The 57,671-nt window shown below is 70.8% G+C and carries 48 protein-coding genes, 5 pseudogenes and 1 riboswitch (2 of these 54 running past the window's edge); of the genes and pseudogenes, 28 read left to right on the top strand and 25 right to left on the bottom strand.

The window, feature by feature from the left end; translation table 11 throughout:
- From AB0B68_RS17695 to AB0B68_RS17680, 4 genes are all read right to left on the bottom strand, one after another.
- Positions 1–440 carry the 5' portion of a copper resistance CopC family protein gene (locus tag AB0B68_RS17695; RefSeq protein ID WP_357261117.1) on the bottom strand. 124 nt of this gene lie to the left of the window's left edge, so only the first 440 of its 564 coding nucleotides appear in the window; the start codon lies at positions 438–440; its stop codon lies beyond the left edge, outside the window.
- Positions 437–1,645 (bottom strand): Dyp-type peroxidase, encoded by a 1,209-nt coding sequence (locus AB0B68_RS17690; protein WP_357261114.1) that lies wholly within the window; start codon positions 1,643–1,645, stop codon positions 437–439. The genes AB0B68_RS17695 and AB0B68_RS17690 overlap by 4 nt, the downstream gene beginning before the upstream one ends.
- 23 nt (positions 1,646–1,668) lie before the next feature.
- Complete coding sequence (locus tag AB0B68_RS17685) at positions 1,669–2,271, bottom strand: copper chaperone PCu(A)C (protein ID WP_357261111.1); 603 nt, start codon at positions 2,269–2,271, stop codon at positions 1,669–1,671.
- A 65-nt stretch (positions 2,272–2,336) separates the two neighbouring features.
- Complete coding sequence (locus AB0B68_RS17680; protein ID WP_357261108.1) at positions 2,337–4,448, bottom strand: copper resistance protein CopC; 2,112 nt, start codon at positions 4,446–4,448, stop codon at positions 2,337–2,339.
- Positions 4,449–4,569: 121 nt separating this feature from the next.
- Positions 4,570–4,787: riboswitch (cobalamin riboswitch) on the top strand.
- A 129-nt stretch (positions 4,788–4,916) separates the two neighbouring features.
- On the opposite strand from AB0B68_RS17680, the gene AB0B68_RS17675 reads away from it, so the two are divergent.
- The 4 genes from AB0B68_RS17675 to AB0B68_RS17660 all read left to right on the top strand — a co-directional run bounded on the left by AB0B68_RS17675 (position 4,917) and on the right by AB0B68_RS17660 (position 7,734).
- Positions 4,917–5,429 (top strand): acyl-CoA thioesterase, encoded by a 513-nt coding sequence (locus tag AB0B68_RS17675; RefSeq protein WP_112588799.1) that lies wholly within the window; start codon positions 4,917–4,919, stop codon positions 5,427–5,429.
- A gap of 108 nt (positions 5,430–5,537) precedes the next feature.
- Entirely contained in the window at positions 5,538–5,933 is a 396-nt protein-coding gene (locus tag AB0B68_RS17670) for a hypothetical protein (RefSeq protein ID WP_357261105.1), read from the top strand.
- Positions 5,934–6,158: 225 nt separating this feature from the next.
- A complete protein-coding gene (locus tag AB0B68_RS17665; protein WP_357203434.1) occupies positions 6,159–7,139 on the top strand; it encodes a helix-turn-helix domain-containing protein in 981 nt (326 codons plus the stop codon).
- 268 nt (positions 7,140–7,407) lie between these two features.
- Positions 7,408–7,734 carry a DUF6355 family natural product biosynthesis protein gene (locus AB0B68_RS17660; protein WP_357203437.1) on the top strand — a complete coding sequence of 109 codons (327 nt, stop codon included), beginning with the start codon at positions 7,408–7,410 and terminating at the stop codon, positions 7,732–7,734.
- A 31-nt stretch (positions 7,735–7,765) separates the two neighbouring features.
- Here the strand turns inward: AB0B68_RS17660 and AB0B68_RS17655 are convergent.
- The 3 genes and pseudogenes from AB0B68_RS17655 to AB0B68_RS17645 all read right to left on the bottom strand — a co-directional run.
- Positions 7,766–7,849, bottom strand: a pseudogene (locus AB0B68_RS17655) (IS5/IS1182 family transposase); the annotation flags it as partial.
- Between the two features lie 105 nt (positions 7,850–7,954).
- Positions 7,955–8,326, bottom strand: coding sequence for a hypothetical protein (locus AB0B68_RS17650; protein WP_357261101.1), 372 nt, complete (start codon positions 8,324–8,326; stop codon positions 7,955–7,957).
- 23 nt (positions 8,327–8,349) lie between these two features.
- Positions 8,350–8,673: a hypothetical protein gene (locus tag AB0B68_RS17645; RefSeq protein WP_357261098.1), complete on the bottom strand. Its 324-nt coding sequence runs from the start codon at positions 8,671–8,673 to the stop codon at positions 8,350–8,352.
- A gap of 428 nt (positions 8,674–9,101) precedes the next feature.
- On the opposite strand from AB0B68_RS17645, the gene AB0B68_RS17640 reads away from it, so the two are divergent.
- The 3 genes from AB0B68_RS17640 to AB0B68_RS17630 all read left to right on the top strand — a co-directional run bounded on the left by AB0B68_RS17640 (position 9,102) and on the right by AB0B68_RS17630 (position 16,260).
- Positions 9,102–12,962 (top strand): ThuA domain-containing protein, encoded by a 3,861-nt coding sequence (locus AB0B68_RS17640; protein ID WP_357261132.1) that lies wholly within the window; start codon positions 9,102–9,104, stop codon positions 12,960–12,962.
- 262 nt (positions 12,963–13,224) lie between these two features.
- Positions 13,225–14,589, top strand: a complete 1,365-nt coding sequence (locus tag AB0B68_RS17635) for a hypothetical protein (RefSeq protein WP_357261095.1) — start codon at positions 13,225–13,227, stop codon at positions 14,587–14,589.
- 594 nt (positions 14,590–15,183) lie between these two features.
- A complete protein-coding gene (locus AB0B68_RS17630; protein ID WP_357261092.1) occupies positions 15,184–16,260 on the top strand; it encodes a cellulose binding domain-containing protein in 1,077 nt (358 codons plus the stop codon).
- A 78-nt stretch (positions 16,261–16,338) separates the two neighbouring features.
- On the opposite strand, the gene AB0B68_RS17625 is transcribed toward AB0B68_RS17630, so the two are convergent.
- A complete protein-coding gene (locus tag AB0B68_RS17625) occupies positions 16,339–17,376 on the bottom strand; it encodes a hypothetical protein (RefSeq protein ID WP_357261089.1) in 1,038 nt (345 codons plus the stop codon).
- A gap of 762 nt (positions 17,377–18,138) precedes the next feature.
- Between AB0B68_RS17625 and AB0B68_RS17620 the strand changes: the two are divergent.
- Positions 18,139–18,282: pseudogene (locus AB0B68_RS17620) on the top strand (IS5/IS1182 family transposase); the annotation flags it as partial.
- A gap of 28 nt (positions 18,283–18,310) precedes the next feature.
- Here the strand turns inward: AB0B68_RS17620 and AB0B68_RS17615 are convergent.
- From AB0B68_RS17615 to AB0B68_RS17595, 5 genes and pseudogenes are all read right to left on the bottom strand, one after another.
- Complete coding sequence (locus AB0B68_RS17615) at positions 18,311–19,411, bottom strand: hypothetical protein (protein WP_357261086.1); 1,101 nt, start codon at positions 19,409–19,411, stop codon at positions 18,311–18,313.
- A gap of 182 nt (positions 19,412–19,593) precedes the next feature.
- On the bottom strand, positions 19,594–20,697 hold the full coding sequence (locus tag AB0B68_RS17610; protein ID WP_357261083.1) for an FUSC family protein: 1,104 nt from the start codon (positions 20,695–20,697) through the stop codon (positions 19,594–19,596).
- A 566-nt stretch (positions 20,698–21,263) separates the two neighbouring features.
- Positions 21,264–21,411 (bottom strand): annotated as a pseudogene (locus AB0B68_RS17605) (site-specific integrase); the annotation flags it as partial.
- 17 nt (positions 21,412–21,428) lie between these two features.
- Positions 21,429–21,593: pseudogene (locus AB0B68_RS17600) on the bottom strand (pentapeptide repeat-containing protein); the annotation flags it as partial.
- Between the two features lie 310 nt (positions 21,594–21,903).
- A pseudogene (locus AB0B68_RS17595) lies at positions 21,904–22,260 on the bottom strand (HD domain-containing protein); the annotation flags it as partial.
- A 49-nt stretch (positions 22,261–22,309) separates the two neighbouring features.
- Between AB0B68_RS17595 and AB0B68_RS17590 the strand changes: the two are divergent.
- Complete coding sequence (locus AB0B68_RS17590; RefSeq protein ID WP_357261080.1) at positions 22,310–23,209, top strand: ABC transporter substrate-binding protein; 900 nt, start codon at positions 22,310–22,312, stop codon at positions 23,207–23,209.
- Positions 23,210–23,293: 84 nt separating this feature from the next.
- Here the strand turns inward: AB0B68_RS17590 and AB0B68_RS17585 are convergent, their stop codons facing one another.
- The 5 genes from AB0B68_RS17585 to AB0B68_RS17565 are packed head-to-tail and all read right to left on the bottom strand — an operon-like array spanning position 23,294 to position 28,436.
- Positions 23,294–23,974: an ATP-binding cassette domain-containing protein gene (locus AB0B68_RS17585; RefSeq protein WP_357261077.1), complete on the bottom strand. Its 681-nt coding sequence runs from the start codon at positions 23,972–23,974 to the stop codon at positions 23,294–23,296.
- Entirely contained in the window at positions 23,971–24,975 is a 1,005-nt protein-coding gene (locus AB0B68_RS17580; RefSeq protein WP_357261074.1) for an ABC transporter ATP-binding protein, read from the bottom strand. The genes AB0B68_RS17585 and AB0B68_RS17580 overlap by 4 nt, the downstream gene beginning before the upstream one ends.
- The gene (locus tag AB0B68_RS17575; RefSeq protein WP_357261071.1) at positions 24,972–25,856 is read right to left on the bottom strand and encodes an ABC transporter permease; all 885 of its coding nucleotides are present in this window, start codon (positions 25,854–25,856) and stop codon (positions 24,972–24,974) included. The genes AB0B68_RS17580 and AB0B68_RS17575 overlap by 4 nt, the downstream gene beginning before the upstream one ends.
- Positions 25,849–26,868, bottom strand: a complete 1,020-nt coding sequence (locus tag AB0B68_RS17570; protein ID WP_357261068.1) for an ABC transporter permease — start codon at positions 26,866–26,868, stop codon at positions 25,849–25,851. The genes AB0B68_RS17575 and AB0B68_RS17570 overlap by 8 nt, the downstream gene beginning before the upstream one ends.
- A complete protein-coding gene (locus tag AB0B68_RS17565; RefSeq protein WP_357261065.1) occupies positions 26,838–28,436 on the bottom strand; it encodes an ABC transporter substrate-binding protein in 1,599 nt (532 codons plus the stop codon). The genes AB0B68_RS17570 and AB0B68_RS17565 overlap by 31 nt, the downstream gene beginning before the upstream one ends.
- A gap of 189 nt (positions 28,437–28,625) precedes the next feature.
- Here AB0B68_RS17565 and AB0B68_RS17560 point away from each other — a divergent pair, with 189 nt between their 5' ends.
- On the top strand, positions 28,626–29,126 hold the full coding sequence (locus AB0B68_RS17560; protein WP_357203458.1) for a signal peptidase II: 501 nt from the start codon (positions 28,626–28,628) through the stop codon (positions 29,124–29,126).
- Here AB0B68_RS17560 and AB0B68_RS17555 read toward each other — a convergent pair.
- From AB0B68_RS17555 to AB0B68_RS17540, 4 genes are read right to left on the bottom strand one after another with little or no spacing between them, the layout of a single operon-like run.
- Positions 29,115–29,717, bottom strand: coding sequence for an LUD domain-containing protein (locus AB0B68_RS17555; RefSeq protein WP_355006198.1), 603 nt, complete (start codon positions 29,715–29,717; stop codon positions 29,115–29,117). The two genes, AB0B68_RS17560 and AB0B68_RS17555, sit on opposite strands and share 12 nt — an antisense overlap.
- Positions 29,714–31,159: a LutB/LldF family L-lactate oxidation iron-sulfur protein gene (locus AB0B68_RS17550; protein ID WP_357261063.1), complete on the bottom strand. Its 1,446-nt coding sequence runs from the start codon at positions 31,157–31,159 to the stop codon at positions 29,714–29,716. The genes AB0B68_RS17555 and AB0B68_RS17550 overlap by 4 nt, the downstream gene beginning before the upstream one ends.
- Positions 31,156–31,866, bottom strand: coding sequence for a (Fe-S)-binding protein (locus AB0B68_RS17545; protein ID WP_357203463.1), 711 nt, complete (start codon positions 31,864–31,866; stop codon positions 31,156–31,158). Before AB0B68_RS17545 ends, AB0B68_RS17550 begins: the two co-directional genes overlap by 4 nt.
- Before the next feature lie 28 nt (positions 31,867–31,894).
- A complete protein-coding gene (locus AB0B68_RS17540; protein WP_357203466.1) occupies positions 31,895–32,614 on the bottom strand; it encodes a GntR family transcriptional regulator in 720 nt (239 codons plus the stop codon).
- A 113-nt stretch (positions 32,615–32,727) separates the two neighbouring features.
- On the opposite strand from AB0B68_RS17540, the gene AB0B68_RS17535 reads away from it, so the two are divergent.
- From AB0B68_RS17535 to AB0B68_RS17490, 10 genes are all read left to right on the top strand, one after another.
- Positions 32,728–33,567, top strand: coding sequence for a fumarylacetoacetate hydrolase family protein (locus tag AB0B68_RS17535; protein WP_357203469.1), 840 nt, complete (start codon positions 32,728–32,730; stop codon positions 33,565–33,567).
- 26 nt (positions 33,568–33,593) lie between these two features.
- Complete coding sequence (locus tag AB0B68_RS17530) at positions 33,594–34,355, top strand: SDR family oxidoreductase (protein WP_357261060.1); 762 nt, start codon at positions 33,594–33,596, stop codon at positions 34,353–34,355.
- Between the two features lie 12 nt (positions 34,356–34,367).
- Positions 34,368–35,279 (top strand): hypothetical protein, encoded by a 912-nt coding sequence (locus AB0B68_RS17525; protein WP_357203475.1) that lies wholly within the window; start codon positions 34,368–34,370, stop codon positions 35,277–35,279.
- Between the two features lie 154 nt (positions 35,280–35,433).
- Positions 35,434–36,432 carry an RNA polymerase subunit sigma-70 gene (locus AB0B68_RS17520; protein WP_357261057.1) on the top strand — a complete coding sequence of 333 codons (999 nt, stop codon included), beginning with the start codon at positions 35,434–35,436 and terminating at the stop codon, positions 36,430–36,432.
- 5 nt (positions 36,433–36,437) lie between these two features.
- On the top strand, positions 36,438–37,178 hold the full coding sequence (locus AB0B68_RS17515) for a DUF6069 family protein (RefSeq protein WP_357261055.1): 741 nt from the start codon (positions 36,438–36,440) through the stop codon (positions 37,176–37,178).
- Positions 37,179–37,312: 134 nt separating this feature from the next.
- Positions 37,313–38,542, top strand: coding sequence for a D-mannonate dehydratase ManD (manD, locus tag AB0B68_RS17510; RefSeq protein WP_145795781.1), 1,230 nt, complete (start codon positions 37,313–37,315; stop codon positions 38,540–38,542).
- Positions 38,543–38,649: 107 nt separating this feature from the next.
- Positions 38,650–40,356, top strand: a complete 1,707-nt coding sequence (locus AB0B68_RS17505) for an ABC transporter ATP-binding protein (protein WP_357198794.1) — start codon at positions 38,650–38,652, stop codon at positions 40,354–40,356.
- The gene (locus tag AB0B68_RS17500) at positions 40,353–42,260 is read left to right on the top strand and encodes an ABC transporter ATP-binding protein (RefSeq protein WP_357261051.1); all 1,908 of its coding nucleotides are present in this window, start codon (positions 40,353–40,355) and stop codon (positions 42,258–42,260) included. The genes AB0B68_RS17505 and AB0B68_RS17500 overlap by 4 nt, the downstream gene beginning before the upstream one ends.
- 67 nt (positions 42,261–42,327) lie before the next feature.
- Positions 42,328–42,906 carry a sigma-70 family RNA polymerase sigma factor gene (locus tag AB0B68_RS17495; protein WP_357198788.1) on the top strand — a complete coding sequence of 193 codons (579 nt, stop codon included), beginning with the start codon at positions 42,328–42,330 and terminating at the stop codon, positions 42,904–42,906.
- 118 nt (positions 42,907–43,024) lie between these two features.
- Positions 43,025–43,486, top strand: a complete 462-nt coding sequence (locus AB0B68_RS17490) for a hypothetical protein (RefSeq protein WP_357198785.1) — start codon at positions 43,025–43,027, stop codon at positions 43,484–43,486.
- An 87-nt stretch (positions 43,487–43,573) separates the two neighbouring features.
- On the opposite strand, the gene AB0B68_RS17485 is transcribed toward AB0B68_RS17490, so the two are convergent.
- Positions 43,574–49,036 (bottom strand): carboxyl transferase domain-containing protein, encoded by a 5,463-nt coding sequence (locus AB0B68_RS17485; RefSeq protein ID WP_357198782.1) that lies wholly within the window; start codon positions 49,034–49,036, stop codon positions 43,574–43,576.
- 259 nt (positions 49,037–49,295) lie between these two features.
- Here AB0B68_RS17485 and AB0B68_RS17480 point away from each other — a divergent pair, with 259 nt between their 5' ends.
- Positions 49,296–49,622, top strand: a complete 327-nt coding sequence (locus AB0B68_RS17480) for a hypothetical protein (protein WP_357261048.1) — start codon at positions 49,296–49,298, stop codon at positions 49,620–49,622.
- 112 nt (positions 49,623–49,734) lie between these two features.
- Entirely contained in the window at positions 49,735–50,832 is a 1,098-nt protein-coding gene (locus tag AB0B68_RS17475; RefSeq protein ID WP_357261045.1) for a winged helix DNA-binding domain-containing protein, read from the top strand.
- Between the two features lie 37 nt (positions 50,833–50,869).
- Here the strand turns inward: AB0B68_RS17475 and AB0B68_RS17470 are convergent, their stop codons facing one another.
- Entirely contained in the window at positions 50,870–51,892 is a 1,023-nt protein-coding gene (locus AB0B68_RS17470; RefSeq protein WP_357261042.1) for a hypothetical protein, read from the bottom strand.
- 354 nt (positions 51,893–52,246) lie between these two features.
- Between AB0B68_RS17470 and AB0B68_RS17465 the strand changes: the two genes are divergently transcribed.
- Complete coding sequence (locus AB0B68_RS17465) at positions 52,247–52,981, top strand: cellulose binding domain-containing protein (RefSeq protein WP_357198770.1); 735 nt, start codon at positions 52,247–52,249, stop codon at positions 52,979–52,981.
- 56 nt (positions 52,982–53,037) lie between these two features.
- Here the strand turns inward: AB0B68_RS17465 and AB0B68_RS17460 are convergent, their stop codons facing one another.
- The gene (locus AB0B68_RS17460; protein ID WP_357198767.1) at positions 53,038–53,835 is read right to left on the bottom strand and encodes an SAM-dependent methyltransferase; all 798 of its coding nucleotides are present in this window, start codon (positions 53,833–53,835) and stop codon (positions 53,038–53,040) included.
- Between the two features lie 464 nt (positions 53,836–54,299).
- Between AB0B68_RS17460 and AB0B68_RS17455 the strand changes: the two genes are divergently transcribed.
- The 5 genes from AB0B68_RS17455 to AB0B68_RS17435 all read left to right on the top strand — a co-directional run.
- The gene (locus AB0B68_RS17455; RefSeq protein ID WP_357261039.1) at positions 54,300–55,157 is read left to right on the top strand and encodes a DUF1684 domain-containing protein; all 858 of its coding nucleotides are present in this window, start codon (positions 54,300–54,302) and stop codon (positions 55,155–55,157) included.
- A gap of 32 nt (positions 55,158–55,189) precedes the next feature.
- Positions 55,190–55,723 (top strand): flavin reductase family protein, encoded by a 534-nt coding sequence (locus tag AB0B68_RS17450; protein WP_357261036.1) that lies wholly within the window; start codon positions 55,190–55,192, stop codon positions 55,721–55,723.
- A 39-nt stretch (positions 55,724–55,762) separates the two neighbouring features.
- The gene (locus tag AB0B68_RS17445) at positions 55,763–56,539 is read left to right on the top strand and encodes a zinc-binding dehydrogenase (RefSeq protein ID WP_357261033.1); all 777 of its coding nucleotides are present in this window, start codon (positions 55,763–55,765) and stop codon (positions 56,537–56,539) included.
- Positions 56,540–56,547: 8 nt separating this feature from the next.
- Positions 56,548–56,670: a hypothetical protein gene (locus AB0B68_RS17440; RefSeq protein WP_357198753.1), complete on the top strand. Its 123-nt coding sequence runs from the start codon at positions 56,548–56,550 to the stop codon at positions 56,668–56,670.
- A 397-nt stretch (positions 56,671–57,067) separates the two neighbouring features.
- Positions 57,068–57,671 carry the 5' end (the start) of an ABC transporter substrate-binding protein gene (locus AB0B68_RS17435; RefSeq protein ID WP_357261030.1) on the top strand. 1,040 nt of this gene lie beyond the right edge of the window, so only the first 604 of its 1,644 coding nucleotides appear in the window; it begins with the start codon at positions 57,068–57,070; its stop codon lies beyond the right edge, outside the window.

The raw sequence follows: 57,671 nt of genomic DNA, 5'->3' as shown, positions 1-57,671 counted from the left end.
GGGGCGGGCGCTGACGCGCTGACGGCGACAACTGGCGCGGCGCTGGACGAGGGATCGGCCACCGTGAACGGGTACGACCCCTGAACCGGGTGCCCGTCGACGGAGACGACCCGGTAGGCGACCGTGTATGTCCCGTTCGGCAGGGGGTCGGTCACCTGGATCGTGCTCTTCGCACCGGTGACCACTGGTTCGCCGGTGGGAAGCTTCCGCTTGGCGGCGTCGGTGAGCACGATCGTGGTGAACGCGGGGTCGAGTCGCTGCATGAATTCGAGCGTGACCTCGGTCGGTGCGCTCGGCAGTGTCGCGTCCCGAGCGGGCGTGGCCGTTCGGAGCGAGTTGTGCGCCCAGGCCGGGCTGGCCGGGATGAGCACCGCCATGAGGACGGCGAGCACCGCCGCGCCGAGTCGGACGGCCGCGGGACGGGACGGCGGCACGCTCATCCGAGCACCTGCTCGCCGATCCAACCGCCGGGACGACATCCGGGCGGGATGGCGAAGACAGCGGAGCCGATCGGCGTGGTCCACTCGTTGAGCAGGTCCCGGTCGGCCAGCCGGCGCTGGATGGGCAGGAACTGCCTTTCGATGTCGGCCTGGTACGAGGCGAAGATCAAGCCGCTGTCCGCGTGGCCCTCCGCCGTCGGCGCCCCGTCGTAGTTGTAGGGCCGGCGCAGAATCCTCAACCGGTCGTCGGTGACGCGGGCGCGGGTCATGTGCGAGAAGTCGGGGATGACGGTGAGGCCGTCGGCGTCGGTGGCGGCGAAGTCGGGTTCGTCGTGTTCGGCGGTCCCGGTGAGCGGTGCGCCGGTGTCGAGCCGCCGCCCGACGGCGAGTTCGCGGTCGGTCCGGCCGAGCAGGTCCCAGGTCTCCATGTTCATGCTGATCCGCCGGAGCACCAGTGTGGTGCTGTCGCGCAGCCACGCCGGACCCTCCGCGACCCAGAGCGCGGTGTCCATGGGCGCGCCGGGTCTGGGGTTGGCGGTGCCGTCGAGCTGACCGAACAGGTTGCGTTGGGTGTGGCCGCCCGGCTCGACACCGGGGCTGCGCCGGAAGCCCTGCTGGACCCACCGCACTGTCGCGAACGGGCGGCTGTCCTTGACCAGGACCCGCTGGGCGTGGGCGACGGAGATCGCGTCGTCCGCGCAGATCTGCAGCAGCAGGTCACCGCCGGACCAGGCCGGCTGGAGTCGGTCGATGCGGAACGACGGCAGTTCGGTGACCGATGCCGGCCGGCGGTCGTCGACGCCGGCCGCCCGGTAGAGGCCCGGCCCGAAGCCGAAGGTCACTGTCAACCGTGCCGGCAGCAGCCCGAGTTCGGCCTCGGTGTCGGCCAACGCGGGTCGGCCCTGGGTGAGCCGGGCAGCGTCGTCGGTGAGCAACCGCAACATCCGGCCCAGCGCGGCCCGGTCGGTCCCGGCCCGCACTGTGAGCGCCACGAACGACGCGTGCGCCTGCGGTTCGGTGGACACCCCTGCCTGCCGGGCGCCATGGAACGGCTCGACCAGGCCACCGACGCTCGCCACCGGCGTGGTGTCGACGGCGGCCGGTGGTTGCCCGCTGCCGGTTCGGGTCGTGGCGATGGCGGCACCGCCGGCCAGGGCCCCTCCGGCAGCCAGGGCACCGCCGGTGAGCAGGCCGCGCCTGCTCACCGGCCGGACGGGTGGCGTCTGCGTCACGATGACGGGCTCATGCTCATCTCCGGCGTGGCGCTCACGCCGGGCATGGGCTGACCGTGCCCGGGGGCGTAGCTCTCCTGCGCGCCGGTGAACGGCTTGGCCACGGCGCTGAACTGCTGGGTTTTGCCGTCGGCGAAGGTCAGCGTGAAGGTCAACTCATCGCCGGCCTGGACGGGCTTGGTGAGGTTCATCAGCATGAGGTGGTCGCCGCCCGGCTCCAGCGCGTGCGTGCTCCTGGCCTTGATCACGATGCCACCCTGCTTGGCCTGCATGACCATCTTGCCGTCCTTCATGGTCATCTCGTGCAGCTCCATCGGTGACAGGGGGTTCGTGGCGCCCGTCACCGTGACATCGCTGTCGCCGTCGTTGACCAGGGTCCCGAAGGCCGCCGTCATGCCCTTGTCGGCCGCCTTCACCCACGGGTCACGAATGCCGAGCACACCAGCGTCCGGGTTGGCCGGGGCCGACGCCGACGGGCTCGCCTGCGCGGTCGACGGAGAGTCGGACGACCCGCACCCGGCGGCGCCCACCGTCAGGATCGCGGCGGCGAGGATCGCTGCCGAGCGGCGGCGTGAAACGTTCGGGCTGGTGGCGAGCATGTGTTCTTCCTCCGATGGTTGCTGCTGGGAGGTTGGTCGGCCGCAGCAGGGAGAAAGTTCCGGGCTCAGGGAACGTTGATCGTGAACTCCCCGGTGTGCACCTTGCCGGCGACCTGAAAGTCGAAGAAGGCCCGGTACCGGCCTGAACTCGGCGCGGTCAGCCAGAACTTCACAGTCCCGTCGACCAGCTCCGGCTCGGGGTGCACGTGCACGTAGCCGAGGTCACCCTCACGAACCACCACCAGGTGCCCGTACGCGGCAAGGTATCGCTCCAGCTGCGCGGGCGTGGCCGTGTCGGCGCTGGCGACCTGGAAGTGGATCGGCGCCGTCACCCCCACCGTCGCGGTGCCGGTCATCGACACCGTGTACGGACCAGCCGTCGCCTGCGCCTGTGCCGGCGGCAGCGCAGTCGGGGTGTGCGTGCCGGGCACTGTGTGGTCGACGCCCAGCACGAGCGGCAGCGGCGTGCCGTTGGCAGCGGTGACGGAGAAGTCGGCGTAGACGCGGTAACCGCCGGGGCGGGCCAGCGTCATGGGGACGCTCCAGGTGCCGTCGGGTGCCATCGTCGGGTGCAGGTGCTGGTAACCGCTCAGGTCACGGCCCACGACGATCATGTGCAACGGCTTGTCGTGGACGACCGCGAAGCGGGTCGCCGGCTGTCGGTCGGTGCCGACGATGCGGAAGCGGTAGTCGGCGCGTACCCCGGCGGGTTGGGTTCGTTCCAGCGGTTGCAGCGTGTACCCGCCGGCGCTGACGGTCGTCCCGGTGGCAAGCGTCTCGCCCGTTACGCCGTCGCCCCGGTGCGTGTGCGGTCCGGTGCCCGCCGGGTGTTGGTGTCCGTCGGCCGCGGACCCTGCCGGGCCGGAGTCGGGCGGACCGCCCGCCGGTTGCCGGGCGGTGTTGGCGGCCGGGCCCTCGTTGCCGCTGATGCGCGCCAACCCGAACCCGCCGAGCAGGGCCAGCACCAGGGTACCGACGAACAGTGCCAGGCTGGTGTTGCTCAGCCGGGACCCGGGCGTCGCCGTGGCGAGATCCGGGTCAGGCGATGCCCCGGAGTCGACGGGCGGTCGTCTGTCCGTCGTGGCGAGGGCTTTCGCGTCCTCACCGGTCGGAGGTGGATCGACAGCGACGCCGGTCCGGGCCACGACGACGGCGGTGTCCTTACGCGCGGCCGGCACGGCGTTGGGTCGCCGCTTACCGTCCGAGGTCTGCGTACCGCTGCCGGTCGCCGCGACGCTCCTGTCTGCGACGGTCCTGCCACCGACCTCTCTGCCGCCGCCGGTCCTGGCAACGGCGGGCTTGCTACCAGCGCCCTTGGCGCCGGTGGCCTTGGCGTTGGCGATCCTGGTGCCGGCGGTCCTGGTCGCGGGACGGGTGCCGGCGCCGCGTCGAGCGGATGTCGCCGACGCGGTACGGCCCCGGCCGGCGGGCCTGCCGGTGGGGGTCGTCCGCCGACGCCAGACGACGAATCCGGCCGCCGCCGCCACGGCGACCACCGCCAGGCCGACCCACGCGACCGCTCCGGGGCCGCTCTCGTCAGTCGATCCGTTCGGCGCAGCCGCTGCCGCGGACGGTGGAACCGCCGTCTCGGCAGCGACTGTCGGCACCGCCGACGCCTGCCCGGACGACCCGTGTTGCTCGGCCGTGGCCAACAGCGCCGGATCCGGCTGGGTCGACGGCGGGCTCCACCCCTGGGGCGCCGCCGTCACCGGCCCGTCGTAGCGGAAGGTCAAGGTGCCGCGTACGGGGTCGCCGTCCGAGGCGACCGACAGGTAGCTCACCGAGTACTGGCCCTTGGCCGGCAGGTGCGCGACCGCCACCGTCGCGGGGAACCCGGTCGTGTACTCGCGTGGCTCGAACTGGCCGTTGACCAGGAAGTACTCGCGCACCGGCTTGTCCAAGGGCTTGGGCTCCCCGTACGACCAGCCATTGTCGACCCGGATGCCACCCGGCGCGGTGATAGTGAAGAACGCGTTGGCAGCGGCCTTCTCGGTGAAGAACAGCTGCACCGACGTCAACGGCTCGCGCACGGTTGCGCCGCTCGCCGGTGTGGACATCGCGAGGGTCCCGTGAGCTGCGGCGGGCTGGGCGGACGCGAGGAGAGCGACCGCCGAGGCGAGGAGGAGCGCGAGGAGGCCCGAGACCACCCGCCCAGGAATCTGAGGGTGACGACGCATCTGAATATCCTCACTGGGCGGAGACTTTTTACAAGAGGTGACGAACTTTTTCCTCACATGGCTAAAGCCGAACACCTCCCGGGTGGTCGGCCGGGCTGAGGGGCCGTCGCTCCTGGCCAGCTATGCTCCCGGTGGCGCTGGTTCGCCCGGTCGTGAGCTGGCCGGGCGTCGTAAGAGGGAACCCGGTGGGAATCCGGGGCTGCCCCGCAGCGGTGAGTGGGAACGACCGCCGTCATCAGCACTGGGCCAGTGGCCTGGGAAGCGACGGCCAGTAGGGGACCGGCGTGGAGCCGGTCGGGCCCGCGAGTCCGAAGACCTGCCCGCGCCGCGTACACGACCGTGTGCGCTGCCGTCGGCCTCGCGGGTGGGCTGAGCGGGTGACGTGCCGGGGCGGTGTGCGCCGGTGTGTCCTCGTCAGCGTGTGCCCGTGTTCCGGCGGTGTGGTTTCCCGAGGGACGGACTACCGCTGTGCACGACACCACCACGATCGCCGGCCGAGCGCCGTCGGCGTCGCACCTGACCCTGTCGCAGATCATGGACCAGCACCACACCAACCTGATGGGTACGGTCCACGGCGGCCGGATCCTCAACCTCATCGACTCGGTGGCCGGGGTGGTCGCCGCCCGCCACTCCGACGGGCCGGCGGTCACCGCCGCGATCGACGAGACCGCGTTCCTGCGCGCGGTGCGGGTCGGCGACGTCGTGCACGTCGACGCCCGGATCACCTGGGCCGGCCGCAGCTCGATGGAGGTGGCCGTCAAGGTGACCGCCGACCGGTGGGACCGGGCGGTGCCGCCCACCGACGTGGCCACCGCTCACCTGGTCATGGTCGCGATCGACGACGACGGCCAGCCTCGAACGGTGCCGCCGCTGCTACCGGAGACCGACGGTGACCGGCGGCGGTACCGCGAGGCGGAGATCCGCCGCAAGCACCGGCTGGCGCTGCGGCGCGCGCTGCTCGACGGTGCCGAAGACGACTGACCCGTGCGCGGTGCGCCCGTCGCGGCGCCGGCGCGGTCCGAGGAACCCGCCCCGCCGTCGATCTGCTCGGATAGCGTCCACGTGAAGTCTCGATCACGGAGAGTGGGAATGCTTAGCCTGGACCTTGCCGGCGTCGTGGCGGCTGTCGGCGCGGAGGTGACCGACTTCGAGCCGGGGGACGAGGTGTACGGGCTGTGCGGGGGCGTCGGCAACCTGCAGGGCTCGCTGGCCGAGTACGCCGCCGTGGACGCCCGACTGCTGGCCCGCAAGCCGAACGCACTCTCGATGCGGGAGGCCGCCGTGTTGCCCTTGGCGGCGGTCACCTCTTGGGAGGGGCTGGTCGACCGGGCCGGAGTCCGCGCCGGGCAGAAGGTCCTGGTGCACGGCGGTGCCGGCGCTGTGGGATACGTGGGCGTGCAGCTTGCCCAGGCGCGCGGCGCCGAGGCATACGCCACGGGCGGGCCGACGAGCATGCGGGTGATCGAGAGCCTGGGCGCCGGGTAAGACAGCACAGCGAGGCTCCCGGTTGGGGCATCGGATCTTGGTCGACTGCTGTCTTGCCGGGAGCCACGTCCTATGTCGACACACGCTGCCTGCCACCCATCGCGACCAGGCCCATCACGATGAAAAGCCCTCAATGCCTGACCGGCACCATAACCTCGCAACGCCGTTATATCGACGCCAAGCTATCGTGATCTGACCCCGGCAGCGACAGCGCGAAGGTGAGTCATGGACGTAGTCAGCACCACCGAGGTCCCGGTTGAAGACGGGTTCGCCTTCTGGCGCGAGGTAAACTCGAAGCTCTGGGTGCCCTACGATTTACGCTGTGATTCGCAGTGGGAGCCCGGATTTCGGGCTCAGGTCGGAATCAGCGAGTTCGGTCCCGTGCAGGCGACATTAATGACCACGATGCCGCACTCGGTCCACCGCACTCCCAAGCTCATTCGGCAGGCCGATCCCGAGGTGTTCAAGCTGGGTTGCCTTGTGCGCGGTGGCGGCATGATCACGCAAGACGGCCAGCGCACAGATTTCGGCGTGGGGGACCTGATACTGTATGACACTTCCCGGCCCTACCTGGCCGAATTCACCCCGGATGTGCCAGTTAGTCAGCTGCTGCTCCTGCGCTTCCCGCGCTTGTTGCTGCCGTTGCCCCCTTGGGAGTTGCGGCGCCTGAGCGCAGTTCGCATCCCTGGCGCCCAAGGCGTCGGCGCGTTATCTTCACAATTCCTGCTGCACCTTGCCCGGCACATGGACGAACTCAGTCCGTTGGACGCCGCCCGGCTGTCCACCCTCACCATTGACGTGTTGACAGCGGCACTGGCCAACGCGCTGGACGTCCAAAGCGCGGTGCCCTCCCACACCCGACGGCGAGCGTTGATGGCTCAGATCCACGCCTTCGTCCGAGCGAATCTGGGCGATCCACGCCTGACGCCGGACGCGATTGCCGCAGCGCATCACATCTCGTTGCGATACCTGCACAAGCTGTTCCACGAGGAAGGGCACACGGTCGCCGGCTGGGTCCGCGAGCGTCGCCTGGAGCAGTGCCGACGCGACCTCGCCAACCCCCAACTAGGCGCGCGCCCGATCCACGCGATCGCCGCCCAGTGGGGGTTCACCAGCCCGGCGCACTTCAGCCAGGCGTTCCGCAGCGCCTACGGTCTTTCGCCACGCCAGTTCCGCGAGCAGTGCGCAAGAGTACGCGCAGACTAAAGACTTGTGCGCTTACCAGTAACGACAGACCCGGCTGTGGACTGCACTCTTAGCTCAGGAAGTCGCTCAGTCAGGGTTGATCTGATTCCGGCTTACGGAAGAAGGTTCACCTGAGCGTGTTACATCGATGCGTGTTTTCGCGATGGAAGGAGCGCGAGGAAGTACGTCGATCACTTCATGCAGCCAGCAGCATCATCTAAGCCGCAGCGGCGGCTGACAGGAGACCATTGTGAAGATGTGGTACAGAACGGCGTTTCGGATCTCGGCAGTGACCGCGATCCTCGGCGCACTCACCCTGTCCGGGACCGTGGCACAGGCAAGTCCGGGCGCCGGCTCCCGCCTGTCCCAACCCGAAACCACCGCGGTTTCGGAGCAGGCCAAGCCCGGCAGCGAGGACTTCGCCGCGCAGGTTTGCGGCTACTACGAAGACGCGGTGACGGCCTGGTACAACCACTGCGGGAACACCCATGTGATCATCTACGTCGACGCGACGTGGCCCCGCAACGACTGGAGCTGGTGCATCGGCCCGGGAACGTGGGACATCGGCGGCGCCAACGCCGTATCCAACGCCTGGTACTCGGGTCAGACTTGTTGAACCGCCAGCCAAGCGCTGCGCGATTCTCCACCTGCGTTCGGTGGTTGCGGATCAGGTCAGCGAGGCACATGAGGGTGCGGTCGGACAGGGGAATCGCGGCAGGGTAGGACAACAGCGAGGCTTCCGGTTGGAGCATCGGATCTTGGGTCGACTGCTGTCTTGCCGGGAGCCTCGCCCTACGTCGATCCCTGCCCCCACCCCACCGCCGTGACCAGCCCTGTCACGATGAAAAGGGCTCATTCAAGATCGCGCTCTCCCTCAGCATGCCGCCCAAGGACGTGCTGCCGCAGCCGTGGAAGCCCACCAGGACGCCCTCACCCTGGCAAGCCGGATCAGTCATCCATACGAACAGGGGCGGGCCCTGGCTGGGATTGCGCACCAGATCGAACCCGAGGACCCAGTCGAAGCGCACCGATATTGGATGCGCGCACTGGCCATCTTCCGCAAGATGGCGGTACCTGAACGCTTCGAGGTGGAGCAGCACCTCAAGAATTCCGCTACCACGCCGGTCGGGATCGCGGCGGGTCCTGGTCCAGATCGTGGTTGCGTCGAATGCGCATAGCCGCAGCAAGGCGTCGATGGTTGTTCGCACGTCGGCGTCGCCGATGTTGCCCCCTACTCCGGCGAGAGCGACCAGATCAGCAGGGGGGCTCTGCGGTACGCGGCGAAGTCGCCGGCATCGGCTTGGGTGGCGGTGATCCCGTTGAGCCCAGCGGCGGTGATACCCATCCGGCCGGCGGCCACGTTGCGAGGGTGGTACTCGATGAGCTCCGCGCATACCCGGGTGGCGTCCGAGCGCGGCGCAAGGGCGCCGATGAGGTCATGCCCTTGTCCCGCGCACACGCTGACGATCCGGAGCGAGAAGTCCGGCCGTTGGCCAAGCCAGTCGTTGATGAGTGATGGCTGGAGCATCGGCAGGCCCCCCGGCCAGGACGTCATCGGAGCGTCCCGTCGATCACCGCCGCGTACTCACCGACCGGGGCGGACTTCGGTAGTCGGATTTCACGACGGTCGATGGAGCCATTGTTGGACGATGATGAATCTGTTAACTTTTGCAAACCTTCATGAGAGAGCGCTCTCCCGAGATGGAGGTCGAAGAAGATGGCGGCGCTGCACCCCTGACCAGCCACCGTCAACAGCCGCTCACGTCCACCCGACCCCACCCCCATCCCCATCACGGCGCCGCGCGACCTTCACCGAGGCGTGACGTGCCGACGACCCTTCACCGCCGGGACAGACGCGACACCCCTGTGCGCGTCCCGGCACCAACCCGCGGGGCCGCCCACCGCGGCCACGTTCGAGACGTGATCGGCGCACGTTTCGGCTACTTCCTCACGAGAGGTAACCAACCGATCATGATTCGCAGAATGCTGCTCATCGTCGCTCTTGTGCTGGCCGGGATGGGCGTCAACGTCGCCCCGGCATTCGCGGCCGACTTCTCGGTGCTGGTCTTCAGCAAGACTGCGGGGTTCCGGCATGACGCGATCCCCGCTGGGATCGCTGCGATCCAGCAACTGGGCACGCAGGGCAACTTCACGGTCGAGGCGACCGAGGACGCCGCCCAGTTCACCGACACGAACCTGGCCAGGTTCAGAGCGGTCATTTGGCTGTCCACGACCGCCGACGTGCTCAACCCGACCCAGCAGGCCGCGTTCGAGCGCTACATCCGCGCCGGCGGCGGCTATGTCGGAGTGCACGCCGCCTCCGACACCGAATACGACTGGCCCTGGTACGGCAACCTCGTCGGCGCCTACTTCTCCAGCCACCCCGCGATCCAGCCGGCGACCGTCCGCATCGAGGACACCGCCCACCCTTCAAACGCGGGCATCCCGGTGAACTGGAACCGCACCGACGAGTGGTACAACTACCGCACCAACCCCCGCTCGCAGGTGCACGTCCTCGCGAATCTCAACGAGGCCACGTACACCGGCGGCACCATGAACGGCGACCACCCGATCTCGTGGTGCCGACCCTACGACGGCGGCCGCTCCTGGTACACCGGCCTCGGCCATACCCAGGAGAGCTACACCGAGGCCAACTTCCGCACCCACCTGCTCGGCGGAATCAGGTACGCCGCGCAGAACGTCGGCAACTGCTCGGTACAGGCCCCCGTCGGCACGTTCAACCAGGTGAACCTGGCCAAGGGCGTGGCGGAGACCGGTGAACCAATGGGCCTCACCGTGTTGCCCAACCGGGGTGTGCTGCACACCTCGCGGAACGGCGTCATCCGTTACACCGACGTCAACGGCAACACCAAGGGCGCCCTGACGCTGCCGGTCTACAGCCACGACGAGGAGGGTCTGCAGAGCATCAAGGCCGACCCGAACTTCGCCAGCAACCGCTGGGTGTACGTCTACTACGCGCCGCCGCTCAGCACGCCGGGCGGTGACGCTCCGTCCACCGGCACGGCGGCGCAGTTCGCCCCGTTCAACGGCTCCAACAAGCTGGCCCGGTTCACCGTGCGGGACGACAACACGATCGACCCGGCCTCGCTGGTGACGATCCTCGACGTGCCGACCAGCCGCGGGCTGTGCTGCCACGTCGGCGGTGACATCGACTTCGACGCCGCCGGCAACCTGTACCTGTCCACCGGTGACGACACCAACCCGTTCGACTCGGCCGGGTCCGCACCGATCGACGAGCGGGCCGACCGCAACCCCGCCTACGACGCGCAGCGCACCTCGGCCAACAGCAACGACCTGCGCGGCAAGGTGCTGCGGATCAAGCCGGGTGCGACGGGCGGCTACACCATCCCGGCCGGCAACATGTTCGCCCCGGGCACGGCGAACACCAGGCCCGAGGTGTACGCCATGGGCTTCCGCAACCCGTTCCGGATGAGCGTGGACAAGGCGACCGGGGTCGTCTACCTCGGTGACTACGGCCCCGACGCCGGCTCTGCCGACCCGCAGCGCGGGCCGGCGGGCACCGTCTCGTTCGAGCGGATCACCCAGCCGGGCTTCTACGGCTGGCCGTACTGCTCCAACTACAACACCCCCTACCAGGAGTTCACGTTCCCCAGCGGGCCGTCGTCCGGTCCGTACAACTGCGCCGGTGGGCCGACGAACAACTCCCGGAACAACACCGGCATCACCACGCTGCCGCCGTCGCAGGCGGCCTGGCTGCCTTACGGTGGGCAGGGGCCCTGGCGGCCCGAGTTGGGTGGGGGCGGGCCCATGGGCGGTCCGGTCTACAACTTCAACCCGGCGCTGGCCTCCGACGTGAAGTTCCCGGCGTCGTACAACGGGAAGGTCTTCCTCGGAGAGTTCACCAGTCGCTGGATCAAGGCGGTCACCTTGAACGCCAACGGCACGGCCGGCGCGATCGAGCCGATCCCGTGGTCCGGAACCGCGATCATGGACTTGGAGTTCGGGCCTGACGGCGCCCTCTACGTGCTCGACTACGGCACCACCTGGTTCGGCGGCGACGCCAACTCGGCCCTCTACCGGATCGAGTACAACACCGGCGGCAACCGGGCACCGATCGCGCAGATCAGCGCCACCCCGTCCTCCGGCGCGGCGCCGCTGGCCGTGCAGTTCAGCTCGGCGGGCAGCAACGATCCGGACGGCGACCCGATCACGTACGCCTGGGACTTCACCAGTAACGGCAGCACCGACTCCACGGCGGCCAACCCGACGTTCACCTACCCGGCTAACGGCGAGTACACCGCGACGCTGACGGTACGGGACCCCGGCGGCAGAACCTCGACGGCCAGTACCGTCATCGGGGTCGGCCGACCATCCATCGAATTGATCACACCGGCCGACGGATCGGTGTTCCAGTTCGGCGACCTGGTGCCCTACGAGGTGAGGGTCACGGATCCGAACGCCGGCACCATCGACTGCAACAGGGTCCAGCTCAACTACATCCTCGGCCACGACAGTCATGGTCACCCGATCACCAGCAAGAACGGCTGCACCGGGTCGATCCAGACCACGGTGGACGGTGAGCACGACGCGTCCGCGAACATCTTCGGGGTGCTCGCCGCGGTGTACACCCCGGTCAACGGGGTCGCGGTCCAGGACCAGCACGTGCTGCAACCGCGGACCCGGCAGGCCGAGCACTTCGGCACCATGAACGGCGTCCAGCTCGCCGCCAAGCCCAGCGCCCACGGCGGCAACGCCATCGGGTACATCGAGAACGGCGACTGGATTTCCTTCACGCCGTACAACCTGGCCGGCGTCACCGGTATCAAGGCGCGGGTCGCCTCGGCCGGCGTCGGTGGCACGCTGACCGTGCGGGTCGACTCACCGACCGGCCCGGTGGCCGGCACGGTGCAGGTCGCCCCGACCGGTGGCTGGGAGACGTGGGCCGACGTCACCGGGACGATCAGCCCACCGGCCGGAACGCACCAGCTGTACCTGGTGTTCACCGGCGGCGCGGGATCGCTGTTCGACATCGACGATTTCACGTTCACCTCCGGCACCACGCAACCGCCGTCGGGGAACCTGGCGTTGAACAAGCCGGTGACGGCGTCGAGCACGGAGTCCGGCACCTTCCCGGCCTCGGCTGCGGTCGACGGTTCGCTGACCACCAGGTGGGCGAGCACCTTCAGCGATCCGCAGTGGATCCAGGTGGACCTCGGCCAGTCGACCTCCATCGACCGGGTCAAGCTGACCTGGGAAGCGGCATACGGCTCGGGGTACCAGATCCAGACGTCGGCCAACGGAACGACATGGACCACGGTCCGGACAGTCACCGGTGGCGACGGTGGGGTGGACGACAACACCGCGCTGGCCGCCACGGGTCGTTACGTGCGGATCAACGGTACGGCCCGCGGCACGGCCTGGGGATACTCCCTGTTCGAATTCGAGGTCTACGGGGGCGGCGTCGTACAGCCGCCCTCGGGCAACCTGGCGTTGAACAAGCCGGCGACCGCGTCGAGCACCGAGGCGGTCGCCTACCCGGCCTCCGCCGCGGTCGACGGTTCGCTGACCAGCAGGTGGGCGAGTGCCTTCGCCGACCCGCAGTGGATCCAGGTGGATCTCGGTCAGTCGTACCCCATCAATCGGGTCAAGTTGACCTGGGAGGGGGCGTACGGCTCGGGTTACCAGATCCAGACGTCGGCCAACGGGACAACCTGGACCACAGCCCGGACGATCGCCGGTGGCGACGGTGGGGTGGACGACAACACCGCGCTGGCCGCCACCGGCCGATTTGTGCGGATCAACGGCACGACCCGCGCCACAGCCTGGGGCTACTCGCTGTTCGAGTTCGAGGTCTACAGCTGATCGGGTAGACCGCGCACGATGGGGCGCAGGGACCTTCGAAGGTCCCTGCGCCCCTGGTCTGTCCCGGCCGTCGCCAGATGACGGGCTGCGGTGGGCGGTGCCGCTTCCATCGCCGTGCGCGGTGCGGTGGGGCACGCGCCGGTGGCCAAGCCGCCGTTCGGCGACAGCGCGACGGCGTCCCGCAGGCGGCCGGTGAAGAGATCACCGGCGGCGAGCCGGGCGGCCGATCCCTTCGTCGGTCAGGGCTACATGCCCAAGAGCCGTGGTCGTCGTGCGCCATGAGGCAAGCCGAGGCGCCCGCAGCGCCCGGTGCGGTGTGGCCTCCAATAGAGGTCGCAGTGGTCGGGGGACGATTGCCGATAGTGTTTTCAACCACACTGTCCGCGCTTACCGAGAGGGTGCTGCCATGAGCTCTGGTCGTCGGCGGCTGTTGCGAACTGTTGCCGCCGCGCTGTTCCTCCTCGCCGGGTTGGCTGTCCTTGCCGCCCCCGCCGAGGCGGCGAAGAAAGGTCCAGACCTCGCGGTCGACGCGTCGGGGACACGGATCGCGCTGGGGGTCGAGAGGAAGGTTGTCTATCTGAAGATCAGCAACCTGGGGGACGAGACCCCGAGCGAGGTCGTCGTCGATGTCCGTCAGCCACCGCAGGGCCCTGACCCCATACCGGTCTCTCTGCTGTGGCATTCCGGGGGTGGTGTGGGGGAGTGCGACGGTGATTTCGGCGGGTTCTACTGCCGACTGTCGCCGGAGTTGATTCCGGGGCCGGGCGAAACCGTCGACGTTCCCATCGACGCGCTCGTCTACGGGACGGCGCCTTACGAGGGCAGGTTCGAAGCGTCGGTCAGCATCCGGCCGGACGAGGACGCGAATCCGGCCGACAACACCAAATCGTTCCCGCTGACGCTGGTCGACGAGCCCAAGGCGGACCTCTCGTTGGTCGCTCGAGACGTGCAGCAGTCCGTGCGGATCGGTGCCGACGGCATGCCGACGCCCACCGGGACGCTGCACCCGGGTGAGACGGGCGCTGTGTGGCACACCGTCGCCAACCAGGGTCGGAGAACGGTCAGCGGTGTGCGGGTCACATTGCGTCTGCCCAAGGGTGTGACCTTCACCAGGAAGCCGGAACAGTGTGTGCTCGCCGACGCCGGGCGATCGGCCGTCTGCACCTACCAGCGCCTCACACTCGTTCCGGCCGCCGAGGACATCGACCCGAACGACACGATCTACTCGGCGGTCGAGCTGTACAACCTGGTGACGACTGCGTCATCCGCCAGCGCGCCGGCGACGTTGCGGGGCGGCACCGTGCGGGTGGAGGGCCTCGCCGAGCAGACGACGACCAGCCCCTCCACGCCTGCACGAACCAACCTGCCCGCGAACGCCGTCGCCGTACGGGTGGCCGACGTGGACCCCGGTGACAATCGGGACGGGTTCGCCGTGGTGCTGGCAGCGAAGGGCGGTGGTGGTGGCGGTGGCGGTGACGGCGGGTTGCCGGTCACCGGACCGCAGGTCGGGTTGGTCGGCGGGATCGGCATGGCGGCGTTGGCGGCCGGAGGCGTGTTGATCCTCGCTGCCTGGCGTCGCCGGATGATCCTGGTGCCGCCCAAGGACGCCGGGTCCACCCGTAGCTGAGACGCCAGGCGACCGTGCCGCCTCCGCGATGCGCACGAAGGCGGCACGGCCGCCGGTGTTCGACTTGTCCTTCACGCCAATGTTGTCGATCGGAGGTGCGCTGAGCAGCCATCGCACGGGCCACGCCGTGGTTGCCAACGCCAACAGTGTCGTGCCGCCGAGCACCGTGCCTGTAGGTGCGCTGTGGATCGATGCCGAACGTTGCGGGTGAGCTCGGTGGAGCCGGCGGCGGTTCCGCCATTCGAGACACCGATCCCACGGGCGGCACCCTGACCTGGCACTGCCCACTCGCCGGTCCACATTGCGAGCTCGCGTACCCGGCGCTCGGTTTTCTGCCGGGACTTGGCCGCCCACTTCGTTGCGTTCTTTGGCGCGAAGTCGTCCAGGAACTGGCGGTCAGTCGCGGTCCAGGCGGGAAGCTGCGCTATCCACTCTTCTGCCTGCTCGGCGCTGTGGCCGCTACCGAACAGCCATGGGCGGGCTGTCCGTTGTCCTGCCGGCGGCAGGACTGCCGGGCGCGCCTTGACAGGGAGGCGGAACAGCAGGACAGTCGACATACCCATAGACACCTAACTATCTACGGCGAGGTGTGCCATGCGGAAGTCGCTGACTGCTGTGGCCGCCATCGCTGTTGCCATGGTCGCGATGATGGCCGCGATCTCACACGCCAGTGCGGCGTACGCGGTGGCCGGGTGTCGGGTGAACTACGTCGTCACCAGCCAGTGGACCGGTGGCTTCCACGCCGACATCGCGGTCACCAACTTGGGTGACCCAGTCAACGGGTGGACGCTGCGGTTCGCGTTCCCTGCAGTCGACCAGCGGCTCACGCAAACCTGGAGCGCCACCTGGGCCCAGGCGGGCCAGCAGGTCAGCGCGACCAGTCTGGGCTGGAACGCGACCCTTGGCACCAATGGCTCCGCGAACATTGGTTTCGTTGGCGCCTGGTCGGGCAGCAACCCCGTACCGGCGTCGTTCACGCTCAACGGCGTCGCGTGCACCGGCGGCGTCCTGCCCAGCGTGACGCCGACCCGGACGACCACACCGCCGGTCGCTGACTGGCCGGCGATCGTCACCTGGCTCAGCCCGAGCGCCGGCGCGGTGTACACCACGCCGGGAACCGTCCCGCTGGCGGCGACCGCGACCGTGGGAGGCGGACACAGCATCACGTCGGTGTCGTTCCGGGTGGACGGCGTCACGGCGGCCCGGGGGGTGAGGACGACCGGTGACCGGTACGAGGCGCTGTGGACCCCACCGATCGGGGAGCCCGGCACCAGCACCACCTTCGTGCTGTACGTCTCGGCCGGCACCGACCAGTCGCTGTCTGGCGCTGCGCCGCCGTTGCTGGTCACGGTGGTGACGCCGGCGTCCACCGGCAGCAACCACCCGCCGGCGGTGGCGTTGAGCACCCCCGGCGGGCAGACCTACTTCCTCGAGCCGACGACCGTCACGCTGGTCGCCGACGTCGCCGACACCGATCCCGGGGACCTCGTCAGCCGGGTGGAGCTCTACCTCGGCGCAACCCGGCTGGCCGTGACGCCGACCAACAGCGGACAGCGCTACCAGTTCCAGACCGCCCTGTCGGCCGGCACGTCGTCCACCTTCACCGTGCGGGTCCTCGATTCCCACGGCGGCCTCGGCATCTCGAACCCGCTGACCTTCACCATCCGTTAGCGCGTCGGCCCTCCGTTAAGGGCTGACCAGTCCTTCCACTGGCCGTCGATACGTTGCGAGTCGGCACGGTGCTCGGGGTCAACTCCCGGATGGCGCTCCTGGGTATCGGCGTCGCCCGGTGCTCGGGGCCGGGGTGCTCGGGGCCGGGGTGGATTTCGGCGGTGGCGCGACGGCCGTCAACGGCCCTGGGATACCCAACTCCTCCACCACCCGGATTCTCTTCGCCGGTATCTCTTCCTTGGTCTGAAAGTTGTTTGGGTCGCCGCTGTGGTCGTGGCGCCACGCGTCGTTGCCGTCGAGGGCGCTTTTCGGCATGTCGAAGGCGAGGACGATCCCGCCCTCGACGGCGACGTCGCGCAGGGTTGGCTCGCCGCGTTTCTTCCCCATGGCCCATTCGGTGTGCTGCCGGGCGTAGGACAGTGCCACGTCGAAGTCGAGGGTGACGGTGTTCCAGCCCTTGTCCTTGCTCTCGCTGGCGACGTCGTGTTTCTCCCAGCGCTTGCAACCGATGTCGCTGCCGGCTTTGCCCGGCATCAGCCCCGTGGCCTGGATGCCGTCGCCGTAATAATTGCACCGGTTGGTGCCGTGGTAGAACCGGTAGACGTCCGCGGGCGGCGGCTCCTGAGGCGGGTTGGCCAACAGCCACAGCTGTTTCTGCACGTTGTTGTGCCTCAGAAACGCCTCCTCGGTGGATATGTCCACGCCGAGGTGCTCGAATGCGGTGGCCAATCGGTACAGGATCAGCTTGTCCGCGACGGCGACAAGCTCTGGCGCGGCGTACTTCGGGGACAGCACGATGGTGTTGGTGCCCGGCACGTGGTCGCTGCCGACGGGCGTGTGGAGAAGACCCACCGTCAGTGGCATGGCGTATCGGGTTTCAAGAGTTCTCACGACATCGGCGACCACCTGCTCGGCCGCGAACCAGTGCGCCAGACGCGCGGACAGTGTCTGATCCGGGACCGGTGCTGATAGTTGCGCCTGTGCAGGGTCAGCGGTGGCACCCCGGGGCGGGCAGGTCGGCCCGTCGAGATGGACAGGCCCCGTGGGGGCACCGGATTGGAAGGGCACCAGTGGGGGCCGAGGAGTCTGCTCGGTGGGCAGGTGGTTCGGCTGCATTCCGTGAAGTTACGCACAGCCACCGCCGCGAGTAATCGTGTAGTCATCAAACAGACCCGGGGATGTCTTGGTTCTCCGGTCTTGGTCAGCTCCATGACCGACCGCAGCCATCGTGATGATGATTAGGAGCGATGAGTGCCTCCGCCATGGGCGACCAGCGACGGGGGGACGTGACGCGTCCCGGCGATCTACCAGGAGTACGGCCACTTCGCCGCCACGCTGGGCGGCCGGCTCGGCACTCCTGGCCAGACCCTTGTGAGCCACCTGGACGCCCGGAAGTTCAACTCCCGCGAAGAGGACGTCCGCTCGGAGCGCTACTACCCGAAGATCTTCGATGGTCCATCCAACCCAGACCTCAATGCGCTGCTCACGGTGTTCCAGGCGATGCTGAACTTCGCACACATCGCCAGCACCGGCGGATCTGGCGCCACCGACTACTCCGCGTTCAAGATTCGCTTCCTGACGCTGTACCAGGTCCTCGGCAGCCTCCGCATCCTTCGCGACAACCAAACTCCGAACGCTTACGAGCCGTTCCATTCAGTTCATCAACAAGCTGGTCGGCTCGCCGGAAGCCCAGCTGATCCTGACGCCTGCGGCCAAGCCGTTCCGCAACACCCCGATGCACTACAACCTCAACCCCAAGGTGGACAAATCACGGGTCAACATCGGAGCGCCGCTATTCGGACTCGTCCCCGTCTATTTTCCGGCGCACGACGCGGTGACGTTCGCGGCGGCTATCGACGAGTGCATCGCCGCGGCAGCCACCGGCACCACGCCAAGATCCGGGCCGTCGGCGAACGCGCCGTCGCCACCCTCAAGGGCTGGGAAGATCCTGACCAAGCTCCGCTACTGCCCCGACGTGCTACCACGATCGTCCAGGCCATCCTCGTCCTACATCACATCTAGGCCAGCCAGAACCCACGATGAAAAGGGCTCATTGGAGGCTCCATAGAAAGAGTTGGAAGGGGTCCTCGCCGCAGGTGAGCCAGGTGCCGTCGCCGAGGGCCATAGGGTCTTCCGAAACGGGCTTCGGATACTGGACCTGGTCGAGGATGTTCCCGGATGCTGTGTCGATCAGCCAGTGCCGGGTCTCCTCACTGCCTTCGATGGTGCTCGCGACGATGGTGTGTTCGTCGACGAAGCCGCACCGGTAGCCCCAGGGGGTTTCTTCCTCGGCGTCTGCCGGCCTATGCGGCCGGGGGTCGGCGGTGACCTCGCGGATCACCGCGCCGTCGGGAAGACGGTGGACGGCTGGTTGCTGTCCCCAGTGACTGATTGTGAGGAACCGGGTTCCGCAGGGGCTGACATCGACGAGGCTGCGGTCGTCGTCGCCGATGCGGGTGACGGTGAGTCGAGTTCCGTCCCACCGACCCCACAGCAGCGGGGCACCGTCCTGGCCCTCTCCGACGCTGAGGCCCATCTGGCTTGGGTCGGGGTGCGGAACGTGGTGGGAGCCGGCGGCTACGGTGCCGGTCGAGGCTCGTCCCAGGAGGCGGCCGTCGGGGGCGTCGAGCACGAGCCATTCCTCGTCGAGTTTTGACTCGGTGTCATCGGGAAGCGCGGTACGCACGTGCGCCCATACCGTTGAGCCGTCCGCGCTGATCCAGCAGGATCCGGTATCGGGGTGGCGGTGCTCGCGGCTGTCGGCGTAATCCTGGTATGAGTCGTGATACGACAGGCAGGCGGACGACCAGCACGCGTGAGGCACCTCCCAGCGCAGCGCGCCGGCCGCGTCGACCGCCCGGAGCGCGTGCTGACCGCTGAAGACGGCAAGGTTGAGGGTGGGGCTCACCGCATCGATCCCGCCAGCCCCGCGCGGCCACGGGGCCGGAAACCGGGCGGCGGGGGCGTCGTCGCCGGCTGTCAGCCGGTCCAGGTCGTACGCCAGCAGTTCGTCGTCGCGGCGAATCACCACGAGCCGGCGGTGCGGCCACCGCTGCACGGCCGGGGTGTCGGCGGTGCGGGCGGTGCCAAGAACGCGAGGAGAGTTCGGCGACACACGGAAGGACACCGACAGGCGCGGGGCGATGGCCATTCGTGCATCCTGCCAGCCCCTCGCGTAGGGCGCGGCCGGTGACAGCGCCGCCCGGAGCGCTGTGTCGGTCGGCTCGACGCTGACTCCCAGGAGGGGAGGTGAGTTCCGCAGCGCAGGCATCGGAACAGGTAGGCGGTGGGCTCACCATTGCGGTCGAGCCGGTGGAGGAACTCTTCGGTTTCCTACGCCCGGCTCAGCCCGAGCGCCTCGTCCACCCGGTCCAGCACCATCACGTCGTCGTGGCCGACGCCGCGTAGCAGGTCGATCGCGGTCGCCCGGATCTGTCCGACGATCATGGTGACCGGCAGCGGCGGATCGGTCCGTAGCAGGCCCGCGGCGATCCGGACCGCCTCCAGGGCCGCCGCGTCGGCCCGCTGCGCGTGCCGGTCGGCGTCGGTGCCGCTGAGGTCGCGGGCCAGAGCCTCCCCGGCCGACCGTACGGCGGCGCTCAGCGCGCCGATCGCGGCGGCCAGCTCCGGCGGCGTGGCCGTTTGCCGGCGGGTCAGGGTCACGCCGGCCCGGGCCAGCACCCGGATGTTGCGGGCGGCGTAGTCGAGCTGCCGCAGCGTCGCCTCCACCTCGACGAGCTTGCCCAGGTGCCGGCGGCGCAGTCCCAGCCGCAGCGTCTCACCGGTGGCGAGCACGGCGGCCTGCAGCTGGGCGACGCAGTCGTCCACCTGCCGGGCCTGGTCCAGCGCGGCGCGGGCGGCATCCTCGTCGCAGCCTTGCAACCCTACGTTCACATTGTCGAGCAGGCCGGCCAGGTCGGTGTAGCTGCGCAGGGCCTGCGCCACCAGCGGCGCCAGCAAATCGCGGGCGGCCATCAGCTGGCTGGCGACCAGCGCCACCGCGCCGCCGATGAGCGCGTCGACGAAGCGGAACGGCATAAGCGTCCCGCTCGGCGCGGCGACCACGACCAGGTACATGGCCGAGACGGTGGCCTGCACGACCAGGGCACGGCGGGCCCCGATCACCACGAGCGTCGTGGTGGTCAGCAGAAGCACCAGCAGGACGGTGCCGGTGCCCGGGCCCAGCGCGTACACCATCAGCTCCGCGACGAGCACGGCGGCGGCCACGGCGAGCAGGATCTCGACGGTCTGCCGCACCCGTCGCCCGCGGGACTCGCCGAGCACGACGAGCGCGGCGGTTGGGGCGAAAAACGGGTCCGGGTGACGGATCACCATCGCCGCCACGAACCAGGCGGCCACCGCGGCGGTGGTCAGCTCGACCACGGTCATCCCGTCGCCCCGCAACCGCGCCACCGCGTCGCGCCCCCACGTCCGCACCGGTGATACCCCCTCTCGCCGGACGGACCAGGACCGACCGCCGATTGATCTTCTGCGAGGAGGACCACTACCCGGCCCCTGAACTGCTCAATCGCTCGGGTGACGGGCGGCACCCGGGGGGCGGGTGGCCGCAGGCAGCAGCGGGGCTATCTGCGCTGAGATCACCTCACCGGCCGTGCGCCTCGGCGCTTCGGCGTCCCGGTCGCGTTGGCCAAACGTCGGCCTCGCACTGCTCGGCGAAGACGTGCCGAAGCGGAGACCCGAGGCGCCTGGGCGACGGGAGGGTCATGGGCCCGGGATTAGGGGAGCAGGGTGGGAGCAGCCGGGTGTCCTGAACGGCGTTGAACTGCATCCAATAGCGCACAACGGCGCTCAACTGCACCTGCCTCCACCTGCGGCTTCTCGTTTCTGCAGGTCAGAGTGCGGACGGCATCCTGTTTCACACGGAAGAGGTCGCCGGTTCGATACCAGCATCGCCCACGCTCAATTCCGCAGGCCAGAGGCCGCTTGCCGAGTTCGCGAGGTGGCCTTGTGGTGTCGTGCAGCAGCCAGGTACCGCAACGGCGTCAGTGGTCGAGTGGATCGCCAAGGCGCTTGAGGGCATCCCTGGTCGCCTTGTTCGATACCTGGGTATAGATCTCCATCGTCACGGAGAAGTGGCGTGCTCAGCACCTGCATGGCGACTCTGGGGTGGACGTCGAGGTCGGTGAGCAGCCCGTGTCACGCAGGTCGGCATCTCGCAGATCGCAGCCAGAGAAGCTGGCACCGCGGAGGGAGGCACCCCGGAGGTCGACGCCACGGAAATCACACAACTTGAATGAGTGTTTTCCAAGTGCGCGATGCCGAAGATCGCGACCCGCGAACGATTTCTTCGTCGCGCCGGGCAGGATGCTCATCCGCGAACGGTAGCGTGGTCGTCCGTTCCTGAACCACCGGCTTTCTACTTACTGACCGGCGAGGCATTCGGCAGGGCAGGACAGCCGTCCGCTGGCTCTCGGGTCTCAGGACCCGCGTGACAGATCAGTCCCGGGACGTGGGTGACAGGTCCGGCTAGACGATCTTGTAGTTGGTTGTGGGCTCTTGCCGATGGTCGGTCAGGTAGTCGGTTGGTCGTATTCGGCTTCGAACTCTGATCTGCGTTGCCCTCGTCTTGTTTGATCGACTAGGTCCCCTCTCTTGATCAAGGCAACGCCGAGTATTGAACGCTTACTCCTGTGGCGGGGGAGTGAGCCAGGCCAGGGGTTGTCCGCTGAGAGCGGCGTCGGCGAGGCGGTGGGCGCTGGCGGTCTTCAGAGCCGCTCGTGAGCTGTCGATCCAGCGCTGCACGTTGTCGATGCCCTGGTGGCGGTACTCGACGGCTTGGACGAGGCATTCCAGCTTGTCAGCGTCGCGGGCGAAGACGGCTTCCAGCGTCTCGCCAGCTTCGTGTTCGGCGACGGCCGCGGTGATGACGTCGGCAACGGCCGGGGGACAGGCGGCGACCTGGTCGGCGGTGACGGCGGTGTTGGGTACGGCGGTGAGGTAGCGCTTGGCGATGTGTGGGATGTCAGTGATCCGGGTCTCGCTGTCGGGGAATGGACGTGGCTCGGTCGCGCCTGGTAGGCAGGCGGTTGTGCGCATCGTTTCCCTGCTGCCGGCGGCCACGGACATCGTGGCCATGCTCGGCCTGACCGGGCACCTGGTCGGCCGTACCCACGAGTGTGACTGGCCGCCGGGGGCCCTGGCCGACGTCCCGGCGGTGACCGCGACGTCCCTGCCGGAGACCTTGACGAGCCGGGAGATCTCGGCGGCGATCGCCGGTGACGCGCACCGAGGCTCGTCGTTGTACCAGCTCGACGTCGCCATGCTGGAGGGGTTGAAGCCGGATCTGATCCTGACGCAGGATCTGTGCGACGTGTGTGCGGTCTCCTACCAGCGGGTCAACGCTGCGGTTGGTCTGATCGATCTCGACACCAGGGTGATGTCCCTGGAGGCGCGGACCATCGACGGGATTCTGGACACTGTCGATGCCGTGGCCGCGCTGACCGGCACCGAGGGCAGGGCGGCAGAGATCCGAGCTGACGCCGAGCGTCGCCTCGCCGCGTTGCCGGGACCGGTGCCCGGCGCGCCGACGGTGCTGTTCGTCGAGTGGCTCGACCCGTTGATGCCGGGCGGGCACTGGGTTCCGGAGCAGATCACCTACGCGGGTGGGCGGTCGCTGCTGCTCGGGCCGGGTGCGCACAGCACCCCGCACCCGTGGTCGGTGGTCGCCGACCTGGCCCCCGACGTGGTGGTGTTCGGGCCGTGCGGGTTCACGCCGGAGCGAACCATCGACGAGCTTTCCGTGGCGACCGAGCAACCCGGCTGGGCGGACCTGCCAGCGGTGCGTGCCGGGCAGGTGTGGGTGGTCGACGGGCCTGCCTACTTCAACCGCCCCGGCCCGCGAGTCGTCGACGGCGCGGAGATCCTCGCCGGCATCCTCGCCGGCCGCCCCGACTCCCGCGCTCGGCGGGTGCCCCTCGACGTCGGCTGACGCTGTCGCGCCCGAGCGGCGGAGGCGGACCTCCGATGCAGATCGCCCGTTGCCCCCGGCATTCGCAACGCCCCGCAGTGCGGGTCAGGTGCGCGCCCTCGCTGCACCGGCGAGGTCGACGATCCGGTCACTCCAGTGGTCCAGCAGGGTCTGGTCGTGGCTGATGACCAGCACCCCGGCCTGCTGGGTCCGCTGGTAGTCGCGGATGACGCCGGCGACGTGCGCCTGAGTGGAAGCGTCCAGCATCGCGGTCGCCTCGTCGCAGAGCAGGTAGTCCGGGCGGTGCGCCAGGGCCCGGGCGAGGCAGGCGCGTTGCAGTTGCCCGTCGGAGACAGCGTGTGGCCGCCGGCTGCGCAGGTCGGCGGTGAGGCCGACGAGGTCGGCGAGTTCGGCCACCCGTTCGCGGACCGCCGGCTCGGGCGTCCGGGTGGCGCGTAGCGGTTCGGCGATCAGGCCGGCGAGGCTCAGTCGAGGGTCGGCGGCGGCACGCGGGCTCTGGAAGAGGGCGGCGACGCGGGTCCGCAGGGCGACCGGTACGGCGTACCGGATGCCGTCGACCGGGGTGCCGTCGATGCTGACCCGACCCTGATCGGGGCGGTGCAGCAGGGCCAGGACCCGAACCAGCGTCGACTTTCCGCAGCCGGAGGGCCCGCGCAGCCCGACCGTCTCTCCCCGGCTGATCCGCACTGTGACGCCGTCGAGAACGACCTGGCGGCCGTAGGAGACGGTCACCTCGTCGGCGAGCAGGTGCTGCGGGCTGGTCACGTGGGGACTCCCGTGGGGATCGGGTGGTGGCAGGCCACCGTGCCGCCACCGGCGGCCGGTGTCGGCTCTGGTCGGTCCGCGCAGGTGTCGGTGCGGCGTGGGCAGCGGGGCGCGAACGCGCAGCCGGGTGGCAGCGCGGTGAGCATCGGCGGGTCGCCCGGCACCGGCCGGAAGGCCCGGTCCGGCAGGGCGTCGAGCAACGCCGAGGCGTACGGGTGGGTCGGCGCGGTGAAGAGCTGGTCGGTGTCGCGGTGTTCCACTATGCGGCTGGCGTACATCACGGCGACGGTGTCGGCGACCCGTTGCGCGGCGGCCAGGTCGTGCGTGATGAGCACGACCGCGGAGCCGTTGTCGCAGCGACGTCTCAGCAGGTCGAGGGTGTGGTCGACCAGGGGTCGGTCCAGCCCGGTGGTGGGCTCGTCGGCGATGAGCAGCGCCGGGTCGGGTGCCAGCGCGAGCGCGGTGACCAGACGCTGTGCCATGCCACCGGAGAGTTCGTGGGGGTAGCGGTCCAGGTCCGCCGGGTCGAGCCCGACATCGACAGCGAGCTGGTCGGCGTCGGCGCGGTCGCGGCCGTGCGCCCGCAGCGTCTCGCTGAGCAGTCGGCGTCCGGTGCGTACCGGGTTCAGGGCGGTGGCCGGGCTCTGCGGCACCAGCCCGACGCGGCGCCCGCGCACCCTGCGAGCCAGGTGGCGCTGACCGCAGGTGATCAGGTCGACCGGTTCGCTGTCCCTGTCGTGCAGGACGGCGTGGCCGGTGGTGGTGGCGTTGCCGGGTAGCAGGCCGAGCAGGGCGTGGGCCAGGACGGACTTGCCGCAGCCGGACTCGCCGACGATGGCGAGCAGTTCGCCGGCCCGTAGGGTGAGGCTGAGGTCGGTGACGGCATGCACCGTCGTGTCGCGGAGCCGGAACTCGACGCCGAGGCCGTCCACTGTGAGCAGCGGCTGACCCGCGGTGGTGCGGGGAAAGGCCGGGGCCGAAACTGATTCGGTGGTGGTCACAGGTGCAGCTCCGCTCGGACCCGGGGATCGAGGCGGTCGCGCCAGCGGGCGGCGAGGACCGCGATGGCGAGAGTGACGACGACGATGACAGCGCCCGGTGCCAGGCTCGCCCACCAGGCACCGGTCAGCAGCGACCCCTGACCGTCATTGATCATGTTGCCGAGTGAGGCGAGGTGCGGAGGTAGGCCCAGGCCGAGGAACGACAGGGCGGTCTCGTGCCACACCGCGTGCGGGATCATCAGGGTGGTGGCCAACGCCAGCCGGGGCAGGACGTGCGGCAGCAGGTGTCGGGTGAGGACCCGGAGTCGGCCGGCCCCACCGCTGATCGCGGCGTCGACGAACGGTCGGGTCCGCAGGCTCAACAACTCGGATCGGACGATGCGGGCGGTGGAGAGCCAGTGGGTGAGCCCGACGGAGGCGATCACCGCGCCGAGGCTGGGACGCAGCATGGCGACGATGAAGATGCCCAGCAGCAGGTGGGGCATCGCGGCAATGGTGTCCACGACCCGCATCAGGATCCGGTCCACCCGGCCGCCGAGCGTGCCGGCGATCCCACCGACCGCGCCCCCGAGAACCGTGGCCACGAGGGCGGCGACCGCGCCGACGAGCAACGAGACCCGCAGTCCGTAGACGGCCCGGTGTGCCACGTCGCGGCCCAGGTCGTCGGTGCCGGCGAGGTGGGTCCAGGACGGTGCCGACCGGGTCTGGTCCAACGCGACCGCGCTCTGGTCGAGCGGCCAGACGAGCGGTGCGAGCAGCGAGCCAGCGACTGCCACCAGCAGGACAAGACCGGCGATGACGACACCGGTCTGGCCGGGTCGCAGCCGCAGCCGGGACCGGGCCAGGTGGAGCAGCGGCGGTCGGGTGACAAGGTCAGCCATCGAGTCGCACCCTCGGGTCGGCGGCGGCGTAGGCGAGGTCGGTCGTGAGATTCGCGGCCAGCACCACGGCGGTGGTGACCAGCGTGATCGCCGCCAACAGCGGGAAGTCGCTGCCCAGCGCGGCGGCCACCGTGACGGCACCGAGGCCCGGCAGCGAGAAGACCGTCTCGACAAGCACCGCCCCGCCGACCAGCTCGGGCAGGTGGGTGCCGACCAAGGTGAGGAACGGCAGCAGCGCGGTCCGTAACGCGTGCCCGAACAGGACCGTCCGCCCGGGCAACCCGCGGGCCCGCGCCGCGAGCACGTGGTCGTCGCGCATGCTCTCCGCCACCGCGTCCCGGACGAACAGCACGAACCACGGCGCCTGGGAAACGGCCAGCACTCCGACCGGCAGGATCAGGTGGTGCGCCACGTCGGCCCAGGAGGTGCTGGTCGCTGTGACATCGGTGAGCCCACCCGCCGGAAACCAGCCCAGGGCCAGCGCGAACACGGCGATCGCGGCGAGGCCCAGCCAGAACACCGGCATCGACTCGACCGCGTAGGCCGCCGCCCGCAGACCCCGGTCGAACAACCCACCCCGGCGGTACGCGGCCAGCGCACCCAGCAGCAGACTGCCGACCAGGACCAGGGCGAGGGTCACCCCGATCAGCAGCAGCGTCCAGCCGGCCCGGGCGGAGAGCACCGAGGCGACCGGCTCGTGACGACTCGTCGACCAGCCCAGATCGCCCTGGACCAGGTTGCCGATCCAGCGCAGGTACTGCACCGGCAGCGGGTCGTCGACACCCCAGTTGGCGCGGATCTGCGCCAGGTTCTCCTCGCTGGCGGTGAAGGCCGCCGCGCCCGCGTACTGCTTGGCGGGGTCCACCGGCGAGGCGGCACCCAGGGCGAACATCCCGATGCTCGTCGCGGCGAGCACGGGAACGGCTACCAGGAGGCGGCGTCGGACCACCGCCCCGGCCCCGGCCAGTCGCCCGGAGCGGGTCACGAGCGCGCCCAGGTGTTGATGTTCCACCAGATGCTGTTCGCCACCCCGTGCTCGTGCGCCTCGACCCGGGGGGCCGCGCCCTGGACGGAGGACTTCAGCACGTAGGTGTGCCGCAGGTAGGTGAGGAACAGCCACGGCACGTCGGCGGCCAACTGCTTCTGGAACTGCGCGTACGCGGCCTTGCGAAGAGCCGGGTCGATCTGGTCGCGGCCCTCCTGCAGAGCGCGGTCCGTCACCTCGGAGCGGTACGAGCCAGGGTTGAAGTAGCCCTGCCCGGCGAACCGGGAGCTGAACAGCTTGTACGAGACGAAGTCCGGGTCGTACGGCGTGCCGTAGCCCATCAGCAGGGCGTCGGACTTCATTCGCGGATCGATGGCGTCCCAGGTGAGCCCGGCCGGGGTGACCTCGATGCCGATCTTCTTCGCGTCGGCGGTGACGGCCAGGGCCAGGTCCTTGCGCAGGGTGTCGGTCGCCGGGTACATCAGCGTGAACCGGGCCGGCCGGCCGTCCTTGGCCCGCACCCCACCCGCACCGGGCTTCCAGCCGCCCGCGTCGAGCAGCGCGCTCGCCGCCGTCGCGTCGGCGGTCGGCGTGCCGACCGTCGAAGGGTCGGCGAACTCGGAGGTCGGGGGGACCGGCCCGAACGCCGGCTCGCCGGCGCCACCGAGGATTCCGGACACCATCGCGGCCCGGTCGACGGCGAGGTTGAGCGCCCGGCGGACCGCCGGGTCCGCGAGGACCAGGTTGCCCATCGGCAGCATCACGCCCCGGTAGTCGGCGGTCGGCACCCGCTGCACCCGGTACGCGGTGTCGGAGTCGAATCCGGAGGCGAGCTTCGGCGGCAGCTCGGCGGCGTCGAACTCACCGGCCCGCATCCGCTGGGCGCGGACGTTGTCGTCGGCGACGAACGCCACCACGACCCGGTTGTTCGCCGGCCGGCCGCCGAAGTAGCGCTCGTTCGCGGTGAGCACCAGCCGGTCACCCGGCGTCCAGGACTCGACCCTGTACGGCCCGGTCCCGATCGGCTTCCGGTTGAACCCCGTGGTGTTGATGTCCTGCCCGCTGAGCAGCTTCGACGGCACGATGCCGAGGGTGAGTCGCTGGAGGAACGGCGCGTACGGGTAGCGCAGCCGGAACACGACGGTGGCCGCGTCGGGCGCTGTCACCGACTCCACCATGTCCAGGTCGGAGCGGAGCGTGGAGTCCACAGTCGGGTCCAGCACCGCCTGGTAGGTGAAGGCGACATCCGCCGCGCTCAGCGTGGTGCCGTCGTGGAACTGCACCCCGTCACGCAGTGTCGCGGTCACTGTGCGTCCGTCGCCGGACAGCACCGGCAACGCCGTGGCCAGCCCAGGAACGAGGCGGTTGTCACTGTCGCGGGCGACGAGCCCGTCGAAGATCAGCGCGGCGCCGTCGACGCCGAAGTTGAGCACCGGGTTCAGCGCGTCGGGCTCGTCGGAGGTGGCCACGACCAGGGTCGCGCCGCCGGCTGGGCTGTCCGGGGTGGTCGGGGCCGAGCAGCCGGAGAGGACGAGCGTCCCGGCCGCTGCTGTCGACGCCACGAGGCGTCGGAAGGTCGGACGGATCCGGGTCACGGAACGCTCCTGTGGTGTGGGGAACGGGGTGCGGGCGCGCGGGTGCAGCCGCCTTCAGTGATGATCACGGTGGCACAATTGCAAGTCTTTTGCAATTGCCACACACCTGCATCATGCCCGGCGCGGCCCGTCGGACGGGGCCTCGCTCTCCGGTGGTGACGGTCACCGGTGACCGGCTAGGGTTCCGGGATGTTCCGCGCCGTCGTGTTGATCGCTGCCGTGGTGCTCGCCGCCGATCAGGCCTCCAAGTTCTGGGCCGAGTCCGCGCTGTCCGACGGGCAGACCATCACGCTCCTCGGTGAGCTGCTGCAACTGCGCCTCGTCTACAACCCGGGTGCGGCCTTCTCGATCGGCTCCGCGTACACCTGGATCTTCGCGGTGTTCGCCGCGGCGGCGGTGGTCGCGGTGACGATGGTGGCCCGGCGGGTCACGTCGCGTCCCTGGGCGGTGGCGTTGGGCCTGGTGCTCGGCGGCGCGACGACGCACCTGCTGGACCGACTCTTCCGCGAGCCGGGGTTCGCGCGGGGGCACGTGGTGGACTTCATCGACTACGCCGGGTTCTTCGTCGGCAACATCGCCGACATCGCCCTGGTGGTCGGCGTGGGCATCGTCATGCTGCTCAACGTGCGCGGCGTCCCGCTGCGGAACCAGGCGGACGAGACCCGCGAGCAGGTGTCGTCAGACTCCTGAGCTGACCAGGACGACCTCCAGGCGGCGCGGGCCGTGCACTCCCTCGACCCGGTTCAGCTCGATGTCGCTCGTCGCGGACGGGCCCGAGATCCAGGTCAGAGGCGCGCGTGGGTCCAGCCGGGCCAGCGCCTCCGGCAGCAGGCCGACGACCTGGTCGGTGCGGACGACACAGATGTGTCGGTCGGGCACCAGGGTGAGCGCGCGTCGCCCCTGCGTCGGGCCGGCGTCGAGGATGATGGTGCCCGTGTCGGCGACCGCCACGGCACAGCCGGTCAGGACCGCGTCCAGGCCGTCGAGCGCGGCCGGTGACAGCGGGGGCGCGTCGCGGTGCAGCTCTCCGGCGTAGCCGTCCAGCCAATGGGCGGGGGTGTCGGTGGGGACGGCGAGCCGGCCGACCTCGCCGAGCAGCCGGTGCAGGGCCTCGGTGCCACGGTGGACGACGGCCCGGTAGTCCTCCAGGCGGTCGACGAGGGTTTCGATCAGGTCGGGGTGGTCGCCGACCCGGCGATAGCGGCGGGGCACCTGCACCGGCGGCGGGCTGTCGGCCAGGGCCGTCCGGAGCCGCGCCAGGATCTCGTCACGTGCGCTCACTGTTTTCCCCACCATTCCCGGAAGGTCTGCGGCGCGGGCAGCGGCAGGTCACGCGACCGGGTCCACGCCGACGCGGGCCAGGGCAGTCGCCGCAGCGTGCGAGCGCCGGTGCGCCGCTGACGGTACGCACCGAGCGGCCCCGCGCCGGCCCGGGCCAGGCGCAGGGCGGCGGCCCACCGTCGTGGGCTGCGCATCACCCAGGACAGGAGCCGCATGGTGGCCCGTTCCGCTGGCGGGTGCGGTGCCTGCTGGCGGAGGTGGACCAGGATCTCCGGAATGTTGATCTTCACGGGGCACACGTCGTAGCAGGCGCCGCAGAGGGTCGACGCGTACGGCAGTGAGGCGTTGTCGGCAACGCCGGTCAGCTGCGGCGACAGGATCGCGCCGATCGGGCCCGGGTACACAGAGCCGTACGCGTGCCCGCCGGCCCGTTCGTACACCGGGCAGACGTTGAGGCACGCGGAGCAGCGGATGCAGGACAGCGCGGGCCGTCCGACCGGGTCGGCGAGCACAGCGGAGCGGCCATTGTCGACGAGCACGACGTGCACGTCCTGCGGGCCGTCCCCGGGGGTGACGCCGGTCCACATCGAGGTGTACGGGTTCATCCGCTCACCGGTCGAGGACCGCGGCAGCAGTTGCAGGAAGACCTCCAGGTCGGTGAAGGTCGGCAGCAGCTTCTCGACGCCGACGACGCTGATCAGCGTCTCGGGGAGGGTGAGGCACATGCGGCCGTTGCCCTCGGACTCGACCACCACGAGGGTGCCGGTGTCGGCGACGGCGAAGTTCGCTCCGGAGACGGCGACCCGGGCCGAGAGGAAACGCCGTCGCAGGTGAGCGCGGGCCGCTTCGGCCAGCGCGGCCGGTTCGTCGCTCAGGTCGGGCGGCGCGTCGGCCATGCGACGTTCGAAGATCTCCCGGATCTGGGCCCGGTTGTAGTGGATCGCCGGCACCAGGATGTGCGAGGGCGTGTCCTCGCCGAGCTGCACGATCAGCTCGGCGAGGTCGGTCTCGTACGCGGCGATCCCGGCGGCCTCCAGCGCCTCGTTGAGCTCGATCTCCTGGGTCGCCATCGACTTGACCTTCACGACCTCGTCGGCCCCGGTGGCCCGGGTCAGCTCGACCACGATCCGGCACGCCTCGGCCGCGTCGCGGGCCCAGTGCACAGTGGCGCCGGCGGCGGTGACGGACGCCTCGAACTGCTCCAGCAACTCCGGCAACCGACGTTGGACGTCCGCCTTGATCGCCGAGCCGGCGGCGCGCAGAGCCTCCCAGTCGGGTACCTCGTCGACGACCCGGGCTCGCTTGGCCCGGATGGTGCGGGTGGCCCGGTGCAGGTTGGCCCGGAGTTGCGGGTCGGCGACGGCCGGCCTGGCGGCGGTGGGGAACGGCAGCGGGGTGCGGATCCGCCCGCCCCCGGTGGCGGGTGCGACCGGATGGCTCATGAGCTGGCTCCCGTCTCGGCGAGAATCTCGGCGTAGTGCACGGCCCGTACGCCTGAGCGGTGGCGGTCGAGACCGCCGCCGATGTGCGCCAGGCAGGAGTTGTCGGCCGCGGCGAGCACCCGTGCGCCGGTGTCGCGGACCCGGGCGCACTTGTCGGTGAGCATGGCGGTGGAGACGTCCGGGTTCTTCAGTGCGAACGTGCCCCCGAAGCCACAGCACTCCTCGGCGTCGCCCAGCTCGACCAGGTGGATTCCGCGCACCTGGCGCAGCAGGGTCAGCGGTCGGTCGCCGAGACGCAGCATCCGCAGGCCGTGGCAGGTCGGGTGGTAGGTGACCGTCTCGGGGAACTCGGCGCCGACGTCGGTGACGCCGAGAACGTCGACGAGCAACTCGGACAGCTCGTACGTGCGGGCGGCCACCGACGTCGCCGGCGCGTGCAGGCGCGGGTACTGGTCGCGGATCATCGCGGTGCACGACCCGGACGGCGCGACGATGGCGTCGTAGGAGTCGAAGACGTCGACGTAGTTGCGCACCATCGGCATGGCCTCGGCCCGGTAACCAGTGTTGGCGTGCATCTGCCCGCAGCAGGTCTGGTCGGCGGGGAAGTCGACGGTGTGGCCGAGTCGCCGCAGGATGCGGGTGACCGCGATGCCGGTGGCCGGGAAGGCGAGGTCGTTGACGCAGGTGATGAAGAGGGCGATCCGCATGGCGGCTCCTCGGATCCGTGGGGGTGGGTCAGGCCGAGTCGCGCGGTGTCGCGGGGGTGGGGAGCCGGTCGAAGGCGGGCAGGTGGCGCTCCCGGGCGGCGCTGAGGTGCGCCCGCATCGCCTCGGTGGCGGCTGTCGCGTCGCCGGCGACGATGGCGGCGGCGATGCGCTGGTGCTCGGTGTTGGTGTCCGCTGCGCCGGCGACCGGGAAGTACAGCCGGTGCAGGTGCAGGTGTGAGTGCAGCCGCGTGATGGTGTCCCGCAGCAACGGGCTGCCGGAGACCTCGGCGATCAGGTCGTGGAACGTCGCGTCCAGTGCGGTGAAGGCGGCGTGGCGGCGGTATCCGTCGCCGGCCTCCACGTCGATGCTCGCCGCCGCCTCGACGCTGATCCGTTGGCGCGCTTCGTCGGAGGCGTGGGTGGCGGCTCGCCCGGCGGTGGCGCCCTCCAGCAGTTGCCGGACGTCGAACAGGTCGTCGAACTCGGCACGGCTCAACAGTGGCGTCGTGGTGTAGCCGGAAAGCGGGCGTTTACGGACCAGGCCGTCGGCCTCCAGCCTCGCGAGGGCCTCACGGACGGGGGTGGGGGAGACGTCGAGCTCCCGGGCGAGCGCGTCGATGTTGACCCGCTCGCCGGGCGGAAGGATGTGGTCCATGACCAGCGTCTTTATCGACTCGTAGACGTCCTCGGCGAGGGTGAGTCGACGGGCGGGGCGGAGTCGGCCCTCGCGAGGTCTCTGCTGGGCCATCTCGTCTCCTCAGCGACCCCTTGACTGCGCCGGTGTGAGCGAGTACACATCGAGCCGAACAGCATCCTATAGGAGATTGGGTTCTTGGCGACCCAGGCGGTGGAGGTTGGTTCGTGAGATTCATGCGCGTCGGGCCGGTGGGACGGGAACGCCCTGTGCTGTACGTCGATGGGCGGCACTTCGACCTCTCGTCGCTCACCGTCGACATCGACGGCGAGTTCCTTGCCGGCGACGGCGTCCGGCGTGCCCGCGAGGCCACCGACCTGCCCGAGATCGACGTCACCGGGCAGCGGGTCGGCGCACCGATCGCCCGGCCGGGTGTGGTGCTCTGCGTCGGGCAGAACTACGCCGCGCACGCCGCCGAGTCCGGTGCCGCGCCACCGAGCGAGCCGATCATCTTCTACAAGGCGTCCAACACCGTCGTCGGCCCGTACGACGAGGTCCTCATCCCGCGCGGATCGACGAAGACCGACTGGGAGGTGGAGCTGGCGGTGGTGATCGGCCGAACGGCCCGCTACCTCGCCTCACCGGCCGACGCCCTCGGGCACATCGCGGGGTATGTGCTGTCCAACGACGTCTCCGAGCGGGACTTCCAACTCGCGGTCTCCGGCGGCCAGTGGTCCAAGGGCAAGTCCTGTGAGACGTTCCAACCGCTCGGCCCGTGGCTGGTCACGGCCGACGAGATCGGCGACCCGCAGGCGCTGCGGCTGCGCTCCTGGGTCAACGGCGAGCCCCGCCAGGACTCCAGCACCAAGGACATGATCTTCGACGTGGCGTACCTGGTCTGGCACCTGTCCCAGTACACCGTCCTGGACCCGGGCGACGTCATCAACACGGGCACCCCGGAGGGAGTGGGACTCTCCGGCCGCTTCCCGTACCTGGCCGTCGGCGATGTGATGGAGGTCGAGATCGACGGCCTCGGTCGGCAGCGCAACACGCTCCGGGACGCCTGATGCGGTGTGACGGTCTCGTGGCGGTGGTGACCGGAGGCGCATCGGGGATCGGCCTCGCCTGCGTGCGGGCGTTCGTCGCCGCCGGCGCCCGGGTGGGTGTCCTGGACCTGGAGCTGTCCGGGCTGCCCGAGACCCCCGGGGTGCTCGGCGTCCAGGCGGACGTGGCCGACCGGTCCTCCCTCACCGCGGCCGTCGCCTCGGTCGCGGAGACGTTCGGCGGCATCGACATCCTGGTGAACAACGCCGCCATCTCGGCCGTGGGCACTGTGGAGGAGAACGACGACGAGCAGTGGAGCCGGGTACTCGACGTCAACGTCTCCGGTGTGGCCCGAACCAGCGCCGTCGCCCTGCCCTACCTACGCCGGTCGTCGTCCGCCGCGATCGTCAACATCTCCTCGATCGCCGCGACCACAGGTCTGCCCAAACGCGCCCTCTACTCGGCGTCGAAGGGTGCCGTGCACGCCCTCACCCTCGCCATGGCCGCCGACCTGGTGACGGAGGGCGTCCGGGTCAACTGTGTCGCCCCCGGCACCGTCGACACGCCCTGGGTGGCCCGCCTGCTCGCCGGTGCGGCCGACCCGACGGCGGAGAAGCGGCAGTTGGCCGCCCGCCAGCCGACCGGCCGACTGGTGACCGCCGACGAGGTGGCCGCCACCGTCGTCTACCTGGCCTCGCCCGCGACCAGGTCGGTGACCGGTTCGTCGCTGCCGGTGGACGGCGGCATGTCCGGTCTGCGCCTGCCCGCCCCGGTCCCGCCCGTGGCCAATCCTGCCGAATCGGGCGCGTGACATGATTGCGGCATGGGGAAACAGCACGACGTCGGCGAGGCCGACCGTCACAGCGCGTCCGGCACCACCGCCCACCGTCCGATCGGTGGCGGCGCTGACGCTCGGCTCGCCCTCGCTCAGGACCCCACAACGCCACAAATGACCCTCATCGACCTGGCGTCCGACCCGTCGGTCCTGGTCCGCAAGGCGGTCGCCTCTCGGGCCGACGCACCCGCGCAGGCCCTGCGACCGCTCACCCGTGACCAGGATCGTCAGGTCCGGGAGGCAGTGGCGAGGAACCCCTCCACGTCGATCGCCAACCTCATGCGCCTGGTCAAGGACGACGACCGGTGGGTCCGCTGGGCCGTCGCCAGCAATCCGGCCTGTGACGAGTCGATCCGCCAGGTCATGGTGAAGACCTCGGACAAGGAGCTTCGCGGGCTCCTCGCGGAAAGTCGTCAACTGGAGCCGGAGCTGGCCGCCAAGCTGATCGACGACGTGTCACCCGAGGTGCGGGAACGACTCGGCACGCACACCCACGACCCCGACGTGATCGACGCCCTGCTGGCCGATCGCACCGCACGCGTCCGCAAGGGGGTTGCCCGCAACCCGCGGACCACCGCCGCGCAGCGCAGCGCGCTCGCCGCGGACCCGGTGGTCGACGTCCGCGCCGCGCTGGTGCGGGCCGTCGAGCTGAGCGAGGCGGACCTCGCCCGCCTGGTCGACGACCGCGCGGTGCAGGTCCGACTGGCGATGGCGACGTCCGAGTTCGTTCCGCCGCACATCCGGGAGACGCTTACCCGCGACGCCGACGAGATGGTGGCCAGCGCGGCACGGGACTACCGCCCGGGGTCGGGCACCGCCTCCGCCGTTCGGGCGCCCCGCATCGCGCACCGGCCCTCCGCCACCGGCCCGAGTCGATCGAGCGGCGGCACCTCGCACTAGCGCGACGACTGTCGCCTCCCGGCGACCCGTGCCTGCGGCCGGCGGGTCGCCTCCCGTCGCCTTCCAGGTCATCCAGAGCGACCTGGGTGATGAGTTGTCGCATCCGCGCCCGTCATACCTAGGACAGGACATGACGAGGCGGAAGGATGACGTGATGAGTGCGGACACGCGGCTGCAGGAGCTGGGCGTGAGCGGTCTGGGCGAGGTCGACGAGCCGGCGTTCTCGGGGCTGGCGCAGCGGCACCGGCGGGAACTGCACGTGCACTGCTACCGGATGCTCGGCTCGTTCGAGGACGCCGAGGACACCGTGCAGGAGACGTTCCTGCGTGCCTGGCGGCGGCGGGAGACCTTCGAGGGGCGGTCGACGTTCCGGGCCTGGCTGTACCGGATCGCCACCAACGCCTGCCTGGACCTGCTCGCCAAGCGCCGCCCGGAGCCGGCGACCGGCGGCGAGGTGCTGTGGTTGCAGCCCTACCCGGACCGGTTGCTCGACGAGCTGCCCGCTGGCGACGCGGACGAGCCGGAGACCGTCGCCGTCGCGCGGGAGACGATCGAGCTGGCGTACCTGGTCGCGGTCCAGCACCTCGCGCCGCGTCCACGGGCCGTGCTGATCCTGCGGGACGTGCTCGGCTGGCCCGCCAGGGACGTCGCGGAGCTGCTCGGGGACTCGGTCAACTCGGTCAACAGTGCCCTGCAGCGGGCTCGCGCCGGCATGCGGGAGCACCTCCCAGCCGAGCGGCAGGACTGGACCGGCGGCGACGAGGACGCCGGCACGCGCGAGCTGGTGCGGCGCTTCACCGACGCCAGCGTGGCCACGAACGTCGACGCGCTCGCAGCCATGCTGCGAGACGACGTCCGCTACGCGATGCCGCCCACGCCGGGCCTGTACGTCGGCCGCGACGCGGTGGTGAACAGCTGGGTCGAGGACGGCTTCGACGGCATGAAGGGCCTGCGTGCGGTCCCCACCTCGGTGAACCGCCAGCCCGCCGTCGCCTTCTACCACTGGCGGGAGCAGGAGGGCGCGTACCTGCCGTTGACGATCGACGTCCTGCGCATCACCGGCGGCGCGATCACCGAGGTCTTCATCTTCCACGACGACCAGTTCCCGCGGCTCGGGCTGCCGGAACGCCTGCCGGCGGACGGCACGGAGTAGTCCCGGTGCGGACGCTCACGCTGCACGGCGGCGCGCGTGCCGAGGTGGTCGCGGCGGAGTGGCACGACGCGTTCGGCGTGGTCACCAGCGGGCGGGTGCAGTTGGAGCTGCGCGACGGTGAGACCGGACCGGTCCTCGGGCGCGATGCCAGCTTCTGGCTGCGCGGCACCGGCGTCCGTGCGCTGTGCAACCCCGGCCGTCGCACGGCGCGAGTGCGTGTCTTCACGCCCGGCGTCGTCACACCTCAGTCAACACATCCGGTACGCCAGCCTCCGTCTGAAGGAGACGACATGAACAGCATGAAGGACACCGGGATCGTCGCCGGCCCGGCATCGGGCCCGCCCCGCTACACCCACCGATTCCGTTGGCTCGCCGGCACCGGCGTGATCGCCACGCTCGCGGCGATGGTGATCACCACCCTCGCCGCCGCGCTGGCCCGGGCCGCCGGCGTCGACTTCGAGATCCCCGATGGTGGCGAGACGATTCCGTTGTCCGGGATCGCCGTGGTGACCGGCTTCTTCTCGGTGGTGGGTGTCGTCATCGCCGTGGCGCTGCTCCGGTGGAGTGCTCGGCCCGCCGACCGGTTCGTGTGGACGGCGGTGGCCCTGACCGTGATCTCGCTGGTCCCGCCCCTCATCTCCGGGGCGAACGCGGCCACCGTCACCGCCCTTGCCGGGCTGCACGTCGTCGCTGCGGCGGTGATGATCCCGGTCCTGACCCGGAGCCTTCGCTCCCGGACCGACTGAACGTTGCTGCCTCCGATGAGCGGAGAGCCGGCCCACCGGGCCGGCTCTCCGCTCATCGGGCCGGTCGCCGGCCGCGCCGATCGCCTTTGTCAGCCTAGAATCCACCCCCGGTTCTGAAAGACGAAAGGCACCCCGTGAAGATCGTCGCAGCAGACATCATCGTGACCAGCCCCGACCGGAACTTCGTCACCCTCAAGATCACCACTGATGAGGGCATCACCGGTCTGGGCGACGCCACGCTCAACGGCCGCGAGCTCTCCGTCGCCTCGTACCTGCGCGACCACGTCGCCCCTCTGCTGATGGGACGGGACCCGCACCGGATCGAGGACACCTGGCAGTTCCTGTACCGCTCGGCGTACTGGCGGCGGGGCCCGGTCACCATGGCGGCCATCGCCGCGGTGGATGTCGCGCTGTGGGACATCAAGGCCAAGGCGGCCGGCATGCCGCTGTACCAACTGCTCGGCGGTGCGTCCCGCACCGGCATCATGGCGTACGGGCACGCGTCGGGGCGGGACATCCCCGAGCTGTTCGACTCGATCCGCCGCCACCTCGACGAGGGCTTCCGGTCGATCCGGGTGCAGACCGCGGTGCCGGGGATCAACGCCGTCTACGGCGTGGCCGCGCAACCCAGCGCCACTGGCCAGCGCTACGACTACGAGCCCGCGCAGCGCACCCCGCTGCCCGCCGAGGAGGACTGGGACACCCGCGCGTACCTGCGCCACCTACCGTCGGTCTTCGAGGCGGTGCGTGGCGAGTTCGGCCCGGAGTTGCCGCTGCTGCACGACGGTCACCACCGGATGACGCCGATCCAGGCCGCCAAGCTCGGCAAGGCCCTCGAACCGTACGACCTGTTCTGGCTGGAGGACTGCACCCCGGCCGAGAACCAGGAGGCGCTGCGGCTGGTCCGCCAGCACACCACCACCCCGCTGGCCATCGGTGAGGTCTTCAACACCGTCTGGGACTACCAGACCCTGATCCGGGAGCAGCTGATCGACTACGTCCGGTCCGCTGTCACCCACACCGGCGGCATCACCGCGATGCGCAAGCTGCTCGACTTCGCCGCCCAGTACCAGATCAAGTCGGGCATCCACGGCCCGACCGACATCTCCCCGGTGGGGATGGCCGCGGCCCTGCACCTGGACCTGGCCATCCACAACTTCGGGATCCAGGAGTACATGAAGCACACCCCCCTGGCCAACGAGGTGTTCCGGCAGTCATTCACCTTCACCGACGGCTACCTGCATCCGGGCGACCAGCCGGGGCTCGGGGTGGAGCTCGACGAGGAGGCGGCGGCCCGGTTCCCGTACGAGCCGGCGTACCTGCCGTTCAACCGGCTCAAGGACGGCACGGTCCACGACTGGTGAGCCGGGTGGCCGGCAGGCACTCCGGCGGCTGCGGCTGGCCGAGGGCATGTTAGGTTAGCCTGCCCTCACTTACTGGAGTCTGCCGCCATGCCCCCATCGATCCGAGCATGACAGTCGCCGAGGTCAGTGGGAGCGTGGTGCTCCGCCGCGCCCTGCGCCGACAGCGCCGTCGGGTGGTGCTCGGCATCATGCTGCTCTGCGCCCACCAGGCCACCGAGGCCCTCGTACCGGTCGCCATCGGCGTGATCATCGACCGGGCGGTGGCCACCGGAGACGTCGCCGCGCTGCTGCTCTCCCTCGCCGGCCTCGCCGCCCTGTTCACCGCCCTCGCCTTCGCCTACCGCACCGGCGCCCGGCTGGCCTACGCCGCCGTCGAACACGAGGCGCACGCGACCCGCGTCGAGATCGTCCGGAGCGCCCTCGACCCGCGCGGACACCGCTCGGGTCTACGCGATGGCGAGCTGCTGTCCGTCACGGCATCCGACGCTGAGCTGTCCGCGCTGGTCGTACGCGTCGCCGGGCTCACCGCCGCGGCGCTCACCGCGATCGTGGTCGCGGCCGTCGCGCTGCTCGTCGTCGACGTCCCCCTCGGGCTCGGGGTGCTCGTCGGCGTACCGCTGCTGGTCGTCGCCCTCCAGCGGATGGCGCCGTTGCTCACCCGGCGCAGCACGTCGCAGCAGGAGGCCCTCGCGGCCACGACGGCACTCGCCGTCGACCTCGTCAGCGGGCTGCGCGTGCTGCGCGGCATCGGCGCGCAGGACCACGCCGCCCGACGGTACGCGGGCTCCAGCCGGCACGCCCTCGACGTGACCCTGCGCGCCGCCACCACCAAGGGTCTGCACCTCGGCCTCACCACCATGGTCAACGGACTCTTCCTCGCGACGGTCGCCGGTGTCGCGGGCTGGCTCGCGCTCCAGGGTCGGCTCACCATCGGCGAACTCGTCGCCGTCGTCGGGCTGGCCCAGTTCATCGCCGAGCCGGTGCAGACGCTCGGGTACTGCGTACAACTGTTCGCCATGGCCCGGGCCTCGGCGGCGCGGGTCGCCCGGGTCCTCGGCGCGGCGCCGGTCCTCGCGCCGGGTGACGCCGGGCCGCCCACCCCGAGCCAGTCGCGGCTCGCCCTCGACGAGGTTTCGCACGCCGGCCTCGACGCCGTCAGCCTGCACGTCCGCGCCGGCGAGATCGTGGGCGTGCTCGCCTACGACCCGAGCGAGGCCGAAGCGCTTGTCGCGCTGCTGGCCGGCCGGGTGCACCACGCGGACCACCAGGGGACGCTGTACGTCGACGGCGTACCCGTCGAGGACCTGCACATCGACGCCGCCCGCGCCGTGGTCCTGGTGGAGCCCCACGACGTGGCGCTGTTCGAGGGCACCCTGCGCGCCAACCTCAGCGCCGATGCCCAGGTCGACGACACGGTCCTGCGGGCCGCCGTGCGGGCCGCCGCCGCCGAGGACGTGCTCACCGCACACCCGGACGGCTTCGACCGCCGGCTCACCGAGCGGGGAGCGAACCTGTCCGGCGGTCAGCGGCAGCGGATCGGGCTCGCCCGTGCGCTCGTCGCCGACCCACCGGTACTGGTGCTGCACAACCCCACCACTGCCGTCGACGCGGTGACCGAGGCACTGCTCGCCGAAGGGCTGGCCTCGGTTCGCGCGGCGGACACCCGCGCCACGGTGCTGATCACCACCAGCCCGGCCCTGCTGCACGTCACGCACCGGGTCGTCGTGATCGACAAGGGTCGGGTCGTCGCCGAGGGGCCGCACGAGCGGTTGCTCGCCAGCGACACCCGCTACCGCGAGGAGGTCCTGCGATGACCGACCCGTCGACCGCGAGCGGCGTCGAGGCACGGCAGTTGCTGCCGACGGCTACCGGCCGGCAGACCTGGGCCGCCCTCCGGACCGAGCTCGCCCGCCTGCCGGCACTCAGCGCCGTCGCCGGCACGTTGCTGGTCGCCGCGTCCGCGACCGGGCTCGTCGCGCCGTGGGTGCTCGGTCGTCTCGTCGACGACGTCATCGCCGGCACCGACACACCGCAGGTAGTGGCCTGGGCGGGCGTGATCGCGGGTGCGGCGGTGCTCGCGGGGCTCCTCACCGCGGCCGGAGCCGCAGTCGCCGCACGCCTCGGCGAGACAGTGCTGGCCCGGCTCCGGGAGCGGGTCCTCGACCGTGCGCTGCACCTGCCGTCGGCCACCCTGGAACGAGCCGGGACCGGCGACCTGGTGGCGCGGGCCGGCGACGACGTGGCAGTGGTGACGAACGTGATCGCCACCAGCGGCCCCGCCTTCCTCGGCGCGACGCTGTCCGTCGTGTTGACCGCGCTGGGGCTCTTCGCCCTCGACTGGCGGCTCGGCATCGCCGGGCTGGCCGCCGCACCGGCGTACGCGCTGGCGCTGCGCTGGTACCTCAAACGGTCGGTGCCGTACTACGCCCGCGAGCGGGTGGCGACGGGCGAGCGGACGCAGGCGACGGCCGAGGCGCTGCGCGGCTCGGCGACGGTACGCGCCTACCGGATGGAGGACGCGCACGTCGCCCGGATCGCGGCTCGCTCCGGCGTCGCCCGCGACCTGTCGCTGGAGATCTTCGGCCTGTTCACCCGGTTCGGGCTGCGCATCAACAGGTCCGAGTTCGTGGGGCTGGCCGCCGTGCTGCTCGCCGGCTTCCTGCTGGTCCGCGAGGACCTGTCCACCGTCGGTGCGGCGACCGCCGCCGCCCTCTACTTCCACCGCCTGTTCAACCCCATCGGCCTGCTGCTGTTCCAGTCGGACTCGGTGCTCCAGGCCGGCGCGAGCCTCGCCCGGCTCGTCGGGGTGACCACACTGCCGGACACCGCGTCGCCCGTCAGTCGCCGCCCGGCCCGCCCGCAGCGGCCCGAGCCTGCGGCGCTGGAGGTGACAGTCGCGCAGCACCGCTACGACGACGGACCTGTCGTGCTGCGGGACATCGCCCTGCGTCTCGCGCCCGGGGAGCGCGTGGCGCTGGTCGGCGCGAGCGGCGCGGGCAAGAGCACCCTCGCCGGCATCATCGCCGGCATCGTCGAGCCCAGCCAGGGTTCGGTGCGCCTACGCGGCGTGCCGTTGGCCGACCTCGGCGAACACCAGCTCCGGCGCGAGATCGCCCTGATCAGCCAGGAGGTGCACGTGTTCGCCGGACCGCTCGCCGAGGACCTGCGCCTGGCCGACCCGGACGCCACCGACGCCGAACTGACCCGCGCCCTCGACCTCGTCGGCGCCACCGGGTGGCTGCGTACCCTGCCGGACGGGCTGGCGACCGCGGTGGGGGAGGGCGGTCGGCAGCTCACCGCGGCGCAGGCCCAGCACCTCGCGCTGGCCCGCCTGGTGCTCGCCGACCCCGCCGTCGCGGTCCTCGACGAGGCCACCGCGGAGGCGGGCAGCGCGGGCGCGCGTGACCTCGACCGGGCCGCCGTGGCGGCCACCGAGGGCCGTACCACGTTGGTCGTCGCCCACCGGCTCAGCCAGGCGGCCACCGCGGACCGCATCGTCGTCCTGGACCAGGGTCGCGTCGCCGAGCACGGTACGCACGCCGAGCTGCTCGCGGCCGGTGGCGGCTACAGCAACCTGTGGCGATCCTGGCGTACGCCCGGCCCGGTGCCGCCGCCCGCCCGGGAGAACACCGAGCGGATCCAGGACCAGAGTCACCCGAATGTGGGAGCCCCGGGAACTTTTCCGGACCGGCCGGCGACAACCAGATTGCGCGGCTGACCGGCGGCGTCCCGACGACGGCCTCTCGGCCGAAAAGGAGCGCCCGTGGCACACAGGACGGTGGTCTGTGCGGACCGGCGGCGTTGACGACGCCCAGGTCACCCGGTGGGCGCAGGAGGCGGGCCAGGGCGACCGGCAGGCCGCGACGGCGTTCATCCGGGCCCTCCAGGACCAGGTCTGGCGATTCCTGTCGCATCTCGCCGGGCCGGGCGAGGCGGACGACCTGACCCAGGAGACGTTTCTGCGGGCATTCCGCAACCTCCCCGGCTTCGCCGGCCGCTCGTCGGCCCGCACGTGGGTGTTCACGATCGCCCGACGGGTCGCCGTCGACCACGTGCGCACGGCGGTGGCCCGGCCCAGGCTGGCGTCCGTGCCGGACTGGCAGGCGGCGGCCGAGGCCGCCGGGGCGATCACCGCCGGGGCCGACGAGAGCGTCACAGTGCACCAGCTGATCGCCGGCCTGACCCGCGAGCGCCGCGAGGCGTTCGTCGCCACCCAGGTGCTCGGCCTGTCGTACGCCGAGGCGGCGGAGATCTGCCAGTGCCCGGTCGGCACGATCCGGTCCCGGGTGGCCCGGGCCCGCGAGGATCTCGCCGCGGCCTGGCAGCTCGACAGCGGCCCGAGCCACGAGCGCCGAATCGGCTGAGGGCGGATTCCACAGGCACCGCGCGGTGTCGCCCTCCGCCTGCCTGCTGCGGCGACAGGACCGACCCGCATGATCAACGGGATGGACGAGGCGGACGGCGGTTCCTAAGATCACGCCGGTGAACACCGAACCTCTCAACGTCGCCGGCGTAGCTGGCCCGATCGTCATCGCCACCAAGGCGCTCTTCGGCCACCCTGCCGTCACCGTCGGCGGAGTGCCGGCCCCCAGGACGGGCAGGCGTTACGCGTTGCCAACAGTGGACGGTGGTGTCGTCCAGGCAACGGTACGCACCGTTCTCGCCGACCCTTACCCAACTGTGGAGATCAACGGTGTGCAGCACCGGACCGGGCCCTCCATGCCGATCTTCCTGCGCATCCTGGTGCTGCTGCCGATCCTGCTGTTCACCGTCGGCGGCATCCTGGGCGCGCTGGTCGGGGCGTTGGGCGTCTGGGGAAACCTGACAGTTGCCCATACCCGGATGACACCCGCCGTCAAGGCGCTCGCCATGGTCGGCGTCGGCATCGGCGCGGTCATCGTCTGGCTCGCCATCGCCGTCGCACTGAACGTGGCGCTCAGCTAGACCGCCACGCACCTCACCCCCTTCCACACGTCAGCACCACCGGTCGACGACCGGTGGTGCTGACGTGGTGCGGGCGTTCCGACCGCTCTACCCCAGGCGGGCCTCGATGGCCTCGATGATGCGCGGACGCAGCTCGGCGGCGCGGATCACGGCGTCCACCGAGCCGACCTCGACGGCGCGGTGGATGTTGTGCACCCGGTCGAACTCCGCGGCCACCTCGCTCAGTTTCTCCGCGCGCACCGAAGACCGCAGCTCGTCGAGCTCCGCGGTCAGCGCGGCGCGCTCGGTGCCGCTGGCGGCCGCGACGCTGGCCTCCAGGTCCCGCACGCGCGGGTCGGCCGCCGTACGGGCGTTGACGTCGGCGGAGAACACCACAGCGGCAGCGGGTGCGCCGCCGAGCACCGAGGCGAACGAGCCCTCCAGCGCCAGCACCGTCATGTTCGGGTTCAGCGCCTTCGAGAACACCACGAACGCACCGCCGTGGTAACGCGAGATCACGCAGAAGACGATGGGCCCCCGGAAGTTCACGATCGCCCGGCCGATCTCGGCGCCGTACTCCAGTTGCAGCTTGCGCATCGACTCCGGTGAGCCGTCGAAGCCGGACAGGTTCGCCAGCACGACGAGCGGCCGGTTGCCGCTGGCCGCGTTGATCGCCCGCGCGGCCTTCTTCGACGAGCGGGGGAACAGCGTGCCCGCCGTGTAGGTGTCCGGGCCGTCGGTGGGCGGGAAGCCGTGTCGAGGCACCGACCGGGACTCGATGCCGAGCAGGCAGACCGGGATGCCACCGAGGTGGACGTCCTGCACGACGGCGGTGTCCGCGTCTGCCATGCCGGCCCAGCGCTCCAGCACCGGGTGGTCCTGGTCGGAGAGGGCCCGCATCACCGTACGGATGTCGAACGGCTTCTTGCGGTCCGGGTTGGACTCGACGGAGAAGATCTCCCCGACGGTGGCGAAGGCGCTGCCCGCCACGTCGTGCGGGAAGCCGGAGATGTCGCGGTCGACCGGGTCGGTGGTGACCGCCCGCCGGGGCGCGTCCTCGCCGGGCGCGACGTAGGAGTGGTCGTAGTGCGCCATCACCACGTCCCGTGCGGCCGTCAGGTTCGGCGCCCAGTACTGCGCCTGCCCGTTCGGCCCCATCACCCGGTCGTAGCCGCCGATGCCGAAGTTGTCCTCAGCCGACACACCACCGGAGAAGTCGAGCGACTGCTTGCCGGTGAGCACCATCGCCGAGTCGGGCGTCATCACCAGGATGCCCTTGGTGTGCATGAGCATCGTCGCCTCGGCGTTCCAGTACGGCTGCGCGCCGACGTTGATGCCCGCGACCACGATGTTGATCTCACCGCCGGCCTGGGTGAACTCGACGATCCGCTTGAGCGCCGCGGCAACCCAGTCCATGTTCTCCGTACCGGAGGTCATCGAGATCCGGGCACCGGCGGACAGCGCCCACCACTCCAGCGGCACCTGCATCCGCTCGGCCAGGTCCAGTGCGGCGATCACGCGCCGGCACTCCGGCTCCGACAGGGCGCCCAGCGACTTCGTCGGGTCGCCGAGCAGCACCACCCGGGTGACACCCTGGGGGTAGCGCTCGGTCGGCGTCGTGACGACCCCGGCGACGATCGCGGCGCTGTTGCGCCCCTTCGGCCGGTCCACCGGCACCAGCGCGTGGTCGGCGTCGAGGTCGTGCTCGACGAAGTCGCCGAGCCGGCCGGTCAGCTCGTACGGGTACACGGTGTTGCGGCTGCTGGCCCGCAGCACTTTGAGCCGGTACTCGTCGAGCGGCTCGAGCGGCTCGACCGGCGGCTCCCCGACGGCCAGTTCGGCACCGCCCGCGGCGTCGAACGAGATCCGTACGGCGATCTTGGTCAGCTCGCCGGTCCGGCGGTCGCGCTGGCGCGCGATGAACAGGATCTCCTCCAGGCCGGCGCCCGCGGTCGTCGGGCGGACCCGCCCGGCGATCATCTCCATCTCTTCGCGGGTCAGCTCGCTCGGCGGCCACACGTAGACGACGATGCGGTTGGTGTTGAAGCGCGTCTTCGACGGCCGCCGCGACTGGGCGCGGCGGATCGAGTCGAGGCAGGCGGCGATGGTGTCCTCGGCCGTCGGCAGCGCGACCAGTCGGCCGTCCTGCTCGCGGAGCTCGGTCAGGTCACGCACCTGCGCGAACGCGACGAGGCGCTCGTCGGCGCGGTTCTCCCGGGCCACACACTGGAAGAGGTAGACCTCCTCGTCCGACGACGGCAGCCGGGTCAGGTCGAACTTGTGCAGCCGCTCCAGCTGCATCCGCTGCGCGATGTACGGGTGCAGCCCACGGATCAGCCGGTCCTCGGTCAGCTGGGCGCCCGACGGACGGAAGGTGAAGTGGTGGTGCATCACCGCTCCGCCGCGACCCGCGACGGTGGTGGTGACCCGACGGACCTGGGGCGGCAGCGGGTGCGCGGCGATGACCTCGGCCAGCGCGGCCGCCATCGCGTCGAAGTCCTCCGGCTGGTTCTCCCAGCCGAGGTAGATGTCGGCGTCCACGGCGTCCTCGCCGGTGGCCAGCTCGGCCAGCCCGCGCAGGGCGCTGCCCAGCGCGTCGAAGCTGACCGCGGCGGAGACCACGCTGGAGTCGACGCGCTCGGCGACCACGAATGTGCAGCCCGCGACCTCGCGGGTGAGCACGCTGGTGAGCGACCGGTTGCCGTAGTAGCGGCGGGTCAGCACCTCCAACATGACGGCGTTGTCGAGGTGGTCGCGGACGAGCCGCTGGCCGAGCAGCCGGACCAGCGGCTCGGTGCTGCGCACCATCGCGGCGATGCGCTCGGCGCGGTCCGGGGCGTCCGGGTGCGCGTCGAGGTGCCGCAGGTGCCCACGGACCTCGGCGTAGACGCGCGCGCGGTTGCGGCGCAGCAGCGGCTGGGCGAACCAGGCGAACACCACGCCGCGGGCGAGGTCCGCGATCACGGGGAAGCGGACCTGCGTCGCGGCGATCAGCCGCTCCAGTGCGAGGCCGGCTGGCTCGCGCAGCGTCTCGTCCGGCGGGGTCTCCAGCAGCCACGCGCGCAACAGCGCCGCGATGACCTGCGCGTCCGCGGAGGCGCGCTGCTGGGCGAGGAAGATCCGGAAGACGGCGGCTTCGAGGGCGGGGGTGCGGTCCAGGTCGGTGACGCCGTACCGGCCGAGGGCCTTGCCGAGCCTGGTCTGGAAGGCGTCCGGCAGCCCGGCCCGCTCGACGTCGAGGCTCTGCAGGTAGGTGTGGAAGTACTCCCGGGCGCTGTGGACGTGCGCGGCGCCGCCGTCCTCGCCCGTCGGCCGGTTGCGGCTCAGTTCGGCGAGATCGGCGAACACCTCGATGAGGTCGAGTTCGGCGGCCAGGGGCCGCTGACCGGCTTCGGTGGCCGTCCGCCGCGCGGTGAGGTAGTCGTCGAGCACCCGGCGGTCGTCGTGCGGATCGACGTCGAAGCCGAGCAGCAGACCCCGCAGGTCCTCCTGGCCGCGCCTGCTGCGCTCGTACGCCGGGATGTCCGTGGCGGCGGTGGGCAGGTCCAGTTCGACGGTCTCGGTGCTGGGGTCGTCAGCGGTCTCCTCGGCGTCGTCCGCGAGCGGCTCCAGGCGCAGCAGCGGCGCACCTGCCTCCACCTGGCTGCCCACCGAGACGGCGCACTCCTTGAGCCGCGCCTTGAACGGCGCCCGCAGCACCGTCTCCATCTTCATCGCTTCCAGCACCAGCACCGGCGCGCCCGCCTCGACCTCCGCGCCGACCTCCAGCGGCGTGGCGACGACCAGCGCGGGCATCGGGGAGCGCAGGACGCCACCCTCGTCCCGGCTCACCCGGTGCGTCACGCCGTCCACCTCGACCAGGTGGGTCGGCCCGTACGTGCCGGTGAGCAGGCGGTAGCGGATGCCGTTGACGACGATCTGACCGGTGTGCCGGTCGAAGCGGTCGAGCTCGACGTCGGCGGTGCGCACGACGGGGCCGGTCTCGATGCCGACCCGGAACCGGTGCGCGCCGACCCGCGCCACGCGGGTGCGGTAGCCGATGCCGCGCAGCTTGAGGTCCAACGGTCGGCCGCTGGCGTGCTGCACCTGCGGGCGCCCGCCGGCCGCCGTCGACAGCAGCCGCTGACGCTCGACGCGCTCCTCCTCCTCGTACGCCTCGATGGCGGCGGCGGCCAGAGCGACGGCGGAGTGGCGGTGCGTGACGAGGCGGCCCTCGCCGCGGACGCGGTCGATCCACCCGGTGTCCGCGCTGGCGTCGATCACCTCGGGCTGGTCGAGCAGGTCGAGCACGAAGCTCTTGTTCGTGGCCCCACCTTCGATGATCACCGTGGTGTTCGCCATCGCCCGGCGCAGCCTGCCGAGGGCCTCGTCGCGGTCCCGGCCGTACGCGATGATCTTCGCAATCATCGAGTCGAAGTCGGCGGGGATGGTGTCACCCTCGCTGACGCCGGTGTCCACCCGGATGCCGGGGCCGCTGGGCAGGTCCAGCCGGGCGATGCGGCCGGGGGACGGTGCGAAGTCGCGGTCGGGGTCCTCGGCGTTGAGCCGGGCCTCGATGGCGTGCCCGCGCTCTGCCGGCGGCGCACCGTCGAGCCGCCCGCCGGAGGCGACGTGCAGCTGGGCCTTGACCAGGTCGAAACCGGTGGTCAGCTCGGTGATCGGGTGCTCGACCTGGAGGCGGGTGTTGACCTCCAGGAACGCGAACAACCGGTCACCGGGGTGGTAGAGGAACTCGACTGTCGCCGCGCCCCGGTAGCCGACCGCCACGGCCAGTCGCTCGGCCGACGTCTTCAGCTCGGCGGCCTGCGCCGGGTCGAGCACCGGCGACGCCGACTCCTCGATGACCTTCTGGTTGCGTCGCTGCACCGAGCAGTCGCGGACGCCGAGGGCCCACGCGGTGCCCTGCCCGTCGGCGATCACCTGGACCTCGACGTGCCGGGCCCCGGTGACCAGGCGCTCCAGGAACACGATGCCGCTGCCGAAGGCCCGTGCCGCCTCCTGGCTGGTGCGCTCGTACGCGTCGACCAGCTCGGCCTCGTTCCTGATCACGCGGATGCCGCGTCCGCCACCGCCGGCTGTCGCCTTCAGCATCAGCGGGTAGCCGATCTCAGCCGCCGCCGACCGGGCGGCGGCGAGGGTTTCGACGGCGCCTCGGCTCCACGGCGCGACCGGCACGCCGACCTTCTCGGCGATCAGCTTCGAGCCGATCTTGTCGCCGAGTTGGCGCATGGCGTCCGGGCTCGGGCCGACGAAGGTGACGCCGATCTTCTCGCACAGCTCGGCGAACGCCGGATCCTCGGCGACGAAGCCCCAGCCGACCCACGCGGCGTCGGCCCCGGTCTCGGTCAGGGCGCGCTCCAGCACCGCCAGGTTGAGGTACGGGCGGGCGGAGGCCGGGCCGAGGTCGTAGGCGATGTCTGCTTCGCGGACGAATGTGGCGTTGCGGTCGACATCGGTGTAGAGGGCCACGGTTTCGAGCTGGATGCCGGTCTCCGCGGCCAGCTCGCGGACCGCGTGGATGAGCCGCATGGCGGCTTCACCACGGTTGACGATGGCGACACGGTTGAACACCCGAAAAACCCCTTAGCTAGACCTCGACCTGCGTGCGGAGAGACGGCGGCTCCCAGCAGTGATCACCTTTCCGGCTGGCGGCGGTCAGCGCTATGGCGCAACCACCGAACCCACCGTCCCTCAGTTGTAGGAAGTCCACAAAACTTTTTGGCACCCCCGAGTGATCGGCTGACCAGGAAGATCATCGCCGGTCCGGTCAACAACCACCCGGCCCGACCATCCCGGCCCAGGCCAGGAACGCACCAGGAAAGGAGCGGCAATGAGGTCACCGCACCTCGTACGCCCACGTCTGGCGCTGCTGCTCGCGGCGGGACTCACCGCGCTCGTCACGCCGGCAGGCGTCGCCCACGCCGCGACCGCCACGGTACCCGCGACCGGCACCCCGATCACCATCACCTCGACCGAGCAGCTCGCCCCGGGCGTCACGTACGGCTCGTTCGAGGTGACAACGCCCCGGGGCGTCGGGTCGAGCACTGTCGCCGTCCGCGAGCCGGGCCAGGCCGCGGCCACCGCCCGCAACAGCCCGTCCGACGGTACGGAGCGAATGGTCGCCAACGGCATCGGGATCTTCGTCGGCAAGCACTGATCGGTCCACCCCGCTCGAATTCGCCCCGTCCGGCCTCGCCAGGCGGGGCGAAGCCGCGTACCCGAGACTTGTCGGCCCCGGGTCGGATAATCAGGCCGGCCGAAGGGACCTGATGACCATTCTCGACACGCTGGCGCTCAACCGCGCGACGCTCGCCCGGCAACTGCTGCTCGACCGCGCCGACCTGCCGGCGCTCGACGCCGTCGCCCACCTCGGCGGCCTGCAGGCCCAGGAGCCGCAGGAGCCGTTCATCGGGCTGTGGTCACGGCTGCGCGCGTTCGACCCGACGGTGCTCTCGAACCTGCTGACCCAGCGACACGTGGTGCGTACCCACCTCATGCGCCGCACCGTCCACCTGCTCGTCGCCGACGACGTCGTGGCCTGGCGCACCCGTCACGACGCCATGCTGCGCCAACGCGTGCTCGGGGTCTACCGCGGCGACCTCGACGGGGTGGACCTCGACGACCTCGCCACTGCCGCGCTTGCCGTGGTGGCCGACGGTGAGCCCCGCTCGATGCCCGACATCGGGCGGGCGCTCAGCGAGCGGTGGCCGACGCCGGGGCTGCGCGTGCTGGGCGAGATCGCTGTCGCGCTGCTCCCGATGACGCAGGTCCCGCCGCGCGGGCTGTGGCGGGCGAAGGGAGGCGCGCGTTACGTCCTGCTCTCCGCCTGGCTCGGCCGGGAGATCGACCCGCCGGCCGCGACCGGGGTCGATGAGGTCGGCCGGCTGCTGGTACGCCGTTACCTGGCCGCGTTCGGCCCGGCGGCCACGGCCGACCTGCGCGCCTGGTGCGGTCTCGCCGGGCTGCCGGCAGTGGTGACGGCCATGCGGGACGAGTTGGTGACCTTTCGCGACGAGCGTGGCCGGAAGCTCATCGACCTTCCCGACGCGCCGCGCCCCGATCCGGACACACCCGCCCCGGTGCGGTTCCTGCCGGCGTTCGACAACGCGATCCTCGGCTACGACGACCGCAGCCGGATCATCGACGACGCGCACCGTAACCTCTCGGTGGCCGGTGAGCGCGTGGTGCTCGTCGACGGCCGGGTCGCGGCGACCTGGACCGTCGAGTCGGGCACGGTTGTCGTGAGACCGCTCGGCGGCCTCCCCCGGACGGAGCGGGATGCCGTGGCCGAGCAGGGGCAGGCACTGGCGTCCTTCCTCTCCGACAAGGAGAGCGATCGGGTGCGGGTCGATCCGTCTCCCCGGTGACGGCCCAGGAAGGTCCGACCCCGGGGAGACGAAGGCGTCAGTCGACGGTCGGCGGAGCCGTCCTCGCTGCCTCGGCGAGCGCTGCCGCCGCGCCGGCGTACGGGTTGTAGCTGTAGGTGCGGGCCAGGCCGCTCGGCACCGTGAAGTACGCGGCGGCCAGCTTCGCCGGGTCGCTGGCGATCTCGCCACGCGCGGGGGCGTCGTTGCCGTCGTCCCAGCCCCAGGGCGCGTTGGCCGAGTTGGTCGAACAACTCCAGGTGCCGACGCCGCAGTCGCCGGACGTGTCACCCGCGAACGTGCCGAGGCTGGCGAAGAGGCTCGCGTTGGACCGTTGCGCCCACAGGCCGCCGGTGGCGAAGATGTCGATGAGCTGATACCGCACGTCGCGGTCGTTGCCGCTGCTCGGCGTCTCGGCGACTGTCGACGGGTAATAGACCAGGCCGTCGCCGTTGATGTCGTACTGCGGGTGCGCCTTGAGGCCGTGGCCCTGCGCCTCCTGTGCCGTCACCGGGTGCTGGAACGTGTCGTGCGGTGACGCCTGGAACCGCAGGGTGCCGTCGATGCTCTCCCCGCCGCTGGTCCAGGTGCTGCCGGTCGGTGTGTAGGAGAAGAAGTCACTGTGCGCGACGGTGACAGCCGAACGGAGAACGCCGTACGTGGAGCCGTCGCGTTCGATCGCGAACAGCGCGCCCTCGCCGTCGTTCTCGTGCTCGGTCTCGAAGAACGGGTGGTCGGTCCAGTCGCGGGGGTGGAAGAAGAAGTATGTGATGTACCAGTGGGTGCTCGTCTCCACGACGGAGTAGTACACGTGCGCGGCGAGCGCGGCGCCTGCCTGGCCGGTCCGGTCCCAGTTGTTGCGTCCGTCCAGGTCGCCGTCGAAATCGACCCGGGTGACGTAGTCCGACTGCCCGCTGAGGGCGTGGCTGCCGGTGGCGTCGACGTCCTGGTAGTGGATGGGTGCCCAGCGGAGGGCCAGTTCGGCCCGGCTGGCGGCGGCGTCGGCGGGGCTGGGCGCGGCCAGCGCGGCGGCCGCCAGCACCACCGCGATCAGTACCCTCACTCCCCGGGGTCGCCGGGTCGTGCTTCTTGCGTCGAGCATGGTGTGCTCCCGTGTCCGAATGAATAGACCATGATGGATCATTCTCGGGGCGAGCGCCCGGCTGATGTCCCTTCGGCGACGAGAAAGCGGACGATGCTCGACGGCTTCGGGATCGGGTTGTATCGATACCTGTCGACTGCCATGCTGTGGTTCGGTCGTGCTCGGGGAGCCAGCGCGCACCAGATCTCCTCCGGTCCACGGGGCGCGCGAGGTGACCATGTCACCCGTGCCGGGCAGCTTCGTCGATGACCGGAAACCGGAGCGCGCACCGGCTACCACCTCGGTCATCGGTGCCCGCTGACCACGGAGGTTCCGATGCTTCGCATGTTCCTCGCTGTCACCACCATGGCGCTGGCCGCCTGGACCGGGACGACCAGCGCCACCGACGCGACGCCCGCCCCCACGCTGTCGGCCACGCCGTCGCCGTCGCCGACCATTGCCTGCCCACCGGCTCTGCCGGTCACCGGGAGCGTCGCCGGGGTCACCACCACGAGCGTGACCATCTCGTACTCGATCTTCTTCCGGCCGCCCTGCGGCTACGACCCGCCGATGACCGTCAGCCTCTTCGCCAGCCGGGAGGACGCCCAACAGTGGCGGACGCCGGTGGCCGAGGCGGTTTCCGGGCCGGAGCGCTTCGGCACGGTGACCATCGGGGGTCTGACGCCCGACACGGAGTACTGGTACCGGTTCAGCGACCCTGACGGCAAGCGCGACCCGTACATGATCGGGTCGGCGCGGACCGCCCCGCTGACCGCGTGCCGGGCGACGGCCACGATCGACGCCCGCTGGGGCAACGGTTTCGTCGCCACGGTCACCGTCCGCAACACCGGGACGCAACCCTTGGACCGCTGGCGCGTCTCCTGGCGGTGGTCCGGTGACGAGCGGGTCCAGACCGTCTGGGGTGGAGTGGTCGAGACCACCGGCGCCGACGTGTCGGTCCGCAACGCGTCCTACAACGGGACGCTGGCGCTGGACGGAGCGACGACGTTCGGGATGCTCGTGACGGCCAGTGCGGTTCCCGACGGGCTGACCATGAGCTGCGCCCGGTGAACGACGACCGCCCCGCTTCCGGCGCGACGGCGGGAGCGGGGCGGACGTCGTGTCGGTCAGGGCTTGCGGGCCACTGCCCCGTAGGCGTCGATCCCGACCGCGTCAGCGTCGTCCGGTCGCCACAGGGGGATCGGCACCAGGCCGGGCTCCACCTTGGTCAACCCGGCGAAGCAGGTGTCGAGCTCCTCCGGGCTGCGCAGGATGTACGGCACTCCACCGCTCTGTGCCAGCCGTTCGGCACCGGCGACGACGGCGGGGCTGGTGTCGGTGCCGTCCCAGAGCACGAGATAGCTGCCGGACGGCATCGCGGCCATCGTCCGCTCGACGATCGACCGCACCTCGGCCAGGTCGGGCTCGTAACCCATCACGCCCATGTACATCACGGCGATGGGCTGACTGAAGTCGAGCGTCTGCGCCGCCTCGGCGAGGATCTTCTCGGGGTCGTGGTAGTCGGCCGGAACGTAGGTGGTGACACCCTCCGACGTCGTGCTGGCCAGCAACGCCCGCGCGTGCACCAGCACCATCGGGTCGTTGTCCACGTAGACGATGCGGGAGTCGGGCGCGATGCCCTGGGCGACCGCGTGCGTGTTCTGCATGCTGGGGAGGCCGGTGCCGATGTCCAGGAACTGCCGGATGCCCGCTTCGGCCGCGAGGTAACGCACCGCCCGCACCAGGAACACACGGGACTGCTGTGCCATGAGGACGATCTCCGGGTAGACCTCGGCGACAGCGTCGCCGGCCGCCCGGTCGGACTGGAAGTTGTCCTTGCCGCCCATCCAGTAGTTCCAGATCCGTGCCGCGTGCGGCACGTCAGGCTGAAGCTTCGAGGCGAGTTCGGGGTCCGGGCCGGCCATGCCAGGCTCCTATCGAGGGGTCGTCAGCTGGAGGTCACCACTGCGGTACGAGCGGGATCGTACTCCGCTGATGTCCACAGTCGACCTGTGGTGGACGGGCCCGCGCGCACCGGGTGGCGGGCGCTCACGGCGCCGTGCCCCGGTGGGCTGGGTGAACGCTTCGCCGATCAGCGGGGTGAAGCGCCTCAGCGGGTGGGAGCCTACCGAGGATGCTCGACCAAGGGTCTTGAAATCCTACCTTGTTGGTAGGAAAATCGACCGCATGCCGCCGGTTCGGTTGTTCACCTCCCGCCGGGTCGTCGACCTGATGCGGGTCGCCGCGCAGCTCTGTCCGGGCGCTCCCAGCCCCGCCTGAACGGGCCTTCGAGCCCTCGCCTGCCCGGTGTCCGTCGCCGGCCTACCGCCGACGCGTGGCCGGTATCCCGCACCCCGCCAAGGTGGTGGTGCGCCCTTGAGGAGGACCTGTGACGATCGCCGATGCCCCAACGCACACCACCGCCGACCCCCAGTTCGAGTTCGACGAGGAGTGGCGGCAGTGGCACCGCAGCCACGAGCAGGTTCGGGCCGACCCGCACGGCTTCCTGGCCGTCACCGGTCTGCACTGGCTCACCGCGGGGCCTCAGCGTTTCCCGGACGTGCCGGGGGAGTGGTACACCGGTGAGAGCGGCCCGGTAGTGACTCTCGGCGCCGACGAGAAGTTGGTCATTGACGACCGGCCGATTCGAGGGCGGCACGAGTTCGGGCCGATCGCCGAGCGCGGCGGCGTCACCGTCGGCATCGACGGTGGGGTGCTGGAGGTGGCCCGCCGGGGTGGGCACGACATCCTCCGTCCCCGACGCCCGGATAACCCACTCCGTGTCGCCTACCGGGGTACCTCGACCTTTCCGCCCAGCCGCCGATGGGTCCTGCGCGGGCGCTTCGTGCCGTTCGACACCCCTCGGCCGACCACTGTCGGTGCGGCCGTTGAGGGGCTCACGCACGTCTACGACGCCCCCGGTCGGATCGAGTTCACCGTCGACAGGGTTCCGCTGAGCCTGACCGCGTTCAACGGCCACGTGCCGGGGAGCCTGTCGGTGCTGTTCACCGACGCCACCTCGGGCGTCACGACCTATCCGGCCAACCGCGCCCTCTCCGTCGCGGCGGCGGACGAGCAGGGCCGGGTGACGCTCGACTTCAACCGGGCGACCAACCTGCCGTGTGCGTACACCGATTTCGCGACCTGCCCGTTGCCCCCCGTGGAGAACCGGCTGCCGATCGCTGTCGAGGCGGGCGAGAAGACCCCGTACGAGCGGCTGGCGGGCGATCCCGTCGACCGTTCGTAGGCCCAGCGGACCAACCCCTCGGGAGGATCGCCATGACCCAGTCCACCGACGCCCCGATCGACGCCGACAGCGACGCGCTGCGGACGTTGCTGCGCCACCAGGCCAGCACCGTCACGGTGGTCACCGCTCCCGGCACGCCGGCGGTCGGCTTCACCGCCACCTCGTTCACCTCGGTGTCACTGGCGCCGCCGATCGTCTCGTTCTGCCTGAATCTCGGCTCGTCGAGCTGGCCCGCGGTGGCCCGTGCCCGACATGTGGCAGTGCATCTGCTCGCCCACCACCAGCAGGCGCTCGCCCGGACCTTCGCGACGAGCGGCATCGACCGGTTCGCCGGCTCCACCCGCTGGCGGATCGGCCCGGAGGGGGTGCCGATCCTCGACGACACCCTTGCCTGGTTGCTCTGCCGGGTCGTCGACCGGGTGACCGTCGGCGATCACGCCGTGGTGCTGGCCGAGCCGGAGGTGCTCCGGCACGCCGATGTCGGCTCCCCCCTGCTGTACCACCGGGGTCGCTACGCCGGTCTGGCCGGCGATCACGACCCGGCGGCCCGCCGCCCCGCCGCCTGACCGGTCCTCGGCACGCCTCTCACTGACGGGAACGATGCCATGCGCGCGGTTGTTGCTGCTCCGGACACCGACGAGGGGTTCCGGCTGACGGAACTGCCCGATCCCGTTCCGGGTCCCGGGCAGGTGCTTGTCGAGGTGCGGCACGCCGCCGTCAACGCGGGCGAGATCCGGCATCTCAGCGGCTGGCCGGCCGGAAGCGTGCTCGGCCATGACGCCGCAGGTCACGTGCTGCGAGGCGCGACCGACGGGACCGGCCCTCGCGAGGGTGACCGGGTGGTCGCCTTCGGGGCGGGTGCCTGGGCACGCCTCGCGGTGTTCGAGGTGGACAGCGTGGCGGTGGTCCCCACCGCCGTCGACCTGGCCGAGGTCGCCGCACTGCCCATGGTCGGCCTGACCGCTCTGCGTACCTTGCGGACATCGGGCGCGCTCCTCGGCCGCCGGGTTTTGATCACGGGTGCGTCCGGGGGCGTGGGCCGGGTCGCCACCCAGCTCGCCCGGCATTGTGGCGCGTACGTGGTAGCGGTGGTCGGCTCTGCGGCGCGTGGTGCCGGGCTGACGGATCTCGGCGCGGACGAGGTGGTGGTCGGCCTCGACGCGGTCGTCGGCTCGGTCGACGTGGTGCTGGAGACGGTCGGCGGCCCGTCCCTGGTGACCGCCTGGGGTCTGCTGGCCCCGGGTGGGGTGTTGCACAGCATCGGCTGGGCGTCCGGCGAGCCGGCGGCCTTCCCGGTCAATTCCACCTTTGCTGTGGGGCGGCGAGGACGTTGCGGTCCTTCGGTGACGCGACCGCTGCGGGGCCGGATCTCGCGATTCTGATCGATCTCGTGGCACGTGGTGTGTTGCGTGCGCCGATCGGTTGGCGCGGCTCGTGGCAGCGTCTCGGGGAAGCCGCCGACGCGCTGCGGGGGCGCCGGGTGGCGGGCAAGGTCGTGCTCGACCTGGATTGAGGTCGACGCCCTGGGTTCCCCACCTGTCAGGACGTAATCCCTGCAAATCCTATAGCCTTAGTAGGTTATGCGTCAACGAATCGACGTCCTCACGTGCGATAGCCGACATCCGGCGGCCGATTCGTTGACACCACCACGCTCTGGAGGTGGACTCGGCTCATGTCCAGCGAGCTGCGGCTGACGATCCGCGGCCACATCGACTTCGGTCGGGTGTGGTCGAGTTCCTGTCTGGTCTGACCCGGCACCAACGCCCGTAACCCGGCCGGCCGAATCGGCCCGCCGAGGTGAGGCGCACCGCCGCGCCACCACCGCACCGACACCGCCACCGGCCCGCGCCAAGCGCAGGGGCCGACCGTCGGCATACCCGCTCGTACCTGCCTGGACAGGAGATCTCACCATGCCCGCGTACCGTCTGCGAACCCTGGCCGCCGCCGCGCTCGCCCCACTGCTCGCCGTCGTCGCCGGCTGCTCCACCGCGGCCCCGCCGGCCGCAGAGGCGGCCGGTCAGCCCCGCTCCGGTGGCACCCTCACCTGGGCCGTGGAGACCGAGCCGATCACCCTCAACCCGCACCAGTACGCCCAGGCGAAGGCTCGTCTGCTGGTCTGGAACACCTTCGAGTCGCTGCTGACCTACGACCAGCAGGGCAAGCTGGTGCCGTGGCTGGCGACCGGCTGGGCGGTCGCGCCGGACGGGCTCTCCTACACCCTGACGCTGCGCGAACGGGTCACGTTCACCGACGGCACGCCGTTCGACTCGGCCGCCGTCAAGGCCAACTTCGACAAACTCCGGGAGCCCGGGTACGCCCCGGCCGTCGCCGCCGTTCAACTGCGCAACCTCAAGGCCGTCCAGGCCGTCGACCCGCGCACCGTACGGCTCGTCCTCAGCGCGCCGGACGTGCTCATCCTCGACTTCCTCGCCTCCCCGCAGGGCGCGCAGATCTCCCCGACCTCGCTTCGACAGGCGAAGAACCTCAAGGCAGGTGGCGTGGACGTGGTCGGCA

The organism is Micromonospora sp. NPDC049049 (assembly GCF_040649115.1).
Taxonomy (GTDB): Bacteria; Actinomycetota; Actinomycetes; order Mycobacteriales; family Micromonosporaceae; genus Micromonospora.
Note: the sequence above shows the minus strand (reverse complement) of the source record. Positions and strands in the feature narration are given on the sequence as shown.

What these genes read in the sequence shown, in the direction of transcription:
- AB0B68_RS17685 (WP_357261111.1), bottom strand. Translation starts at nt 2,271, where the DNA reads ATGCTCGCCACCAGCCCGAACGTTTCACGCCGCCGCTCGGCAGCGATC.
- AB0B68_RS17680 (WP_357261108.1), bottom strand. Translation starts at nt 4,448, where the DNA reads ATGCGTCGTCACCCTCAGATTCCTGGGCGGGTGGTCTCGGGCCTCCTC.
- AB0B68_RS17670 (WP_357261105.1), top strand. Translation starts at nt 5,538, where the DNA reads ATGCTTAGCCTGGACCTTGCCGGCGTCGTGGCGGCTGTCGGCGCGGAG.
- AB0B68_RS17665 (WP_357203434.1), top strand. Translation starts at nt 6,159, where the DNA reads ATGGACGTAGTCAGCACCACCGAGGTCCCGGTTGAAGACGGGTTCGCC.
- AB0B68_RS17645 (WP_357261098.1), bottom strand. Translation starts at nt 8,673, where the DNA reads ATGACGTCCTGGCCGGGGGGCCTGCCGATGCTCCAGCCATCACTCATC.
- AB0B68_RS17640 (WP_357261132.1), top strand. Translation starts at nt 9,102, where the DNA reads ATGCTGCTCATCGTCGCTCTTGTGCTGGCCGGGATGGGCGTCAACGTC.
- AB0B68_RS17630 (WP_357261092.1), top strand. Translation starts at nt 15,184, where the DNA reads ATGCGGAAGTCGCTGACTGCTGTGGCCGCCATCGCTGTTGCCATGGTC.
- AB0B68_RS17625 (WP_357261089.1), bottom strand. Translation starts at nt 17,376, where the DNA reads ATGCAGCCGAACCACCTGCCCACCGAGCAGACTCCTCGGCCCCCACTG.
- AB0B68_RS17615 (WP_357261086.1), bottom strand. Translation starts at nt 19,411, where the DNA reads ATGGCCATCGCCCCGCGCCTGTCGGTGTCCTTCCGTGTGTCGCCGAAC.
- AB0B68_RS17575 (WP_357261071.1), bottom strand. Translation starts at nt 25,856, where the DNA reads ATGGCTGACCTTGTCACCCGACCGCCGCTGCTCCACCTGGCCCGGTCC.
- AB0B68_RS17560 (WP_357203458.1), top strand. Translation starts at nt 28,626, where the DNA reads ATGTTCCGCGCCGTCGTGTTGATCGCTGCCGTGGTGCTCGCCGCCGAT.
- AB0B68_RS17550 (WP_357261063.1), bottom strand. Translation starts at nt 31,159, where the DNA reads ATGAGCCATCCGGTCGCACCCGCCACCGGGGGCGGGCGGATCCGCACC.
- AB0B68_RS17545 (WP_357203463.1), bottom strand. Translation starts at nt 31,866, where the DNA reads ATGCGGATCGCCCTCTTCATCACCTGCGTCAACGACCTCGCCTTCCCG.
- AB0B68_RS17540 (WP_357203466.1), bottom strand. Translation starts at nt 32,614, where the DNA reads ATGGCCCAGCAGAGACCTCGCGAGGGCCGACTCCGCCCCGCCCGTCGA.
- AB0B68_RS17525 (WP_357203475.1), top strand. Translation starts at nt 34,368, where the DNA reads ATGGGGAAACAGCACGACGTCGGCGAGGCCGACCGTCACAGCGCGTCC.
- AB0B68_RS17520 (WP_357261057.1), top strand. Translation starts at nt 35,434, where the DNA reads ATGAGTGCGGACACGCGGCTGCAGGAGCTGGGCGTGAGCGGTCTGGGC.
- AB0B68_RS17505 (WP_357198794.1), top strand. Translation starts at nt 38,650, where the DNA reads ATGACAGTCGCCGAGGTCAGTGGGAGCGTGGTGCTCCGCCGCGCCCTG.
- AB0B68_RS17500 (WP_357261051.1), top strand. Translation starts at nt 40,353, where the DNA reads ATGACCGACCCGTCGACCGCGAGCGGCGTCGAGGCACGGCAGTTGCTG.
- AB0B68_RS17480 (WP_357261048.1), top strand. Translation starts at nt 49,296, where the DNA reads ATGAGGTCACCGCACCTCGTACGCCCACGTCTGGCGCTGCTGCTCGCG.
- AB0B68_RS17475 (WP_357261045.1), top strand. Translation starts at nt 49,735, where the DNA reads ATGACCATTCTCGACACGCTGGCGCTCAACCGCGCGACGCTCGCCCGG.
- AB0B68_RS17465 (WP_357198770.1), top strand. Translation starts at nt 52,247, where the DNA reads ATGCTTCGCATGTTCCTCGCTGTCACCACCATGGCGCTGGCCGCCTGG.
- AB0B68_RS17460 (WP_357198767.1), bottom strand. Translation starts at nt 53,835, where the DNA reads ATGGCCGGCCCGGACCCCGAACTCGCCTCGAAGCTTCAGCCTGACGTG.
- AB0B68_RS17450 (WP_357261036.1), top strand. Translation starts at nt 55,190, where the DNA reads ATGACCCAGTCCACCGACGCCCCGATCGACGCCGACAGCGACGCGCTG.
- AB0B68_RS17445 (WP_357261033.1), top strand. Translation starts at nt 55,763, where the DNA reads ATGCGCGCGGTTGTTGCTGCTCCGGACACCGACGAGGGGTTCCGGCTG.